The sequence below is a fragment of the Kitasatospora sp. NPDC048296 genome (genome assembly GCF_043201815.1).
In the GTDB taxonomy this organism is placed as follows: domain Bacteria; phylum Actinomycetota; class Actinomycetes; order Streptomycetales; family Streptomycetaceae; genus Kitasatospora.
In genome coordinates this window covers 65,715-111,279 of sequence record NZ_JBICZB010000021.1, presented here as the reverse complement: position 1 = coordinate 111,279, position 45,565 = coordinate 65,715, and the positions used below count along the sequence as shown (strand labels likewise).

Genomic DNA, 45,565 nt, shown 5'->3' with positions numbered 1-45,565 from the left:
CGGCGGCGCGGCGGGGGGGGCGGAGCCCCTCGGCCCGGCCCCCCCGCAACGGGGGGACCCCCCCTGGGCAGGCGGAGGGGCCCGCCGGTCGCTGTGGCGCCCGGCGGGCCCGTCCTGTCAGGTGTCGGTGATCAGTGGCCGCCCGCGTCGACCACCTCGACGTCGGCGACCTCGCGCTCGATCTCCTCGGCGGGCAGTGCCACCCGGATCGCCCAGAAGTAGATGACCAGCGAGAACACCGAGACGAGCGCCATGTCGTACCACATCGGGATCCGGCCGGTGCCGTCGCCGAAGCCGCCCTGCCAGGAGATCAGGCCGAGGCCCAGCAGGTAGACCGGCAGCCACTGGGCGGCCTTCCAGTTGAGCCGCGGCGCGTTCGGCAGGCCCTTCTTGATGGCGTAGGCCGCGTAGCCGCCGAGCAGGAGGTAGCCGAGCACGATGGCGATGCCCAGGCGGGACAGGGTCTGCCAGCCGGCCCAGTAGATGATCAGGCTGGCGACCACGAACGCGGCCGGGGAGATCACGCCGCCCAGCGGCAGCCGGTAGGAGCGCTCGCGCTCGGGCAGCCGGCGGCGCAGGGCGCCGAAGGCCAGCGGGGCACCGGCGTACATCAGCACGCTGGCGGAGGTGATGAAGCCGACCAGCTCCTGCCAGCTCGGGAAGGGCAGGAAGCAGATCACGCCGGTCACGAAGGAGATGATCAGGCCGAACCACGGCACGCCGTTCTTGTCCAGCTGCTCGAACTTCTGCGGCGCGTAGCCGTTGCGGCTCAGGCCGTAGGAGATGCGCGAGGTGGAGGTGGTGTAGATCAGGCCGGTGCCGCCGGGGGAGATCACCGCGTCGACCTTCAGCACGTAGTACAGCCAGCCGAGGCCGACCAGGGTGGCCAGACCGGCGAACGGGCCGTCGATGCCGGGGAAGTCGAGCTTCGCCCAGCCGTTGGCGAAGGCGCTGACCGGCAGCGCGCCGATGAAGACGACCTGCAGCAGGGTGTAGATCAGGGTGCCGATGGCGACCGAGCCGAGTACCGCGCGGGGGATGTCGCGCTTGGGGTTGCGGCTCTCACCGGCGATCTGGATGGCCTGCTCGAAACCGAGCAGGGCGAAGATGATGCCGCTGGTGCTGATCGCGGCCAGCACACCCTTGGCGCCGAACGGGGCGAAGCCGTGCGAGGTGAAGTTGGAGCCGTGGAAGCTGGTGATCGCCAGCAGGAAGATCGTGAGCAGAGGAACGAAGATCTTCAGCCAGGTGGCGATGCTGTTGGTCCGGGCGAGGACCTTCACGCCGAGGAAATTGACCGCGACGAATACCGCCATCAGCGCGGTCGCGACGATGAATCCGCTGGTGCTGAGGGTGCCGTTGGCGTTCTGCAGCCCGCTGGCCCAGGGCATGTCCTTGGCGTATCCGATCATGGCCTCGACCTCGATCGGTGCCACGGTGGCCGCCTGGATCCAGGAGAACCAGCCGAAGGACATGCCGGCCAGGCCGCCGAAGGCGTAGTGCGGGTAGCGCGCGGTGCCGCCCGAGACCGGGAAGAGCCCGCCGAGCTCGGCGTGCACGAGGGCCAGCAGCACGATCGCTACGGCGCCGATGCCCCAGGAGATGACGGCCGCGGGGCCGGCGGCGGTGACGGCGCTCTTGGCGCCGAAGAGCCAGCCGGAGCCGATGATCGAGCCGACCGAGGCCCACATGAGGCCGACGAGGCCGACGTGCCGCTTGAGCGACCGGTGGGCGGTCCCGCTGGTGCCGGAGTTCTGGCCGGGCGGCGAGATCTGGTTGAGGGAAGCCATGGGCGATCTCTCTGTGTGTGGGGGCTCCGAGGTGGGCGGAGCGCGGAGAGTTGCCACACCGTAGGGCTATTCATAGACCTCTGCACAGACCTCATTGCTGAATGTTTACTTTCTTTGCCGGATATCCGTGCTGGTAGGGGGCGGTGCAGCATCCGGCGGATTACGTGACTCGCGAGTAGGTCCAGGATTTGAGCCGGAATTGAGCATCGACTGGCGAGGGTGCATTATTGGCGGCCAGTCGTTTCATGGGAATGGCGATCGCCGCATAGTGATGCGGCTGGGCCGGTTGATGGCCGGTTGATGGCCGGTTGATGGCCGGTCGACGGCGTCGCTGGCCGGCAGGCTCGGCGCGCCGGGTGGGGCGAACGGAGTGGTGTCGAGTCGGACGTCCCGCTCGGTGAACCGGCTCGGCTCGGTGTGGTGCGACGGTTGTCGTGCGGCTGGGGGCGTCGGCCGACAGGTTTGGGTGTCGAGGCGCGCCGTGTACGGACGCGCGGGAAGTGGATCTCGCGTGACGCGACGTCAATGTCGGCGCCATGCAGAAGTCCCGCGCTCCGATCGATCGGAGCGCGGGACCTCTGCACTGCCTTCACCAGACGGGTCGTGTGCGCAGCGAATTCGGCCCTTCGGCGGCGGGCAGTGGCAGTCGAGGACCGCCTGGATCCGCCGGACGTCGGGGATTGGTTGCGCGTCGCTTTGGAAGCTGGACCACCGGGTGGCCGCTATGCGCCATCCCGACAGACATCACCCGCGTGCAGGACGCGTAAACCTGTAGGACAATAGCCATGTTGGTGCCCCGGCCCGATTTCGGCGGGCCGGGGCTCCACTTCATGCCGTTGGCTCAGGTCCGGACGTCCCGGTCGGGCTCAGTTCCGGAATTTCCGGTCGGGCTCGGTTACCACTCGCCGCGGCCCTCGCCGCCGCGCTCCTCGCGGCCCTCGCGGCCCTCGCCACCGTGGAAGCGGTGGGCGACCCGGAAGCTGCCCACAACGCCGTCGTCGACCTCGATGCCCTCGTGCACGCGCTTCGGGTGAACACCGTCGCTGGAGCTGTGGGGCCCGACGGTGGCGATGGGGGCGCCGTTGTCGCAGACCGCGCCGCTGAAGACCTCAACGTCCCGCCAGCTGTCGTTGCGGATGTTCAGCGACTTGGCACCCAGGCCGCTGACCACGGTGATGCAGCCGAAGTCGTCCGCGGAGTACGACCGCTCGTTGACGTGGATGATGCCACGCTCGCGGTGCTCGCGGTGCCCGCGGTGCTCGCGGCGCTCCTCGCGGCCCTCGTTGCCCTTGCCCTCGTTGCCCTTCGAGTTGCCGCCGTCGAGCGGCGCCTGGGCGAGAGCGGCGGGAGCGACAGCCGCCGGAGCGGCCTCGGGGGCCACCTTCTGGACGACCGGCGCCGCCTTCGCGGCCGGCTCGGATGCAGCCGACGCGTAGGTGATGCCGGTGACGGCCACGCCTGCCGTTGCCGCGAGGACAATGGCGGTGGTCATCTTGTTCATGGAACTTCTCCTGTCTCGACTGGATCGGCTTGGTGCCGACAGATATGAACGTACTGGCCGATTGAAGGACTGTCATATCAACCCGTGCCGAATGGTTGATGAGGGGGGCCAAATGGGGGACCTGGGGCGCTCTGACCCTGTTTTCGGGGGTCGAGATGGTCGGCTATCAGATTTCTCAAAACGCCTTATTTGAGGGGGAGTTGATGGCTCGGATTGGGTCTTTCGGGTGGCCACTGACTCCTGCTCACCCTTTTGGCGCTCTCCGGGGTGCGCGCGGTGTTGGACCGGAATGACGGGGTGCCAAATTGACGGCCTCGCGGCCCGCCCCGAGGCCCTTTGTCCGGGCCGTACGGCCGTGGCGCGCCTGTCGGGATTCGCGTCGGCGAGGGGGGGATCCCTCGGCTCCTCCACGATCCGTCGCGTGAGAACTCTGATGATCTTTTTTCTCGCGCCCGTCATGAAAGAGGTCCCGCCCTCCGAGTGGCCGGAGGGCGGGACCTTTTCGCTCGGTCTTCGTCAAATGTGCTGTGGATTGGGCGAGTTCAGGCCCGGCGGGAGGCGGGAGCTGGGGCCGCCTGGATCGGCCGGGCGTCGGTGATCGGCTGAGACCGCTGGTCGACCGTCAGGCGGGTCCCGGGTGATCGTCAGGGCTGTCGCCGTCGTCGGGGTCGGCGGCCGACGCGGGGTGGCCGCTGAGGGGTGGGCGGTGCCGTCCGGACCGGTGGCGTCCACCGGCGCCGGGTGCTGCTGACCGGGACGGCGCCCGCGACGTGGCGCAAGCGGCCTCCGCCGGGGCGGGGGCGGCCGAGGAGGCCACCACAGCCGCGGCAGGGCGGTGGGCGCTGTCGTGTGCTTCCTGCCCGCCACCCCGGGCGGGCCGATCATCCGTCGACGCGTGAACGGCGTGACGGTTCTGCTACCGCACGAGGTCCGACGGATCCGTGTTGGCGCCGCACAGGAGGACGGCGATGCGCTCGCCGTCCACCTGGTCCAGTGCCGCCAGGGCGGTGGAGGCGGCGTGCTCGACGGCGATCCGGCGCTCGTCCCACAGCTGCCGCCGGGCTCGCACGATGGCGTCGTCGGACACCAGTACCGAGCGGACGCTCTCGTGCCCGGCCGCGTGCACGGCGAGGGCGGTGGCCCGGCGGGCGCCGAGCGCGTCCTGAGCCACCGACGCGACCGGGACGTCCACCGGGCGGCCCGCCGCCAGCGCCGCGTTGAGGGCCCGACTTCCCTCCGGCTCCACCGCCACCACGCGGACGCCGTGCTCGCGGGCCGCGACCGCGACCCCGGCGAACAGCCCGCCGCCGCCCACCGACACCACCACCGTGTCCAGCCCGGGCACCCGGGCGCGGATCTCCGCCAGGACCGTCCCCGCCCCGGCCGCGATCAGCGGGTGGTCGTACGCGTGCGAGGCCAGCGCCCCGCTGTCCGCCGCGAACTCCTCGCAGGCCGCCAGCGCCTCCGCGTACTCCCGGCCGACCAGCCGCACCTCGGCACCGTACGAGCGCAGCCGCGCCAGCTTCACCGGCGAGGCCGTCTCCGGCAGGAACACCGTTGCCCGGACGCCGAGTTCGCGTGCCGCCCAGGCGCAGGCCAGCCCGGCGTTGCCGCCCGAGGCGATGGTGACCCCGGCCGACGGGAGGGCGCCCGTCTCGGCGTGGGCGAGCAGGAAGTTCTGCGCGCCGCGGGCCTTGAAGCTGCCGGTGTGCTGCAGGAACTCCAGTGCCAGCCAGGTCCGTCCGCCCTCGTCGCCCGGCGCCACCGCGACCGGCCGCACCCGCCCGGCGATCCGCTGCCCGGCGGCCTCGACCTCGTCGTGCGTCAGCTGGTTCATCGCGCGTGCTCCTTCGCCCGGGGGGTGCTCCCGCTCGACCGTAGTCGGCCCGGGCGGGCCGGAAAAGATCGCCGACGGGCGGCGTAGGCTGGCCCTCGTGCGTCTCGTGATCCTCCCGCCGCCGGTCCGCTAGCGGGCGGCGTACTTCACCCGACCCGGCCGAGCGGGAGTGCCCGCCGTCGCCGGGGCGATGGTTGCCGCCCGCCGACCCCGCGGACCTGAACCGGCGATCCATCGTGGAGTACCGACGCATGACCTCCTACGCCGCCGTGCCGTTCCGGCACGGCCTGTTGTCCATTTCCGCCGCCGCCGTCGCCTGGGGCGTGGGCGGAGCCGTGGCCGCGCTGCTGCTGCGCACCAGCGGGCTCGGCCCCGTGGCCGTCACCTGCTGGCGCTTCGGCGTCGCGGCGCTCTGCCTGGCGCTGCTGCCGTCCGGCAGGACGAGCGGCGGCCGCCGGGGCGCCGCCGTGCTGACCGGGATCGGGCTGGCCGTCAGCCAGTGCGCCTACTTCGGTTCCGTGCAGTACGCGGGCCTGGGGCTCGGCACCCTGATCACCATCGGTGCCGGGCCGGTGCTCACCAGCCTCGGCGCCCACGTGCTGCTCGGCGAACGCCTCACCCGACGGGCGGTGGCCGCCGTCGTCCTGGCCCTCGGCGGGCTCGTGCTGCTGGTCGCCGCCCCGGCCGCCGGGCCGCGCCCGGCGCTGGGCGTCGCCCTGGCGTTGCTCGCCGGCGCCGGCCAGAGCGGGCTGACCCTGTGGGCGCGCGGCGGTGGTACGGCGAAAGCCAGCACCGGCGCCTTCACCACCGGGCTGCTCTGCCTGCTGCCGTTCGCGGCCGTCCAGGGCGTGCTGCCGACGGCCGGGGACCCGGCGCTGACCGGGGGAGCGCTGCTCTTCCTCGGGACGGTGCCGACCCTGCTCGCCTACCGGTGGTACTTCACCGGACTCACCGCCGTACCGGGGACCACGGCCTCGGTGCTGGTGCTGCTGGAGCCGGCGACGGCGGCGGTGATCGGGGTGCTGCTCCTCGGCGAACCGCTCACCGCGGGCCTGGTGGCGGGTTCGGCGCTGCTGCTGGCCGCGATCGCGGCGCTGGCCCGGTCGTAGCGATCGAGCACGGCGGCGTGCACCCGGGAGGACGAGTCGTGCTCGCCGGGCGCACGCCGCCGTGCTGTCGTGGGCCGCATGAACCTCTCACTCCTGGCCCGGGTGGCCGTCACGACCACCACCGCCGTCCTCCTCGCCGCCGGCGCCACCGCACCCGCCGCCTTCGCGTCGGCGAGCGGCAGGCGCGATGTCACCGCCGAGCAGTGCCGGGGTGCGGGAGGACACGTCGAGGGCAGCGGCTACTGCGTCACCGCCGTCGGTGAGGACGCCTGGGGCGAGCCGATCGACGGGCAGGCGGTCAACCCGAACCCGCGCCCGGGCGAGGAGGACTGAGGGCCTGTCCGCCCTGAGGGCGGCGGGCTCTCCCGGGACCGCCGTTCACGGCACCGGCCGCAGGGTCACCGGCTGCGGGGTCAGCGCCCGCAGCACCAGGTCGATCCGGACCCTGGCGGCGCCCGCCCGCTGGAGCGCGGCGGCGACCGCCCGTAACTCCTCCGGGCCGGTGCAGGCCAGGCGGAGCTCCAGGTCGGCGTCCCCGGCGAGGGCCAGGCCGCTCTGGACCGCCGGGAACTCCGCGGCCAGCCGGTCGAAGTCGAGCGGGGTCGGCCCGTAGCTGACCCGGGCGATCGCGTGCAGGGCGCGGGCCTGCTCGGGCCGGCCCGGCACGGGTTCGAGTCCGGCCGGGACCAGTTGGAGCGGGGCCGTCACCGGCGCTGGAGCTGGGCGGTCGGGGCCGGGGCGGGCGTCGGAGCCGGGACGGATACGGGCGGGGCGACCAGCCGTGGGTCCAGGACCAGGGTGTCGACCCCGAGCGGGGCGGTGAGGTCGCGCAGAGCGGGCTCGCCGATCTCGGTGTGGGCCTGGTCCGGTCCCAGGAGGGCGGTGAGGGCCTCGGGGCTGGAGAACCCGACCGCGCAGCGGCGGCCGTCGCGCAGGCGGAACAGGCGGAGGGCGGTGGGGCTTCCGGTGCCGGTGATGGTGGCGGTGACCGGAACGTGCCAGACGACGCGGGCCATGCGAATGCTCCCGAGTGGGGTGGTGGTGCCTGCCGGGACTACTTCCTCGACGCTAGGCCGGGACGGGTGCGGCGTCGCCGGTCCTGACGCAGCGTTGACCGAATGGGGTGGTGCGTTGACGCACTCCTGACACCCGACTCACCCGATTGGACGACACCACTTCCGCGCTCGCCCGAACGCTGCCCGACCACGACCCGAACAGTGTCCGACCGACACCTGATCCGGACGGCCCGGGAGCGCTCCGCTTGCCTCCCGTCCCGTCCCGGACCACGGTGGAGTCGGCTGTCGTCGCAGCCGTCCTCGCGGCCGCCGGAGCGCCCCCGGATCCGACCGGCGCGCACTCCGGGGCGGGGGGAGGTGGAGCGAGGGGCCCGGGACGAGATATCTTGACGTCAAGACGTTGGAGACGTGAAGCGGAGTACCGATGACTGACTCGACCATCATCTATACGCACACCGACGAGGCTCCGGCCCTGGCGACCTACTCGTTCCTGCCGGTGGTCCAGGCGTATGCCTCGACGGCGGGTGTTCGGGTGGAGACCCGTGACATCTCCCTGGCCGGGCGTATCATCGCCAGCTTCCCGGAGCGTCTGACCGAGGCCCAGCGGATCGGCGACGCCCTGTCCGAGCTCGGTGAGCTCGCCAAGACCCCGGGCGCCAACATCATCAAGCTGCCGAACATCTCGGCCTCCGTGCCGCAGCTGAAGGCCGCCATCGCCGAGCTGCAGGCCCAGGGCTACGCCCTGCCGGACTACCCGGACGACCCGCAGACCGACGAGGACAAGGACGTCCGCGCCCGCTACGACAAGGTCAAGGGCAGCGCCGTCAACCCGGTCCTGCGCGAGGGCAACTCCGACCGCCGCGCCCCGCAGTCGGTCAAGAACTACGCCAAGACCCACCCGCACCGCATGGGCGCCTGGACCGCCGAGTCCAAGACCAATGTCGCCACCATGGGCGAGAACGACTTCGCGAGCACCGAGAAGTCCGCCGTGATCGCCGCCGACGGCGCCCTGCGCATCGAGCTGCTCGGCCAGGACGGCACCACCACCGTGCTGCGCGAGACGGTCCCGGTGCTGGCCGGCGAGGTCGTCGACGCCTCCGTGATGCGCGCCGCCGCCCTGAACGAGTTCCTGGCCGCCCAGGTCGCCCGCGCCAAGGCCGAGGGCGTGCTGTTCTCGGTGCACCTCAAGGCCACCATGATGAAGGTCTCCGACCCGATCATCTTCGGCCACGTGGTCCGCGCCTTCTTCCCGAAGACCTTCGCCAAGTACGGCGAGGTGCTGGTCGCCGCCGGTCTGAACCCGAACAACGGCCTCGGCGGCATCCTGGCCGGCCTCGACAACGTGCCGCACCTGGGTGCCGAGATCAAGGCCTCCTTCGAGGCCGAGCTGGCCGAGGGCCCGGCCCTGGCCATGGTCGACTCGGACAAGGGCATCACCAACCTGCACGTGCCGAGCGACGTCATCGTCGACGCCTCGATGCCGGCCATGATCCGCACCTCCGGCCACATGTGGGGCCCGGACGGCCAGGAGGCCGACACCCTCGCGGTGCTGCCGGACCACAGCTACGCCGGCGTGTACCAGGCCGTCATCGACGACTGCCGCGCCAACGGCGCCCTGGACCCGGCCACCATCGGCTCGGTCCCGAACGTCGGCCTGATGGCCCAGGCGGCCGAGGAGTACGGCTCCCACGACAAGACCTTCGAGATCGAGGCCGCCGGCACCGTCCGCCTGGTCGACGCCGAGGGCAACGTGGTACTGGAGCAGGCCGTCCAGCCGGGCGACATCTTCCGCGCCTGCCAGACCAAGGACGCGCCGATCCAGGACTGGGTCAAGCTGGCCGTCACCCGCGCCCGCGCCACCGGCGACCCGGCGGTGTTCTGGCTGGACGGGAACCGCGCCCACGACGCCGTGCTGATCGAGAAGGTCAAGACCTACCTGCCGGAGCACGACACCAACGGCCTGCAGATCGAGATCAAGTCCCCGGTCGAGGCCACCAAGTTCTCGCTGGAGCGCATTCGCCGCGGCGAGAACACCATCTCGGTGACCGGCAACGTGCTGCGTGACTACCTGACCGACCTGTTCCCGATCCTGGAGCTGGGCACCAGCGCCAAGATGCTGTCGGTCGTCCCGCTGATGGCGGGCGGCGGCCTGTTCGAGACCGGCGCCGGCGGCTCCGCCCCGAAGCACGTCCAGCAGCTGGTCAAGGAGAACTACCTGCGCTGGGACAGCCTGGGCGAGTTCTTCGCGCTGGCCGCCAGCTTCGAGCACCTGGCCACCAGCACCGGCAACGCCCACGCCCAGGTGCTGGCCGACACCCTGGACCGCGCCACCGGCACCTTCCTCAACGAGGACAAGTCGCCGAGCCGCCGCCTCGGTGGCATCGACAACCGCGGCAGCCACTTCTACCTGGCCATGTACTGGGCCCAGGAGCTGGCCAAGCAGACCGCCGACGCCGAGCTGGCCAAGGCCTTCGACGGTCTGGCCAAGGTGCTGACCGAGCAGGAGCAGGCCATCGTGGACGAGCTGATCGCCGTCCAGGGCTCGGCCGTGGACCTCGGCGGCTACTACCAGCCGGACCCGGCCAAGGCCGCCGCCGTGATGCGCCCGTCCAAGACCTTCAACGAGGCGCTCGCCAACCTCGGCTGACGCCGGGCGTGAAGCACCGGGAGGCCCCCGGGTCCGCTGCGGCGGGCCCGGGGGCCTCCCCGCGTGTCAGGCCGCGCCGGGGACTTCCCGGGCGGGCCGTCGGAGCAGCCGGGAACCGTGCAGCAGGAGGGCCGTGCCGACGCCGAAGACCAGGGCCGACACGCTGACCGCTCCGCCGATCCGTTGGAGCGGGCTCCACCCGTTCTCCCGTGCTGCCATGGCCCGCCCCCTGCGCGCTCGGCTTCCGTCCTCATACTGACGGACTGGGCGGCACGATCCCATGGCCTGTTCAGGCCAGCCCGAGCACGACCCCCGTGCCGGTCAGCAGCAGGAGCACGGCGCCGTTGGCGCGGGGCAGCGCGAGCGCCGTGCCGACCGCCTCGCGCAGCAGCTGGTACGGGCCGTGCGCGAGCGGTCCGTCCGCGCCGAGCACCCGGCCGGGGGCGCCGGCCCGGCGGGCGGCCAGGGCGGAGCGGACGGTGTGGAAACCGCTGGTGACGACGGTGCAGCGGTAGTCGGGGCGCTCGGCGGCCATCAGGGCGGCGCTGAAGCGCAGGTTCTCGGCGGTGTTCACGGCCCGCTCCTCGCGCCGGATCCGCTCGGCCGGCACGCCCCGGGCGATCAGGTAGCGGGCCATCGCGGCGGCCTCGGTGCACTCCTCGTGCGGGCCCTTGCCGCCGGTCACCAGCAGCAGCGGCGCGTACCCGGCGGCCTCCTCGGCGGCGAAAAGCATCCGCGCGGCGTCCAGCCGGGCCGCCAGGGTCGGCGCGGGCTCGCAGCCGTCCAGTGCGGCGCCCAGGACCACCACGTAGTCGGAGCCGGCGGGCACCGGCCGACGGCGCTGGTGCAGTGCGCAGCCGAGGAAGCCGAGCAGCCAGAGCAGGACGTACCCGCCGAGCAGCACGGGCAGCAGGAACAGGGCGTGCATACCCGTCGAACGCACCCGGTGGGGACACCGTTCCGCAACGCCACGGAGCCCGCGTTCTCCGGGGAAGAACGCGGGCTCCGGGCGGTTCGGTCGGAAGGGCTCAGCCGGCGTCGGCCGCCGGGGTGGCGGGGGTGACGGGAGCCGCGGGTGCGGCGGCGGTGCCGGCCGCCCCCGGGCGCTGGCCGCGCTTGTTCAGCGAGGCCAGGTAGGCGTTGTACGCCTCCAGCTCGGCGTCGCCGCTGCGCTCCTCGGCGCGGTCGCGGCGACGGGCCTGCCGCTGTTCGGAGCCCATCCACTGGTAGACCAGGGCGATCAGCACGATCGCGGTCGGGATCTCGCCGAAGGCCCAGGTGATGCCGCCGGCCAGCTTCTGGTCCTCCAGCAGGTCCGTCCCGGGTGGTCCGCCCTGGACGGTGAAGGTGGAGACCAGCGGGTGGCTGGCCATCATCACCGCCACACCGAAGAAGGCGTGGAAGGGCATCCCCATGAACAGCTCGATGATCCGCATCACGTGGCCGGGGCGGTTCGGGCCCGGGTCCACGCCCATGATCGGCCAGAAGAAGGTCAGACCGGTCATGAGGAAGTGCACCATCATGAAGATGTGCCCGAGGCGGTACTGCATCAGGAAGTCGAACAGCGGGGTGAAGTAGACCCCGTACAGGCTCGCGATGAACATCGGGATGGTGAACGCCGGGTGCGAGATCACCCGGACGTAGCGGCTGTGCAGCAGCGCCACCAGCAGCTCGCGCGGACCGCGCGGGCGGCCCTTGCCCGCCGGGCGCAGCGCGCGCAGCGAGAGGGTGATCGGGGCGCCGAGCAGCAGCAGGAGCGGCGTCAGCATCGACAGCACCATGTGCTGGATCATGTGCGCGCTGAACAGCACCATGCCGTAGTCGTTCAGCCCCGAGCAGGTCACCAGCAGCAGGCTGGCGACGCCGGCCACCCAGCCGACCACCCGGCCGATCGGCCAGCGGTCGCCGCGTCGGTACAGCCGGACCACGCCGAACAGGTACAGCCCGAGCGCGACCAGGCCGCCGAGCAGGAACACCCAGTCCGGGGACCAGGTCCACACGTTGGAGAGGGTGAACGGGCCTAGTTGGGTCATCCCGCCGTGGTGGTGCATTCCTGACATTCCGTCGCCCATCGGCGGGTCCTGCTTTCCGTCCTCGTGGTCCCTGTGCGGGTCCGGTTCGCCCGTTTTGCTTGGCATACAGCCTAGGTGGGCCTTACCTCGGCCATACCGCCGCCCCCTCCGTACGGGTGGTCCCCGGCGGGGTGGGCGCTGGCTAGACTGACCGACCGGTCGGCAGGGAGGAGCCAGCCATGGCGGTGTCGCAGCGGCCCGCGGAAGCGGCCACGGTCGCGCTCACCGGGGCGACCGGCTTCATCGGCTCCGCCGTCCTGGCGGCCCTGACGGCGCGCGGCGTCCGGGTGCGGGCGCTGGTCCGCCGGGAGCCCCCCGCCCCCGGGGGAGGCGTCGACCGGATCCTGGGGGACGGCCTCGGAGAGGTCGACTGGATCCGCGGGGACCTCGCCGACCGGGCGGCGCTGGCAGGGCTATGCGAGGGCGCCGGGGTGCTGCTCCACCTGGCCTCCCTGGTCGGCGGCGGTGCCGAGGACTGCGAGGCCGTCAACGACCGGGGCACCGCGGCGGTGATGGCGGCGGCCGGCCGGGCCGGGGTGGGCCGGATCGTGCACCTGTCGACCACGGCGGTGTACGGCGAGGGCCCGCACAGCGGCATCGACGTGGACGGGGTGCCGCCCGCGCCGTTCTCCGAGGCCAGCCGCACCAGGCTGGTCGGCGAGCAGCACGCCCTGGCGGCCGGCGCCCTGGTGCTGCGCCCCGCGCTGGTCACCGGCGCGGGCGACCGCTGGGTGGTGCCCGGGCTGGCCGAGCTGGCCCGTCGCGTCCCGGCCCGCTGGGAGGGCGGCCGGGCCCGGCTCTCCCTGGTGGACCGTACGGACCTGGCCCGGCTGATCACCGCGCTCGCGCTGGACGCCCCCGCTCCGGCGGGCGTCCAGCACGCCGCCCACCCGACCCCGGTCCGCGCCGGAGAGCTGCTCGACGCTCTGGCCGCGCTCGGTCTGCTGCCCGTCCTGGACGGGCCGGCGCTGCCCTGGGCGGAGTGCCGCCGTCGCCTCGCCGCCACGCCGGGGCGGGTCTCCGAGCGCCAGTTCACCATGATCGCCCGCGACCACTGGTACCGCAGCGAGGAGATCTGGCGGCTCGCCGCCTGCCCGCCCGGGCCGGGCCCGCTCGCCCGCCTCACCGAGGCGGCGTCCTGGTACCGGACGGTGCTCGGGCGCGCCTAGCACCGTAGCCGTCGGGGCCGTACCCGCCCGGCGGCCGCCGCCGTCAGGGCCGTACCCGCCCGGCCCGGGCCGACAGGAACCGCTGCTCGGCCAGGCTCGCGGTGGCCCGTGCCGCCCGGCGGTAGTGGTCGTAGGCCCCGGCCCGGTCGCCGGCCCGCTCCAGCAGGTGCGCCCGGACGGACAGCAGCCGGTGGTGCCCGGCCATCCGCTGGTCGCCGTCCAGAGTGGCCAGCAGGGCGAGGCCGGCCTGCGGGCCGGCCAGCTCGGCGAGGGCGACGGCCCGGTTGAGGGTGACGATCGGGTTGGGCGCGATCCGTTCCAGGATCAGGTAGAGGGCGTGCACCTGCGCCCAGTCGGTCCCGGCGGCGGTGGTCGCGTCGGCGTGGGTGGCGGCGATGGCGGCCTGCAGCTGGTACGGGCCCAGCTCGGGGCCGGCCAGTGCGGCCTTGGCCAGCGCCGTGCCCTCGTTCAGCAGGGCGCCGTCCCAGCTCGTGCGGTCCTGTTCGGCCAGCGGCACCAGGTCGCCCGTCGCGGTGGTGCGGGCCGCGCGGCGGGCGTGGGTGAGCAGCATCAGCGCGAGCAGGCCGGTCACCTCGCCGTCCTCGGGGAGCTGGGCGTGCACCGTCCGGGTCAGCCGGATCGCCTCCCGGGCGAGGTCGGCGCGCTCCAGCTCGCCGCCCGAGGAGGCGGTGTAGCCCTCGTTGAAGATCAGGTAGAGCACGTGCAGGACGACCTGCAGCCGCTCCTGGCGTTCGGCGCCCTCGGGGAGGGTGAACGAGCTGCCGGCCGCCCTGATCCGCTGCTTGGCCCGGCTGATCCGGGCCGCCATGGTGGCCTCCGGCACCAGGAAGGCGCGGGCGATCTCGGCGGTGGTCAGGCCGCCGACCGCCCGTAGGGTGAGCGCGGTCTGCGAGGCCGCGGTCAGCGCCGGGTGGCAGCAGAGGAACAGCAGGAGCAGGGTGTCGTCGGTGTCCGGCACGTCCTCGGGGACCACCTCGGCGGCGGTGATCGCGCTCTCGCGCTCGCGGCGGGCGTGGTCGCTGCGGACCTGGTCCACCAGCCGCCGGGAGGCGACGGTCACCAGCCAGCCGCGCGGATTCTCCGGCACCCCTTCGTCCGGCCACTGGACGCTCGCGGCGAGGACGGCCTCCTGCACGGCGTCCTCGCAGCCCTCGAACCGGCCGTGCCGGCGTACCAACGTGCCGAGGACCTGCGGCGTGAGCTCACGCAGCAGGCCCTCGAAGTCCGGTGCTGTCATGCCTCCAAGTGTCCGTCGGAGAACATCACCTGACGCACTTCGACGCCCAGCCCCTCGATCGCGGCGTCCGGGATCTGCGCGGCGAGTTCGATCGCCCGCTCCCGGTTCTCGCAGTCGACCAGGTAGAAGCCGCCCAGGAACTCCTTGGCCTCCAGGAACGGGCCGTCGGTCACCACGGGCCGACCGCCCCGCACGGTGACCACCGCGGACTGGGACGGGTCGACCAGCGCCTGGGTGAGGATCAGCTCGCCGGAGGACTTCAGCGCCTCGATGAACCTGCCGTGCCCGGCGCCGATCGCCGCCTTCTCCTCGTCCGTCAGCGCGTCCAGCACGGCCGGGTTGATGTGCAGGCCGATCAGGAACTTCATCGCGTACTCCTCGTCGTGGGCGGGCCCCGGCTGGGCCCTTCGACCGTCGGTCGGAGCCGCCGCCGCCTTCTTGACATCCCTCGCCGAGAAATCTCCCACGAGTTTTCCGCCGTCGCACCGCTCACCGACGTCAAGAAGCCCCGGGCCGCTCCGACCACCCCGCGACAACGTTTCCGAGGAGAGGAGTCGCCGGGATGGACGTCACCCGGGCACGACTGGGACTGGCCGTCCTGATGCTGCCGACGCTGCTGGTCGCGATGGACGTGACGGCGCTGCTGCTCGCCCTGCCACGGCTGAGCGCCGACCTGGGCGCCGACGGCGTCCAGCAGCTGTGGATCAGCGACAGCTACGGACTGATGGTGGCCGGCCTGGTCATCACCATGGGCACGCTCGGCGACCGGATCGGCCGCCGACGCCTGCTGCTGACCGGTGCGGCGGCCTTCGCGGTGCTGTCGGTGGTCGCCGCCTTCGCGGTCGACCCGCTGATGCTGATCGTCGCGCGGGCCCTGCTCGGCGTCGCGGGCGCGACCCTGGCGCCGTCCACGCTCGCCCTGATCACCAACATGTTCCGGGACGGGCGGCAGCGCGGACAGGCCGTCGCCGTCTGGGCCACCTGCCAGTTCGCGGGCGGCGCGCTCGGGCCGGTGTTGGCCGGGTTCCTGCTCCAGCACTTCTGGTGGGGGTCGGTGTTCCTGGCCGCCGTCCCGGCGATGGCGGTGCTCCTGGTCGCCGGGCCGTTCCTGCTGCCGGAGTTCCGCAGCGAGGCGGCCGGGCGGCTGGACCCGGTCGGGGTCGGGCTGTCGCTGGTGGCGGTGCTGCTGGTGCTGTACGGCGTCAAGCAGCTGCCGGTCCAGGACGCGCCGCTGGTCCCGGCGCTGGCCCTGCTCGCCGGCACCGCCGTCGGGTACGCCTTCGTCCGGCGGCAGTTGGGGCAGCAGCGGCCGCTGCTGGACCTGCGACTGCTGCGCAGCCGCCCGTTCACGGCCGTGCTGGTCTCGCTGGTGCTCGCCGGGGTCGCGATGGCCGGCACCGGCCTGCTGGTGACCCAGTACCTGCAGAGCGTGCTGGGCCACTCGCCGTTCGCCTCCGCTGTGCTGTTCGCCCCGATGGGCCTGGGCGTGGCGGTCGGCACCATGGCCGCGCCGAGGCTGGCCCGCCGGATGGACGACACCACCGCGATCGCGGGCGGGCTGGCCTGTTCGGCGCTGGGCGGCCTGCTGCTGGTCGCCGCCGACGACGGCCAGGGCTCGCTGCCGCTGGTGATGACCGGCATCACGGTGCTCGCCCTGGGCACCGGACCGCTGTTCGCCCTGGGCACCGGGCTGGTCCTCGGCTCGGTGCCGCCGGAGCGGGCCGGCTCGGCGGCCTCGATGTCGGAGACCGGCAACTACTTCGGCGGCTCACTCGGCTTCGCGCTGCTCGGCACGGTGGCCGCCGCGGTCTACCGCGCCCGGGCCGGCGGCTCCGACTCGCTGGCGGGCACCGTCGAGGCCGCCCGGCACCTGCCCGCGGAGCAGGGCGCCGAACTGCTCCGCGGCGCCCGGGCGGCGTTCACCGCCGGGCTGCACGTCAACGGGCTGATCGCCGCGGCGCTGTTCGCCGGGCCGGCCGTGCTGACCCTGGCCATGCGCTCGGCGAAGCGGTCCGCGCCCGAGGAGTCGCTGCCGGACCACGAGGCGGTCCGGCGGTGAGGGCTTGAACCTGACACCGGTGTCAGCTCCTACCGTCGGTGTGCGACGAACGCGGTAATCACGAAGGGGGAACGAGAGATGAGCGAGCTGACCGGCAAGGTGGCCCTGGTGACCGGCGGCAGCCGGGGCATCGGTGCGGCGGTGGCCAAGCGGCTGGCGGCCGAGGGGGCGGCGGTGGCGCTGACCTACGTCCGGGCCGAGGAGCAGGCCCGGACGGTGGTCAAGGAGATCGAGGCGGCCGGCGGCCGGGCGGTGGCGATCCGGGCGGACCTGGTCGAGCCGGACGCCGCCGCGCGGGCGGTGGAGGAGACCGTCCGCGAGCTGGGCGGCATCGACATCCTGGTGAACAACGCGGGCTTCCTCACCTACGGCCCGCTCGCCGAGGTGTCGGTCGAGGAGCTCGACCGGGTGCTCGCCGTCGACATCCGCTCGGTGTTCCTGGCCGCCCAGGCGGCCGCCCGGCACATGGGTGAGGGCGGGCGGATCATCAGCATCGGCTCCTGCTTCAACGGGCGCGTCCCCGGTGCGAACTTCGTCCTCCAGGCGACCGCCAAGACCGCGCTGACCGGGCTGACCAAGGGCCTGGCCCGGGAGCTCGGCCCGCGCGGGATCACCGCCACCATCGTCGACCCGGGCCCGATCGACACCGACATGAACCCGGCCGACGGCGACTCCGCCGACTTCCAGCGTGGGCTCACCGCCCTGGACCGGTTCGGCGAGGCCGAGGACATCGCCGCCGCGGTGGCCTTCCTGGCCGGTCCCGGCGGACGCTACGTCACCGGCACCGCCCTCGCGGTGGACGGCGGCTACACCGCCTGAGCGCAGGGCCGGGGCGGGGCGGCGGCCCCGGTCGCCGCCCCGCACCCGGTCATGACCACGGTGTGATCCTCGGCAGCGTCGACTGCCGCGCCGTCTACGGGCAGGTCACCGCCGGTACCTGGTACGCCACCGGCAACCCGGCCGCCCACCGGCGCGCCCGGTTCGCCGCCGCCCCGGCCGACCCGGACGACGGGCCCGAGCCGCGCCGGCCGGCCGCCGAACGCGCGCCGGCCGAGTAGGGGCTACCGCTCGACGGTGATGAGCTGTCCGCTCGGGCCGAGCACGGTGCGGCGGTGGGCGAGGGCGGCGACCGAGCGGGCGTCCTCGCGGCCGCGGTACAGGCTGATCGCCGTCGAGCGGTGCGCGGCCGCCTCGCGGTCGCGGCCGTGCCGGGCGAGGAAACCGGCGTACTGGGCCTGGGCCTGGCTCAGCAGCATGTCGTCCCCGGTGTCGGCGCTCAGCCCGATCAGTTCGCTCCAGACGGCCTCGGCCTCGGCGGTGCGACCGAGGCCGTCGAGGGCCAGGGCCTCGAAGAGCATGGCGCCGCGCGCGAGTTGGGTGAGCGGCGCGTCGGCGAGCAGGAAGCGGCAGTGGCGGGCGCGGCGGAGCGTCTCCGGCATCGGCACCGAGCAGAGCTGGGCGACGCACATCCGGGTCAGGACGAAGGCCTCCAGCCAGTGGTCGCCCTCGGCGGTGGCGGCCGCCAGGGCCTGCTCGAAGCAGCGGTCGCCGAGCTCGGGCCGGCCGAGGTCGTGGTGGACGCCGGCGAGGATGGCGAGGGCGTGGACGCGCAGCGCCGGCTCGCCGCCGGGGCCGGGGACGAGGGCGCGTTCGAGGTGCGGCAGGGCCTGCTCGGGGCGGTTGAGTTGGGCCAGCACGATGCCCAGTTGGGTGTGCGCCCTGGCCGGGGCGGTGGGGTCGTCGGCCTGGGCGGCCACGGCCAGGCAGGTGGTCGCGCAGTCGAACCAGGCGCTCAGGCCGGTACAGGTGTGGTACCCGATCGCGTTGTTGGCCAGCCGCCAGGCGCGCTCGTGCTCGCCGAGACCGGTGAGGGTGCGGACCAGGGCGCGGATGGCCGGTGCCTCCGGAGCCCACCAGCTCAGCGCGCCGCGGATGTCGCGCAGCTCGGGCAGGGCGCGTGGGGTGGGGCCGAGCGGCGGGTACGGGATGCCGCTGTCGCCGAAGATCAGGGTGTTGGCCTCCCGGGTGGCGGCCAGGTAGTGGTCGGCCAGCCGGGCGGCGGCCGACTTCCGCTCGGCGAGCGGGACCTCGTCCTCCAGCAGCCGGCGACAGTACAGCCGGACCAGGTCGTGTGCCTGGTAGCGACCGGGCGTCGGCTCGGTGAGCAGGTGCAGGTCGGCGAGTTCGGCGAGCGCGCGGCGGCCGGTGGCGAGCGGGACGTCGAGGAGGGCCGCGGCGGTGCGGGCGCCGCTGTGCGGGCCCGCGTGCAGCGCGAGCAGGGGCAGCAGGCGGGCCGCCGTCGCGCTCAGCCGGCGGCGGCTCAGGGAGAGTTCGCGCTCGACGCCGAGCCGCTCGGACAGGCCGAGGGCGTCGAGGCGGGCCTGCTCGTCCTGCATCTCGGCGACCAGGTCGGCGGCCGTCCAGGCGGGGTGGGTGGTGAGCCGGGTGAGTGCGATGGTGAGGGCGAGCGGCAGCCGGTCGCACAGGTCGACCAGCCGGCGGGCGGCCTGCGGGTCGGCCAGGGCACGCTCGTCGCCCAGGTGGCGGCGCACGAGCTCGTGGGCCGCGTCGGGGGTGAACGCGCCGACGGGCACGTACCCGGCGCCCGGTTCGGCGGCCAGGTCGGGGAGGGCGTGTCGGCTGCACACCACCGTGAGCGCCGGGCCGTCCTCGGGGAGGAAGGGCAGCACGTCCCGGGCGCCGGTGGCGTTGTCGAGGACGACCAACAGCCTTAGGGCGCCGATCCGTTCGCGGAACCGGGCGGCGCGGCCGGTGGTGTCGGCGGGGATCTCGTGGTCGGCGGCGCCGAGGGCCCGGAGGAAGGCGTGCAGGACCTCGCCCGGGTCGGTCGGGCCGTCCGGGGAGAAGCCGCCCAGGTCCGCGTAGAGGTGGCCGTCAGGGAAGTGATCGGCCTGCCGCCGGGCCCAGTTGAGCACCAGGGTGGTCTTGCCGCTGCCGGCCGGTCCGGCGAGGACGGCCAGTCGGCGCGGCGATCCGGCGGTACCGGGGAGCAGGGCGTCGAGCTGCCGCTCCTCACGCGGGCGGGCGACGAAGTCGGCCGGCGGGCGGGGGAGCGCGCTGGGGGCGCTGGTGACCGAGGTGGCCGTGGTGACGGCGGTCGGGGCAGGGGCGGCGAGCGCGGGATCGGCGCGCAGGATCCGTTCGTACAGGTTCCGCAGGTCGGGGCCGGGGTCGACGCCCAACTCCTCGGCGAGGTGCGCACGCGCCTGGTGGTAGGCGGCGATCGCCTCGCCCTGGCGTCCGCCGCGGTAGAGGGCCAGCATCTGCAGCTCGCGGAGCCGCTCGTGCAGCGGGTGGCGGGCGACCAGCTCGGCGAGCGGGCCGACCAGCCGCTCGTGGCGGCCCAACTCCAGCCCCAGTTCGATGTGTTGCCGGGTGGCGCCGAGCACCAGCGCGGCCAGCCGGTCCCGCTGAGCCTGCGCGAACGGCCCGGGAACCCCACCGAGCGGGTCGCCCCCGGGGAGCGCGAGCGCCCGGTCGAGCAGCCGGTCGGCATGGGCCGACTGCCCTGAGGCCCGGGCGTGTTCGGCGGCACCGACGAGTTCCTCGAAGGCGTACAGGTCGACGGATTCCGGCGGAACCCGCAGCGTGATGCCGGTCGGCGCGGACACCAGCGGGCAGTCGGCCCCATCGGACTGCAGTACGCCGCGCAGGCGGGAGAGCAGCGCGCGCAGATTGGTCGCGGCCGAGGCCGGGGCCTCCTCGCCCCACACCGCGTCGAGCAGCTCGCCGCGGCGCACCGGACGCCCCGCGGTCAGCAGCAGAGCGGCGAGCACGGCCTGCTGCTGCGGGCGCCCGAGGTCCAGCGGCCGCCCCTCGCGCCACGCCCGTACGGGCCCCAGCACCGCGAACCGCCACAAGCCCCCACGGCCCGGTTCCGGAATCCCCACAAACACCCCATGACCAGCACAAACCCGGTTACTCGCGAGTCGCAGGCTACCCCAACGACGTGAACGCGACACGAGCGCGCGGGGCCGGCGAGGAGGGTGTACGCGGGTTGTACGCCGCCGGCAACGCCTCTTGTACGCCGGTGCTGGAAGGCTCGTCGGGGTCTCGGTCCGACGACGCACGGGCGATCTCGCAGGCCCGGCGCCCTGAACGGAAAGTCCCAACTTTGAACCTCAAGCGTCACACCAAGCGGGCGTTCGTCACGGGAGCGATGACGGCGGCCGTCATCGGCGGCCTGAGTGTCACCCAGGCCCAGGCGCACACCCAGGTGCGCCCGCACGGCGGCGGTGGCGGCAGCAGCACCACCGTCGAGTACGGCGGCGGCGCGACCCACACCGTCGATCCGCACCACGTCGGCACCCTCCACCTGACCGGCGACGATGGCTCGGGCGGTACCCAGCACGGGCACGGCGGCAGCAGCAGCCAGATGCACCAGCACGGGCCGAACGGCAGCAGCACCACCACGGGGCCGGGCAGCGGCTCCGAGGCGCACCAGCACGGCTCGCACGGCAGCAGCACGACCACCGAGCAGGGGAGCGGTTCCCAGACCCACCAGCACGGCTCCCACAACAGCTCCACCACTGAGCAGGGCAACGGCACCCAGACCCACCAGCACGGGTCCCAGGGCAGCAGCACCCAGACCGAGCACCCGGGCAGCAACACCCACGTCAACGAGCCCGGTCACAGCGGTCACACCGGCCACGGTGGTAGCGGTGGCGTGGGCGAGGCGGCTGGTGTCGGGGGCGCCATCGGGGCCGGTGAGGCCGGGGTCGGCGAGGCCGGAAGCGCGGGCGCGGGCGTGGGGGCCGGGATCGGCGCCGGAATCGCGGGCGGCGTGGTCTCCGGTATCGGCCACGGCGGGCACAACGGTCATGGTGGAGGCGGGACCCAGCACGGTGGTGGCTCCGCCACCCAGACCCAGCACGGGAACGGGGGTGGCTCCACCACGCAGACCCACCACGGCAACGGGGGTGGTGGCTCCGCCAACCAGACCCAGCACGGCAACGGCGGCGGTTCCACCACCGAGACCCAGCCCCTCTCCACCGGTCACACCACCGGTGGGGACACCCACTACTACGGCAACGGTGACGTCACCCATCAGGGCGACGGCAACGTCACCCACCACGGCAACGGCAACGTCACCCACAACGGCACCGGGAACGTGACCCACAACGGCACGGGCGACGTCACCCACAACGGCACCGGCCACGTGACGACCACCGGCCAGGGCAACGGCACCGTGACCCACAACGGCCGCGGCAACGTGAACGTCGGCAACAACAGCACCGGCGACGTGAACGGACACGTCACCCACAACGGCATGGGCAACGTCAGCGTCGGCGACAACAGCAGCGGCACGGTCAACGCCAACGTCGACCACCACGGCATGGGCCACGTCACTGCCGGGAACGCCGACCACGGCGCCGTGCAGAGCCAGACCAACGCCAACATCAACCACACCGGCGAGGGCCACGTCGCGGTCGGCAACAGCTGGAGCGGCACCTACCACGGCCACGTGACCGACGGCGTGCCCTGGCAGGGCAGCGTCAGCACCAACCAGGGCATCGTCCTCAGCAACACCACCCACAACACCCCGCCGAACACCAGCTACCAGCACAGCAACGGCGCGGTGAGCAGCGTTCCCGGCACCAACCCTGCCAGCGGCCCCGGCTTCTCCGGTGCCTCCACCGGCCCCATCGGCCACGACGCCGGTCAGATCGCCGACGCCATGGGCGCCGAGGACGCGGCCAAGGGCGCCGAGACCGCCGCGGCCGGCGGCTGACACACCGAACCATCACTCCTGCCGCCCGCCACGACACACCCCTGAGTCGTGGCGGGCGGCACCCTCCGCCACCTGCCATGCCGCACCGACAACCAGCCCTCCGGAGCCGCCCCATGACGACCCACGCCAAGCGCCGCCGTCCCGCCCGCTACGTCGTGCTCGCCGCCCTCGGCCTGCTGGCGGGCACCGCCTGCCTCGCCACCGTGCACGACCCGGCCCAGGCGACCACCGGCCACCCCGGCCCGACGCGATCGAGCGCCCCCACCCAGGGCAAGTGGATCAGCTTCACGGACAACCACCTGGTCTACGGCCACGACGCCCAGGGCAACCGCATCCCCGACTACTCCTACGCGGGTTACGGGGGCGGCGGCGTCCCGCTGCCGACGAACGTCCCGGTCAAGGCCACCGTCCCCGCCCCGAGCGGTCAGGACGACACCGCCGCCGTCCAGGCCGCGATCAACCAGGTGTCCGCCCTCCCGCCGGGCGCCGACGGCTTCCGCGGCGCGGTCCAACTCGGCCGCGGCACCTACCGGATCGCCGGCACGCTCACCATCACCGCCTCCGGCGTGGTGCTGCGCGGTGCCTCCGCCAACGCGGCCGACACGACGCTCGCGGCGAGCGGCGCCACCTCCCGGATACTGCTGACCGTCGGCGGCAGCTCGGCCTACACCGCGGTCGGTTCACCCCAGGCGGTGACCGACGACTACGTCCCGGTCGGCGGCCAGTCGCTCGACCTCGCCTCCGCGGCGGGGTTCAAGGTCGGCGACGAGATCGTGATCGAGCGCCCGACCACCCAGGCCTGGATCGACGCACTCGGCATGCAGAACGCCTGGCAGCCGAACTGGAGCCTGCGCTCGGAGCGTCGGATCACGGCGGTCAAGGGCAACACCATCACCTTCGACGCCCCGTTGACCACCGCGCTGGAGAAGCAGTACACCAACGCGACCGTCTACCACTACACCTTCCCGCGGATCGACCACGTCGGCCTGGAGAACCTCACCGCGGACGGCCAGGCGATGGCCGCCGACCCCGACTACGCCAAGGATTTCTACAATTCGGGCTTCGCCCAGTTCAACGCCGTCCAGGACGCCTGGGTCCGCAACGTCACCACCCGGCACTTCGGGGACTACGGGGTGGCCTTCCCGAGCGAGCAGAGCCGCCGGATCACCGAGGACCACGTCTCGGCGCTGGACATGCTGACCACCGACAGCTCGGCCCGCTCCTTCGGCTTCCTGCTCGGCGGCCAGCAGAACCTGATCCAGAACTGCGCGCTGACGGCCCCCAAGGTGCACGCCTTCGTGCCGTACAAGCGCACCTCGGGCCCGAACGTCTTCTCCAAGTGCACCGCCACTCAGACGGACGTCAGTTACGACGCCGGCGGTCACGAGCGTTGGGACAGCGGAACGCTCTACGACGAGGTGAACGTCCAGGGCAACCTGCTGATGGTCGACAACGGCGACCGCGGCTCCGGGCACGGCTGGTCGGACGCCAACGCCACCGCCTGGAACTGCACCACCCAGGGCATCGAGGTGCAGAACCCGCCCACCGCCCACAACTGGGCGATCGGCTGCGCCGGCACCGCCCTGGGCGGCACCGACGGGGAACTGCAGTCGCCGGGCAGGGCGGCGGCGCCCGCCAGCCTCTACGACCAGCAGCTCCAGGAGCGGACCGCCGCCGCCCACCAGTAGTCCGGGCTCAGCTGCGGTCGTGGTCCCCGGTCGCGCCGTCGGTGAGTTCGCGCAGGATGTCCATGTGCCCGGCGTGCCGGGCGGTCTCGGTGGTCATGTGGATCAGCACCCAGCGCAGCGACACCGTCCGGCCCGACCAGGAGGTGCCGAGGGAGTCCAGCTCCAGCCGGTCGATCGCCTCGTCGGCGGCGGCCCGGGCGCGGGCGTAGAAGGCCAGCACGTCCGCCGTCGACTCGTGCGGTTCGATCCGCAGGTCGGAGCTCTCGTCGGCGTCGAGGTCGAACGGCAGCGGGCCGGTCTCCAGGCCGAAGGTCTCGCGGAACCAGCCGAGTTCGGCGCCGCCGAGGTGCTTGACCAGCCCCAGCAGGTTCGTCCCCGAGGGCGTCAGCGGCCGGCGCAGCTGCTCGTCGTCCAGGCCCTCGACCTTCCACAGCACCGCGTCGCGGTGCCGGTCGAGGGCCGTGTGCAGGCTTTCCTTCTCACCGCCGGTGAACGGCACGATCTTGACCATGGCCGGGACCGTAGCAGGACCCCGACCCGCACGACGAACGGACGCCGAACCCCCGGAAAGTGCTGTTGTGTTGAATCTTGTGGGTTCCTGATAGGTGCAATATCGTATTGCACCCTCGCCCTGCCCCCCTCGCAGGGCCACTCACCCACTCGGGATGCCCCCACATGCGCAGAACTCCACATCGCGTCGTCGGCATACTCGCCGCCACCGCCCTCGCGGCCTCCGGCCTCAGTGCCGCGGCACTCGCCACCGCCACTCCGGCCGCCGCCCTCGGCAACGGCAACGCCCTGACCCCGCCCATGGGTTGGAACTCGTGGAACAGCATCGGTGCCTACGTCACCGAGGGCGAGATCAAGCAGACCATCGACTTCATGTCGGCCAACGGCCTGGTGCAGGCGGGCTACGACACCGTCACCGTCGACGACGGCTGGTCGATGCGCCACCGAGACGGCCAGAGCACGGACTTCGCCAAGACCGCCGACGGCGCCATGCAGCTCTACGACAACAACGGCAATCCGGTCAGCGGCACCGACGGAGGCGGGAACGACACCACCAGCGGCCACCTGCTCCCGGAGCCCAACCAGTTCCCCGCGCAGACCGTCGACGGCAGGACCGTCAACGGCATCCAGTACCTGGCCTGGTACGCCCACAGCAAGGGCATGAAGTTCGGCCTCTACGCCACCGACACCTACACCACCTGTCAGGGCCACCCCGGCAGCCTCGGCCACGAGAGCACCGACGCCGCCGACTTCGTCTCCTGGGGCGTCGACTTCGTCAAGTACGACGACTGCCCCTACGGCCCCACCATCTACGGTCCCGACGGCTACGCCTACTACCCGCAGGGCGAGGGCAGGGAGCTCACCCAGTCCATCTACGCCCGGACCCAGACCTTCCAGCGCGCCCTCGACGCGGCGACCGGCGCCGCCGGCAAGCCCAAGGTCACGCTCAGCCTGTCCGCGCAGCCCGCGCACACCGGCATCCCCTACCTGCTGAGCGCCGGCGACCCGGCCCGGACCGATCCGCTGATCACGGCCGCCGGCACCCCGCCGCACCAGGCGCCCGGCTACTCGCCCACCGGAATCTGGTGCGGCCAGGTCGCCAACATGTGCCGGATCGGCGGCGACCGGGACAGCGAGCTGGACGGCGTGCTCTACAACGGTCAGCTGCAGACCGCACTGAAGTACCCGGGCAACGTCCACCCCGGCAGCTGGAACGACCTGGACATGATGTTCGCCGGCTGGCAGGACCCGTACGGAGTCTGGGGCGTCACCGACACCTCCAAGGGCAACAAGCCCTTCACGGACGACGAGTCGCGCACCGAACTGTCCGTCCTGTCGATGATGGCGGCCCCGCTCATCTCCGGCGCCGACCTGCGCACCGCCGCCGACTCGCAGCACACCGCGAACGGCTACACCTGGTCCACCGGCATCAGCTCCTCCGCGCTGTCGCTCCTCAAGAACCGCGACATGATCGCCGTCGATCAGGACAGCCTCGCCAAGCCCGCCACCCTGGTCGGCAACCCGCCCTCCTCCCCGACCGCCCCCGTGGTCCTCAAGCGCCAGCTCGCCAACGGCGACATGGCGGTGGCGCTGATCAACCAGGACCCGAACAACTGGGCCATGATCAGCGCGAGCTTCGCCGACCTCGGCCTGACCGGCTCCGGCTACGGCTACCGGGAGCTGTGGACGGGCGCCACCGGCACCGCCACCGGCTCCGTCGGCGGCAACTGGATCCCCGCGCACGGCGTCGCGCTCTACCGGATCGCCGGCGCGGGCAGCGGCACGAGTGGTGGCAGCGGAGGCGGCCGGCCGGGCGTCGTCGGCGACGGCAAGTACCACGCGATCAGCGCGGGCGGCACCTCGGGCCAGGCGCTCGAAGTCCAGGGCGGCTGCTACGCGCCCGTCGGCGGCAACTCCGACATCAACGCCTACCAGAGCGGCAACGCCGCCCAGCAGTGGATGTTCACGCCCAACGCGGACGGCACCGTGACGATCACCGACAACTGCTACACGGCGGCCCAGACGCACACCGTGCTCGCCGGCGGCGGCGGGGTCGGCAGCGCCTACCTGCTCAATCCCACGCCCGGCAATCCCTGGCAGAAGTGGAAGGTCACCCAGAACAGCAGTGGCGCGCTCACCGTCACCAACGTCGGCAACGGCCTGACACTGGACGTCGCCGGCACCGCGGCGGGCTCCACGGGCATGACCAACCCGGCCAACCCGGCCGCCGCCGGTCAGAGCTGGACCGTCCTGTCCTGACAACGTTCGCGAACCGCCGCCGGGAGGCCACCCGCCTCCCGGCGGCGGTTCGCCTCTTCCGTCACGGCTCGCCCCGGTCGGCACGGCGAAGGGCCCCGGCCGGTCGATGTCGACCGGCCGGGGCCCGGGTGTCGCTACTCGTCGCCGCTCAGCCGCTCAGCCGCTCAGCCACTCAGCTCTGGGTGAAGCCCGTGAAATCGGCCTCGCCACTGGTGCCCGTGCTGTGCGAGGTGGTGAACAGCCCGACGTCCTGGAGGGCGGCCGCTCCCGGGACGGTGGCCTGGCCGACCTTCGTCCAGGTGCTCCCGTCGGTGGAGTAGTAGCCGGTGTAGGTCGAGCCGTCGCGCACCAGCTTCAGCCAGCTCGGATAGCTCGCGGATCCCGAACCCTGGTTCGCCGGGGCGCTGTTGGAGTCCAGCTTGCCGTCGCCGTCGCTGTCCCACTGAAGCACGTAGCCCTTGCCCGGCGCCTCGGCGAGGATGAGGTACCCGGTCGACCGGCCCGGCTCGGTGATGTCGTTGCGCACCATGATCCCGGCCTTGGCCCAGTCGCTGGTCGGCGCCTGCGCGGTGAGCTTCACGACCGTGGTGGAGCCGTCGTGTTCGGCGCCCGGCCGGTAGACGGCGCTGTACTCGTCGACGTCGTAGTAGAGGTCGGCGCCCGCGCCGTCGATGGCCAAGGTCCCGTCCTGCGCGCCGAAGACGGCGGTGGTGTCGGTGAAGGTCCGGTACGGCGCCTGCACGGGTGCGGCCAGGACGACCGGCGTGGGCGCGGCGACGCTCTGCGGGCCGCCCGGTCCGTGCGCGGTGGCGGTGCCGGTGAGGGTGGCCCGGGTGATCGGCGTCGGCAGCTTCGCCGGGACGGTCACGCGGAACGTGGCCTCCGCGTGGCCGCCGGCCGGCACGTGTCCGACCCGGGTCCCCGACAGGGGCGCGACCGTCCATCCGGCCGGGACGTCCAGTCCGAGCACGACGTCGTTCGCGGACTGGGCGCCGTTGTTGGTGAAGGCCGTGGTGACCGTGGCCGAGCCGCCCGGAGTGAGGTCGGGCACCTTGGTGTCGAGGACGAGGTCCGGGTGGTGCCCGCCCGGGTGGTCGGTCGGGGTGACCCGGTACATGACGGCGCCGTGGCCCGGCACGGTGGAGCTGATCGTCCCGGAGGTCTCGCCGTCGGTGTGCTCCCACAGGTCCCGCAGGAGGTACCCCTTGGCCTGCGGCAGGCCGACCGCGGCCGCGGTGGTCGAGATCACCGTGGGCTGGGTGTTCTCGTTGAACAGCGTGACGGCGACGCTGCCGTCGGCGAGCGGCTTGGCCAGGACGTCCAGGCCCGCGGCCATGCTCACCGGCCGTCCCTGCTTGCCGAGCCGGTCCTGGTCGACGGCGATGACCTCGGTGTTGCCGTAGATCGCGAGGGTGTCGGCGCTCGCCTTGCGCAGATCGGTGCCGGCGATCAACGGGGCCGCCATCTCCGACCAGAGCGAGAAGTGGGCGCGGTCCTCGGTCGCCGTCATGCCGTTGCCGACCTCCAGCATGTCCGGGTCGTTCCAGCCGCCCGGCCCCGCGGCGTCGGCGAGCTTGGCGTTCGCGTGGAAGATGTCCAGCATCCGGCCGAACGAGGCGTCGATGTCCCCCGTGGTGCGCCAGAGTTGGCCGACCGTGCCACCCCAGGTCCACACGCTGTCCAGGCCCCAGTTGCAGAGGCTGTAGACGATCGGGCGGCCGGCCTTCGCCAGGGCGTCGCCCATCGCGCGGTAGCGCTGCTGGGACGGTATGCCCTGGTTGTAGCAGTTGTCGTACTTGAGGTAGTCGACGCCCCAGGAGGCGAAGGAGCTCGCGTCCTGCTGCTCGTGGCCGAGGCTGCCGGGGAAGCCCGCACAGGTCAGTGTGCCGGCGCTCTCGTAGATGCCGAGCTTGAGGCCCTTGGCGTGCACGTAGGCGGCCACGCCGGTGATCCCGTGGGGGAATTTGACCGGGTCGGGGACGAGCCTCCCCTCGGCGTCGCGGGCCTTGCCCATCCAGCAGTCGTCGATGTTGACGTACTGGTAGCCCGCGGCCCGGAGGCCGGAGGAGACCAGCTTGTCGGCGGTCTGCTCGACCAGCTGCTCGTCGACGTCGCAGCCGAACGCGTTCCAGTCGTTCCAGCCCATCGGCGGGGTGGGGACCAGTACGGCGCCGGACGAGTCGGCGGCCGCGGCGGGGGTGCCGGCGAGGGGGACAGCGGCGAGCGGCACCGCTGCCAGCGAGGCCGCGAGTAACGCGGCCCACGTCTTGCGCATCGTGTCTCCTGGGTCCGGAGGGGGTTGCGGACGGTGGTGCAGGAACTGGCACCCTGCGCAGGGCGGGGGAAAGCGAACCAAATCAAACAGAGATAGTCAACACTCAACGCAATCAGACGGATATCAACGTGCTGTGGGGTCCTGGTCATCGAGTGGCTGGAAGTTTCCGCCCATGCCGACGGAGCCCACGGCGTCGGTGGTCACGACGTGGTGGGCTCCGGCGGTGCGGTGGGCGGGGTCCGGGTCAGCCGAGCGGGGCGTCCCGGAGTCGGGCGGCGGCCTGCTCCGGGCTCACATCGGTGACGAACGCGTCCAGACCGGATTCCACGCCGGCCAGGTACTTGAGCTTGCCGGGCGCCCGTCGGATGGTGAACAGCTCCAGGTGGAGCGCGAGTTCGTCGCCGCCGGTGTCGGGCGCCTGGTGCCAGGCCGAGATGTACGGGGTCCGGTTGGGTGCCGCGCCGGGCGCGGCGGGGAACAGCGCGTCGAAGCGGCGCAGCAGGTCCAGGTAGAGGCCGGGGAACTCGGCGCGCTCGGCCTCGGTGAGCGCGGTGAGGTCGCGCACCCGCCGGTGGGGGTAGAGGTGGACCTCGTAGGGCCAGCGGGCGGCGAACGGGACGAAGGCGGTCCAGTGCCCGCCTTGGAGCACCAGCCGCTCGGGGGAGTTCCGTTCGGCGGCGAGCAGGTCCTCGAAGAGGTTCCGGCCGGTGCGGGCCCGGTGCGCCTCGGCCCGGGCGATCATCCGGGCGGTGCGGGAGGGGACGAAGGGGAAGGCGTAGATCTGGCCGTGCGGGTGAGCGAGCGTGACCCCGATCTCCTCGCCGCGGTTCTCGAAGCAGTACACCTGCCGCACGCCGGGCAGGGCGGACAGTTCCGCCGTGCGGTCCGTCCAGGCGTCCAGCACGAGGCGCGCCCCGGGCTCGTCCAGGTCGGCGAAGGAGGCGTCGTGGTCGGAGGTGAAGCAGACCACCTCGCAGCGGCCGTCGCCGGGCCGCAGGGTGTGCAGGGGCGCGTCCCGGGCCGCGACGTGCTCGGCGGAGCCGGTGGCGAGCGAGGGGAAGCGGTTCTCGAACACCGCGACCTCGTAGTCGGCGGCCGGAATCTCGCTGAGCCGCCCGTCCCGGGAGGGGCACAGCGGGCACTCGCCGGCCGGCGGGTGGTAGGTGCGCTGCTGACGGTGCGCCGCCACCGTCACCCACTCGCCGAGCACCGGGTCGAGCCGGATCTCGGAGAGGCTCGCGGTCGGCCCGAGCGGCCGCTCGTCCGGGACATCGCGGAGCGCACCGGGCTCCTGGTCGAAGTAGACGAGTTCGCGGCCGTCGGCCAACGTGGTGGCGGTTCTGTGCACCGCTGTACTCCTTACGCGTGGGACGTCGCCCCGGCAGTTTTCGAGCTCCAACAGATTCAAACAGAGACGATCGCTTGTCAACAACCATTGTTGCTGGTGACGGGTGTTCCGGACTGCCAACTCGACCCGACTGAACATGGCCATCGCGGGTGTTGACCCTAAGGGCAGTGGTGTTTGATTATGTCGGAATTCACTCCCGCTCGCTGATGGACACCGCCGGCGGGAACCAACCCCGCTCGCACCAGGCATGGAGCTGAACAGATGATCGACGAGGCCGCCACCGACTTCGAGGCCGTCCACGGGGCACGGCCGAGCGGCGTTTGGGCCGCTCCGGGCCGGGTGAACCTGATCGGCGAGCACACCGACTACAACGACGGCTTCGTCCTGCCGATCGCCCTACCGCACACCACCCGGGTCGCCGCCCGCCGCCGCGAGGACGGACGGCTGCGGCTGTACAGCGCCCAAGGCGACGGCACGGTCACCGACCTCGCGCTGGACGGCCTGGCACCCGGCGTCGTCGCCAGCTGGGCCGGCTACCCGGCCGGGGTCTTCTGGGCGCTCGCCGAGGCGGGCCACCCCGTCGGCGGCGCCGACCTGCTCGTCGACAGCGACGTGCCCGCCGGCGCCGGCCTCTCCTCCTCGGCCGCCCTGGAGTGCGCCACGGCCGCCGCCCTGAACGACCTGTACGACCTCGGCCTGACCGCGCCGGAACTCGCCCTGCTCGCCCAGCGGGCCGAGAACGCCTTCGTCGGCGTGCCCTGCGGTGTGATGGACCAGATGGCCTCCGCCTGCTGCACGGACGGCACCGCGCTGTTCCTGGACACCCGGACGATGGAGCAGCGGCACGTCCCGTTCGACCTCGCGGCGGCCGGCCTGCGGCTGCTGGTGATCGACACCCGGGTCAAGCACGACCTCGGCGACGGCGCCTACGCGGCCCTGCGAGCCGGCTGCGAGCGCGCCGCCGGCCTGATCGGGCTGCCCGCGCTGCGCGACCTCCCGGCCGCCGCCCTGGCCCCGGCCCTGGACCGGCTGCCCGAGGAGCTCCGGCCGCTGGTACGGCATGTGGTGACCGAGAACGGGCGCGTGCTGGAGACGGTCGACCACCTGGGCCAGGGTGAGATCGCCGCGCTGGGCCCGATCCTGACGGCCGGACACGCCTCGCTGCGCGACGACTTCCGGGTCTCCTGCCAGGAGACGGACCTCGCGGTGGAGGCCGCCGTCGCGGCCGGGGCGCTGGGTGCCCGGATGACCGGCGGGGGCTTCGGCGGGTCGGTCGTCGCCCTGGTCGAGGCCGCGCGCGTGGCGGGGGTGTCGGAGGCGGTCGAGGCGGCCTTCCGCTCGGCGGGCTTCGCCGCACCGGTGACCTTCACCGCCGTGCCCTCGGCGGGCGCCCGGCGGGTGGGCTGACCCGGCCGGCCGCTCAGCCGGCCGCCGGGACGACGACGAGCTCGCCGACCGCCTCGGCGATCACCTCGCGGGCGGTCGCCGGGAGGGCGTCGTCGGTGACGAAGCAGTCGACCTCCGCCAGGGTCGCGAAGCTGCTCAGCCCGACCACGCCCCACTTGGTGTGGTCCGCGACCACGACGGTGCGGCGCGCCGAGGCGATCAGGGCCCGATTGGTCTGCGCCTCGGCCAGGTTGGGCGTGGTGAGGCCGGCCTGCTCGCTGACCCCGTGCACGCCGAGGATCAGCAGGTCCACGTGCAGCGAACGGATCGTCTGGTCGGCCAGCGCCCCCACCAGGGCCGCCGAGCGGGTGGGGGACCCACCGGTCAACAGCAGCGACGGGACGGTCTCCTTCCCGTCGCTCCCGGCCGCCCACAGCAGGTCCGCGATCCGCAGCGAGTTGGTCACCACCGTCAGCTCCGGGACCTCCAGCAGCCGGGCGGCGACCGCGTAGGTCGTGGTTCCGGCCGAGAGGGCCACCACGCTGCCCGGCTCCACCAGCTTCACCGCGGCGTCCGCGAGCGCGGCCTTGGTGCCCTCCTCCAGCGCGGACTTGGCGTCGAAGCCGGGTTCGAAGGTGCTCGCCGTCCCGGTCGCGACCGCCCCGCCGTGCACCTTCTCCACGGCGCCCTGGCGAGCCAGCGCGTCGAGGTCCCGGCGGATGGTCATGTCGGACACGCCGAACTGCTCGACCAGCTCGGCGACCCGGACCGCGCCGGCCCGGCGGATCGCCTCCAGGATCAGCGCCTGGCGCTGGGCGGCGAGCAACGTCTGGTCAGCCACGGAGGACCTTTCGATCGAACGAGCACGTGCGGCTTGTGCGTTCTCGTGGGCGACCGGGAACGCGGCTGGGTTCTGCGGGAGTCATTATCCCAGGGCCGGCGGGCCACCTGTCTCCCCGGTACCCCGGTACCCGGGAACTCCGGTACCCGGTCGGCGAAAGGAGCCGCCGGTGCCGCGGACGCTCGCGGCACCGGCGGTCCGGTGGCGGTCCGGCCGACCTCCACGGCCGGGGGGGGCCGGGGGGGGGCGGGGCCCCCCCCCCCGCGGGGGGGGCGGGGGGGGGGCCCGCCCCCCCCCCCGGGCGGGCGGCGGGGGGGGGCCCGGGCCCCCCCCGCGGCAGCCGGCGGGCGTCAGGCGGGCAGGCCGACCGCGCGTTCGCGGTTGCGGCGCTGCTGGATGACGACGGCGGCGACCAGCAGGGTGCCCTGGGCGACGTTCTGCCAGAAGGCGTTGATGCCCTGGACGGTGAGGCCGTTCTGCAGTGCGCCGAGCAGCGCGACGGCGAGCAGGGTGCCGCCGATGCCGCCCTTGCCGCCCTTGAGGGCGCAGCCGCCGAGGGCGGCCGCGGTGATCGACTGCAGCTCCAGGCCCTCGCTCCCGGAGACGGGCTGGCCGCTGCCGGTGCGGGCGGTGAGCAGCACGCCCGCGAGGGCGGCGACGGTGCCGGAGAGGGCGTAGGCGGCGATCAGGTACTTGTTGAGGTTGATGCCGGCCAGGCGGGCGGCGGTGTCGTTGCCGCCGATGGCGTAGATGTTGCGGCCGATGTCGGTGTACGTGAGCAGGGCGTGCACGGCGACGGCGGTGAGGATCAGCAGCCAGACCATGGTGGGCAGGCCGGCGATCTTCCCTCGGCTGAGGAAGACGAAGACCGGGTCGTTGAGCACGTAGCCCTGGGCCCGGCCGTCCGAGACGAGCTGGGCGACGCCCTTGTAGGCGGCCAGTCCGGCGAGGGTGGCGATGGTGGGGTTGACCCGGCCGTAGACGATGACCACGCCGTTGAACAGGCCGATGCCGGCGCCGATGGCGAGGGCGGCGCCGATCCCGAGGTAGGGGTTGGCGCCGGTGGAGGTGAAGACCATGGCGCTGGTGACGGAGGCCAGGCCGGCCTGGGAGCCGACCGAGATGTCGAGGCCGCCGCAGATGATCACGACGGTCTGGACGACGGCCAGCAGGCCGGAGATGGTCGCGGCCTCGGCGATGACCTGGATGTTGTCCCAGCCGACGAAGTTCGGGTTGAGCCAGCCGAACAGGGCGACGACGGCCACGAGGGCGCCGATCAGGCTGAGGTTCTGGCCGCCGACCGCGGCGAGCAGGGCGCGCGGGCCACCGGACCGGGCGGGCAGGGCTCCGGCGTCCGGCACCGGGGCGGTCGGGGGCGTGACGGTGGTCATCGGGTCTCTCCGGTCTGGGCAGGGGTGGTGGTGGCGAGGTCGTCGGCCATGGCGAGGGCGAGGACGGCCTCTTCCGTCGCCTGCTCGCGGGTGAGCTCGCCGGTGGTGCGGCCGTTCTGCATCACCACGACCCGGTCGGCGAGGCCGAGCACTTCGGGCAGTTCGGAGGAGATGACCAGGACGGCGGTGCCCTCGCGGGCGAGGTCGGCGATGATCTGGTAGATCTCGGCCTTGGCGCCGATGTCGACGCCGCGGGTGGGTTCGTCGAGGATCAGCAGGTCGGGCCTGCGGGCGAGCCAGCGAGCCAGGACGACCTTCTGCTGGTTGCCGCCGGACAGGGTGCGGACCTCCGCCTCGACGGAGGGCGCGCGGACCCGCAGCCGGTCGGCGTACTCCTGGGCGAGGTCCTTCTCCTGCCGGCGCTTGACGAACCGCCACCGGCTGAGCCGGCGCAGGCTGACCAGCGAGGTGTTGTCCCGGATCGTGCGCTGCAGGAACAGCGCCTGGGCCTTGCGCTCCTCGGGGGCCAGGCCGATGCCGGCGGCGATGGCGGCGCGGGGGTTCCTCAGTCGCAGGACTTCGCCGTTGAGGGCCACCGTGCCGGAGCGGATCGGGACGTCGCCGGCCAGGGCGAGGGCGAGTTCGGAGCGTCCGGCGCCGATCAGGCCGGCCAGCGCGACGACCTCGCCGGCCCGGACCTGCAGACTGATGCCGCGCACGTCGTCGGTGGTGACGTCGTCGACGTCCAGGACGACGCGGTCGGTGGCGACCTGCTGGCGGACGAACAGCGAGGACAGGTCGCGGCCGACCATGAGCCGGACGAGCTCGCTCTCGCTGGTGGTGGCGGCCTGGACCACGCCGGCCACCCGGCCGTCGCGCAGCACGGCGATGCGGTCGGCGAGCTGGAAGATCTCCTTCATCCGGTGGGAGACGTAGATGACCGCGATGCCCTCGTCGCGCAGGCGTCCGATCAGGGCGAACAGGGCCTCGACCTCGTGCTCGGAGAGCGAGGAGGTGGGCTCGTCGAAGGCGATCGCGCGCGGCGGGACCGCGCCGGTCAGGGCCCGCATGATCTCGACCAACTGGCGTTGGGCGGCCGTGAGTTCGGAGCCGAGGAGGTCGGGGTCCAGGACCTTGTCGAAGCCGAGGCGCCGCAGGTCGGCGACGATCCGGCGGCGCAGCCCGGTGCGGTCCAGGCGGCGCAGCCGGGTGCGGGGCAGCGAGCCGGCGTAGACGTTCTCGGCGACCGGGACGTGCGGGATGATCTCGGGTTCCTGCGGGATGATCCGGATCCCGGCGCGGCGGGCGTCCTGCGGGGAGTGCAGGTCCAGGGTCCGGCCGTCGAGCAGGACGCGTCCGTCGGTGGGGAGGTGGTCGCCGGTGAGGATGCGCAGCAGGGTCGACTTGCCGGCGCCGTTCTCGCCCATCAGGGCGGTGACCTGGCCGGGCGGAAAGGTGAGGGTGACGTCCGTCAGCGCCTGGACGGTGCCGAAGCGCTTGGACACCCCCTCGGCGCTCAGGCCGGCGGAGCCGTCCGGTGGCGGGAGGGGCGAGGAATCAGGTGGGGTCATCGGGGCCTCGTTGGCGGTGCGGTACGGACGGTCTTCGGGAGCGTCAGGGGTGCGGCGGGGCCGGCGGCGGCCTGCCGCACCGCCGGCTCGGCGCGACGTCGGGTGCGGCGTCAGCTGCAGGACACGCCCGCGGACTGCCAGGTCGCGGCGTCGACCATCTTGGTCGGGGCGAAGGCCTCCTTGGGGAAGTCCTTGCCGTTCTTGAGCTTGTCGAACATCGTCTGCACCGACAGGGCGCCGACGTCCTTGCCGTTGATGAACAGGGCGGCCTTCATGCCGGAGGGCTTGCCGGAGGCCCAGTCCTTGCACGCCAGGTAGGCGCCCAGACCGACGCCGTCGATGTCGTCGGGGCTGATCCCGGCGTTCTGCAGGGCGGTGACGGCGCCCTGGACGTTCTCGTCGTTGCAGCCCCACGCCACCCAGTGCTTGACGCCGGGGTTGGCGGTGATGGTGGCGGCCACCTTGTCCTGCGCGCCGGTCGGGGTGTTGTCGGTGGCCACGTCGATGCTCTGCACGCCCGGCACGGCCTGGTCGAAGGCGGTCTTGGCGGCCTTGACCCGGTCGCCGCAGACGGTCACGTCCTGCTTCCAGGCGGAGAGGATCCGGGTGTCGGCCGGGTTCCAGCCGGCCTTCTTGAACTCCTCCGCGGCGCGCTGGCCGACTTGCTGACCCATCTGCTGGCCGGAGAAGCCGATCCGGGGCACCAGGTCGCCCGCGGCGCACTGCGCCGGGGAGGGGCCGCTCGCGCAGACCTGGTCGTCGGAGGTGAGCAGGGCGGCCTTGGCGTCCCGGGCCGTCTGGACGACCTGCGGGCCGACCGCCGGGTCCGGGACCACGATGATCAGGCCGTTGCTCTTCTGCGCGATCGCGGCCTGCACCTCGCTGACCGTCTTGTTGGCGTCGTCGCCGAGGTTCACGACCTTCAGGTCGGCGCCCAGTTCGGCCGCCTTGGCCTTGGCGCCCGCGGCCTCGTCCACGAAGTACTGCTGGTCGCCCTGCTTCTGCAGGTAGGTGATCGAGACCTTGCCGGACACCGGGGCCACCGAGGCGTTGGCGCCGGAGGAGGAGGTCTGTCCGGTGGAACAGGCCGTCAGACCGAAGGCGGTGACCAGGCTCAGCGCGGCGAGCGAGGCCAGGCGGCCACGGGGGGAGAGGTGCATGCTGGGGCTCCTGAGGGTGGGGGTCGATCAGCCAGTAGCAACAGAATCAATCAGAAAGCATCGCAATCAAACGCGATGGAGCAAAAGGAAACGCCCGGCTCAGGCCTGAGTCAAGCTCAGGTTTGCCTCTGGGGCGGTTTCGAAACCGTCTCGTTATGCCCGCCGGTCCTCGCGGGCGCGCTGCGCACTCCATCGGGCTCCTGGCGGTCGTCCTGGTCAGGAGCGGTCAACGGGGGAGCGCTCGACGGCATCCACCTACCGGTCGATAGGTAGGTAGGTGCTCATGACAGCTTCGGGGAAAGCCGGGGCAGCGTCAATGGTCACGGCACCCAGGCGTGTTGGGTTGCCGCGATGATGTGTGGATCGATGATCCCGGGTTGTTGATTGGTGTTGGAAGTCGGGACGCACGGGACCGGGCGGGGACGCACGCGGGCCCCCGGACCGTCAGGAGCGGTCCGGGGGCCCGAAGTGCGGCGGGCGGACGGTCAGATGACCGTCTCGGCCTCCAGGTAGCGGTCCTGGGGGACGGTCTTCAGCTCGGCGACCGCCTCGGCCAGCGGCACCAGGTTGATGTTGGTGCCCTGCAGTGCGGTGATGTGCCCGAAGGCACCCTTGTGGACGGCCTCGACGGCGTGCCAGCCGAACCGGGTGGCGAGCACCCGGTCGTAGGCGGTCGGGGTGCCGCCGCGCTGGGTGTGGCCGAGGATCACCGGACGGGCCTCCTTGCCGAGGCGGTGCTCCAGCTCGCGGGAGAGCTGGGTGGCGATGCCGGTGAAGCGCTCGTGGCCGTAGATGTCCTTGCTGCCCTCCTCCCAGTGCATGGTGCCGGGCTCGGGCTTGGCGCCCTCGGCGCAGACCACGATGGCGAACTTCTTCTGGCGGTCGAAGCGCTCGCGGACGACGGCGGTGAGCTTCTCGATGTGGAACGGGCGTTCCGGGACGACGATGGCGTGGGCGCCGGCCGCCATGCCCGCGTTCAGCGCGATCCAGCCGGTGTGTCGGCCCATGACCTCGACGACCATGACCCGCTGGTGGGACTCGGCGGTGGTCTTCAGCCGGTCCAGCGCCTCGGTGGCGACCGAGACGGCGGTGTCGAAGCCGAAGGTCACGTCGGTGGCGGCGATGTCGTTGTCGATGGTCTTCGGCACGCCGACGATCGGCAGGCCCGCGTCGCTCATCAGCTTGGCGGCCTTAAGGGTGCCCTCGCCGCCGATCGGGATCACCGCGTCCAGGCCGAGGTCGGAGCAGTACTTCTTGGCCCGCTCCACGCCGTCCCGCAGGTGGCTCGGCTGCACCCGGGAGGACCCGAGGATGGTGCCGCCCTGGGCAAGGATGCCGCTCACCGAGTCCAGGGTCAGGGGGCGGTGGTGGCCCTCCAGGAAACCGCGCCAACCGTCCTCGAACCCGATGATCTCGTCGCCGTGGTCGACCACCCCCCGGTGCACCACAGAACGGATCACCGCGTTCAGGCCGGGGCAGTCACCGCCGCTGGTCAGCACTCCGATACGCATTAGCTTTGCAACTCCCGAGCAGAACCGAGGAACGGCCGGACTACAGGCTGGGACGACGAGCCGACACCGTAACGAGGCGCTCCGACGCCGGGATGGCGGGGAGGTGGCCGCGAGGTGTTGGACCGGCCGATCCGGACAGAACGTCCGAAAACGGCCGCGAAGTCGAGCATACGGCCCCTGGTCCGGCCGGGCAGGAGCCGACGCGGGAGCGGCGCCGTCGGCGCCCCCGCGCGGAATTGCAGCCTGCTGCCGAGGAGGGTGTGCAGCCGGCAGCCCCATTGTCGTACGTCCGGGGCCGCCCGTGGGCCGGGTGACCGCATGGCGGGCACCCGGCGGGGCGTACCGGGGTACTACGAGGGGCGCGTCGTGGCGGCGATGCGCTCGGCGCGCAGCGCGTCGTACCAGGTGGTGTCGGCCGGCGGCAGGGCGTTGACGTCCAGTGCCAGCCTGATCAGCATGTCGGCCACGGCGGGGTTGCGGGCCAGCACCGGGCCGTGCAGGTAGGTGCCGAAGACGGTGTCCCGCCAGGCGCCCTCGGTGCCGTCGCCGGTGCCGTTGCCCCGGCCGACCGTGACGGTCGCGAAGGGCTGGACGCCCTGGCCGAGGTGGGTCACGCCCTGGTGGTTCTCGAAGCCGGTCAGCTGCGGCAGGCCGAGCTGCGGGTTCACGTCCGCCAGCACGTCGCCGACGCAGCGTGCGCCCTCGCCGCGCGCCGTCCAGACGTCCAGCAGGCCCAGGCCCGGCTCGCGCTCGCCGAGGTCGTTGATGAACTCGTGGCCCATGATCTGGAAACCGGCGCAGACGCCGAAGATGATCGCGCCGTTCTCGGCGGCCCGCACCAGGCCGCTGTCGGCGCGCAGCCGCTCGGCGGCCAGCCGCTGGGGGCGGTCCTCGCCGCCGCCGATCAGGTAGATGTCCCCGCTGGTGGGGATCGCCTGGTCGGAGCGGACGTCGATCCGGGTCACGTTGAGATGGCGCTGGCGGGCCCGGCGCTCCACGACCAGGGCGTTGCCCCGGTCGCCGTAGGTGCTGAGCAGGTCCGGGTAGACCCAGACCACGCGCAGGCTGCTCTCACTCATCCTCGAAGGCCTTCCGTCACGAAAAGACTGGTGTGCGGGCGCGGCATCAGCCGGCCACGACCTTCCGCAGCTGCTGGAAGGCGGTGTAGTTGGCGATGGCCTCGATCCGGCCGGGCGGGGCCATCCGGACGGCCTGCTCCAGGGTGTCCACCACGTGGAACTGCAGCCCGGCGACCTCCAGGCGGACGGCCAGGTCCAGCTTGCGCTGGCCCATCACGAAGATGGGGTGGCCGGCCAGGCGCTCGTAGTCGACGTCCCACAGCCAGGAGGTGTCGGTGCCGTCGGCGTCGAGGGCGTTGACGGAGAGGATCACCGGGGCCGGCGGGCCGTCGATCAGCGAGAAGGTCTCCAGCCAGCCGGCCGGGTTCTTGGCCAGCAGCAGCCTGATGTCCCGGCCCTGGTACTGGACCACGTCGTAGCGGCCGGCCACGGCGGTCACCGAGCGCATCCGCTCCAGCGCGACCTGCGGGGAGACGCCGAACACGGCGGCGACGGCGGCCGAGCTGGTGGCGTTGGCCAGGTTGGCCCGGCCGGGCAGCTGCAGCTGGATCGGCCAGGCGCCGCGCTGCGGGTCGATCACGTGGGTGCCCTGGAGCGCCCAGTGCGGGTTGGGGCGTCGGAAACCGCAGTCCTGGCAGAACCAGTCGTCGCCGGGGCGCTGCATCACACCGCCGCACGCGGGGCAGGACCAGGCGTCCTCCTTCCAGGCCTGTCCGGCGGCCACCCAGACCACCTTCTTGCAGGAGGAGGCGGCCCAGGTCACCAGCGGGTCGTCGGCGTTGGCGATGACCACGGCCTCGGTGTCCTGCAGGCCCTCGCGCCACTTCTCCGCCATCATGCGGGTCTCGGCGGCGCGGTCGAGCTGGTCGCGGGAGAGGTTGAGCAGGGCGATCGCCTTGGGGCGGGTGTCGCGGGCGACGGTCGCCAGGTACTTCTCGTCGACCTCGATCACGCCGAAGCGGGCTTCGCTGCCGCCGGCCAGGGCGGAGGTGATGCCGGCCGGCATGTTGGCGCCCAGGGCGTTGGAGACCACCGGGCCGGCGGCGCGCAGCGCCTCGGCGATCAGGCGGGTGGTGGTGGTCTTGCCGTTGGTCGCGCTGACCAGGACGACGTCCAGGTGGTCGGCGAGGGTGGCGAGCAGATCGGGGTCGAGCCTGAGGGCGACCTTGCCGCCGATCACCGAGCCGCTTCCGCGTCCGGCCTTGCGCGACACGGCGGCGGCGACCCGACCGGCCGTGACCGCGATCTTGGCGCGGGCCGGCAGCGAGGCGTCGCGTGCGCCTGTGGGCTCCGATTCGGTGCCTGCCATGCTCAGTGGTTCCTCCTTGCTGCGGCACCACCCGTGGCCGGATAACAGGCCGTCGGGCGGCGGGGACGGGGTCAGCCTACCGACTCCGTCGCCCGACCGGACGACCCGGACCCCGTGCCGCCTGCTGCGACACGGGCGCGGGGGCCACTGACGGTCCGTCAAGGAGGGCGGTGTACGGAGGGACCCTTCGTTCCCGGGGGGACGCTCCGCGGCCGTCGCCGGGTTCCCGGGATGCTTGGTAAGGATGTAGTGAAGAAATGATCAGCGGCCCGGTGCGGGGGTGGGCGTGGGGGCCGGTGCGGGGGCGGTTCCGGCGGCCAGGGTGGCGGTGATCACCAAGGTGCCGTCCTCGGCGCGGAAGTCCAGCGGCGCGGCCAGTCGGCGCATCGCGGCGATCAGCGCGGCGTTCGCGGCCTGGGTCACCGCGTACACCGTCCCGATCCCGGCCGCCCGGGCCGCCGCGGTCAGCCGCAGCAGCAGGGCCAGGCCCAGTCCGTGCCGCTGCCAGGCGTCCTCGACCAGCACGGCGAGCTCCGCCTCGCCGTCGTCCCACATCAGGTGCCCGAGGGCGAGCAGCCGCCCGTCGGGGGCGGTCACGGCGAGGCTGCGGCCGTGCCGGGCGTCCAGCAGGTGGTCCAGGTAGCGGCCGGCGTCGCGGACCGGCCCGTGGTAGCGCAGCCGCAGTGCGGTGGGGGAGCAGCGGCCGTGCATCGCGAGGGCCGCCGCCTTGTCCGCCGGCCCGGCGGGGCGCAGCTGCAGCTCGGTCCCGTCCGGCAGGGACAGCCGGGACACCTCCTGCGCGGCCTGGGCGCTCGAACGGGCCGGGGCGTCCGGACGGGCCGGCGCCGGGTGCGGACGGGCCTGCCGGTACGGGCCGCCGGTGAGCGCGGGCAGCCGGGCGGCCTGGCCGTCGGGCGCCGCGCACCTGCGGTCGGACCTGCGGAAAGGCCGGTGCCAGAGCCGTTCGGAGCCAGTGCGTGATGCCGTCATGGAGGCGACGCTACCGACGGCGCGCTTCCGGCCGGTTACGTGATCGTGAACGCACTGATGCCCGGGGCGCAGGCGGACCCCGGGCCGGGACGACCCCGTCAGAGGTCCGGACCGGCGCCTCATGCGGTCGGGACAGAGTGACCGCGCACCGACCGCGCATCGACCGCGCACTGACCGGACACGCTCACGGACGGCCCAGGATCCGTGATCGCGGGAGCCCCTTCGGATAGGGATGGCTCGGCTTTTCGCCGAACCCACCTCGACTCGAAGGGGCTCTGCCGTGTTCACCAGGAACTCCGCACTGGCCACCGCCTGTTGCGCCCTGCTGCTGGCCGTACCGCTCGCCCTCGCCCAGTCGGCCGCCGCCGACAGCATCAGCAGTACCAGCAACAACGGTCCCAGGACCCCGGAGGAGGCCGCCACCTGCAAGGCCGTGACCGGCGCCCTGCTCGGGGGCTTCGGCAGCATGCTGGGCAACGCCGTGTGCGTCGTCCAGCCGCCGAGCAACGGCTGAGCCCCGGTCCTCGTCGAACCGGCGGCGGGTGCGTCCTCGGGCGCCCGTCGCCGTCGGTCCCGGCGGTTTCAGGCGATCCGGGTCGGGGCGTCCTCGACGGTGTGGCCGGTGGCGGTGAGCAGGGTGGTGAGGGCGGCGGGACCCAGGGATCGGGGAGTGCGGAGGAACAGTTCGTCGGTGGTGGGGTGGGGGTGGAGCGAGAGCAGGGTGATCTGGTGGTCGGCGAGGGTGGTGTGGGTGTGGGCCAGGGCGGTGGTGCGCACCCGCCACAGGACGGTCGGGGGAGGGGCGTGCGGTGACCACCAGGCGTGCAGCAGGGCGGCGGCGAGCAGCGCGAGGGCGGAGGTGGCGAGGACGATCGGGCCGTCGGAGCCGTGGAGGACGACCTTCGCGATCAGGTCGGCGGCGGTGACGGAGAGGAAGGCGGCGGCGAGTTCGACGGTGTCACGGCGCCAGCGGCGGGCACGGTGGAAGGAAGGCTTCGAGTGCTCCATGGCCTCCACCGTGCCCGACCGGTGTTTCCCGATCACGACCCCGCCGTGACCTGGCCGTTAAGGTCCGCCCGGCGGTGTTACGGGAGCAGCTCGCGGGCCGCGGCCTTCACCTCGGCGAGGAGCAGGTGCAGGTCCTCCTCGGTGGTCGCGGCGTTGAGCAGGCAGGCGCGGAGCATCTCGTGCTCGCCGAGCCGGGCGCCGGTGACGAAGACCCGTCCGCGCCGCTGGACGGCGAGCGGGAGGTCGCGGTTGAGGGCGTCGCGGGCGGCGGCGTCCCGGCCCGGGGCGCGGTGGCGGAACGCGACGATGGAGGTCTGCACCTCGGCGAGCAGCTCCAACTCATCGTCGGCCTCGACGAGTTCGCCCAGGCGCCGGGCGAGCGCGGTGCAGTGGGCGATGTCCTGGGCGAGGCCGGCGCGGCCGCGGTGGGCGATGGTCGCCCAGACCTTGAGGGCGCGGAACGGGCGGGTCTGCTCGGTGCCGTACTCGGAGAACCAGCCGAGCGAGCCGGCCGCCTCGTCGCGCAGGTAGGACGGGACGAGGCTGAAGGTGCCGCGCAGCTCGTGGGTGTCGCGCACCAGCGCGCAGCCGCAGTCGACCGGGACGCCGAGCCACTTGTGCGGGTCGAGGGCGAGCGAGTCGGCGCGCTCCAGACCGGCGTAGCGGTGGGCGATGGCGGGGTCGAGCCGGCCGAAGGCGCCGTACGCGCCGTCCACGTGCAGCCAGAGCCGGTGTTCCCGGCACAGGTCGGCGATCGGGCCGAAGGCGTCCACCGCGCCGGTGCCGACGGTGCCGGCCGAGGCGACCACCAGGAAGGGCAGCAGTCCGGCGGCGCGGTCGCGCTCGATCGCCGCCCGCAGGTCCGCGGTGTCCAGGCGGCCGTCGGGCCCGGTGGCGACGGTGCGCAGCCGCCTGCTGCCGAGGCCGAGGAGCTCGGCGGCCTTGCGGACGCAGGAGTGGGTCTCGCCGGTGACGTAGCCGACCAGCGGCGGCATCCCGGCCAGGCCGTCCTCGCGGACGTCCCAGCCGGCCTGCCGGGCGGCGCGGTTGCGGGCGGCGGCGAGGCAGACGATGGTCGCCATCGAGGTGCCGGAGGTGAGCAGGCCGCCGCCGGCCGGGTGCGGGAAGCCGACGAGTTCGGCGATCCAGCGGACCACGGCGCGCTCCAGGTGGACGTCGGCGTGGTCGCCGCCGGCCGAGCTGGGGTTCATCGCGGCGGCGGCGAGGGTGGCGAGCACCCCGGCGGGGGCGGGTGCGGAGTTGACCCAGCCGAAGAAGCGCGGGTTGCCGTTGCCCATGGGGTGGGGGAGGACGTCCCGCCCGATGGCGGCCAGCAGCTCGGTGAGCGGCCGGCCCCGGTCGGGCAGCGGGGCGTCGAGCAGCGCTTGCCGGGCGGCCGGGTCCATCGGCTGCCAGACCGGGCGGGCGGGCAGTTCGGCGAGGTAGTCGGAGACGAGCTCGGCGGTGGCGTGGGCGGCGCCGCGGAAGTCCTCGGTGGTCATGGCGTGCTCCAGGAAGGCCGGGGTCGGACTGGGCGAGGCGCGGCTTCCTCGGCGCACCCTGATCAGGCGATGGTCGGGTGATCCTACGCAGAGGGCCCGCGCCGTGCGGCGCGGGCCCTCGTGCCGGGACAGGGTGGGTCAGTCCAGCGAGGCGGACAGTCCGCTCGCGGAGCGGCAGTAGCCCTGCATCTCCTTGTTGCTGATCTTCGCGCAGAGCCGTCCGGCCGCGCCGCCGTCGGTGTAGTTGACCGTGTAGTAGCTGACCAGCCCCTCCGTGCAGGCCTTGCGCTGCCAGCCGTCGGCGGCGGTGGCACACTGCTGGGCGGCCCAGTCCTCGCGGTCCAGGTTGTACTTCATGGTGCGCGAGCCGACGCCCCGGCTGCAGTCCACGGCCCCGCCGTTGGCCTTGCCGTTGAGGCACCACTTGAGGGCCTCGGCGTAGACCTCGGGGTGGTTCGGGTAGTCGTGCGAGGAGAGGTAGAAGGTCGGGGCGTAGAAGTAACAGGCGGACTGGAACAGCGCCGGCTGGTCCTTGCACGGGTACAGCGGGTCCTGGGCGAGCTTGTCGGCGGGCAGGTTCGCCTTGGCCTGCTCGTCCTCCTCGTCCGGGCCGAAGAGCTGCATGAACAGGCCCTCGGAGCAGCGGATCCGGTTCTGCTCGGTGGTGAACTCGCTGCACAGGCCGCGCGCCTTGGCGACGTCCTGCTTGGCGACGAACATGGTGCCGTGGCCGACGCCGTGGATGCAGGGGCCGGTGTTCTTGGGGGCGCACAGCTTGAGCAGGTCCACCTCGGGCTGGGTGGAGGCGTTGAGCATCTCCTCGACCGCGCCGTGCAGGTAACCGGCCGCGCAGGTCTCGTGCGGGAAGGAGATGACCTTCTGGAAGTCCTCGTGGTAGCGCTTGACCGCCGCGTGGCCGAGCTCGTGCGCGACCGGGTGGCAGAAGCGCACGGTGTACGGCTTCTCCTTGGTGATCCGGTCGAGGTCGGCGAGGGCGACGCCGGGGTCGGTGGCGTCCATCTCGGCCATCAGCTTGTTGCGCAGCGTCGAGCGGGTCCACACCGCCGGGTCGCCGGTCGGGGTGGCGCTCGCGGTGCCCGCCACGGCCGGCTGGGCGCCGGGGGCGGTGCCGGCGACGGCCGGGGCCTCGCCGGCCGCCGCGGGCGACCAGTCGGTGACGGCCACCGAGCCGAGGCCCAGGACGCCCAGGAGCACGGCGGTGAGAATCGCGAATACTCGCGGCTGCATGACGGGATCCCCCGGCGGATCGAGGTGAACGGTTCGCTCCCATCCTGACGGCGCGGGGGCGGGAAGCCGCGTTTTCGCCCGCCATTCGGGAGGTGTCGGCGACGCTACCGCATCGTGCGACGACCGGGCGGGGCGGGCCGCCGTACTCCATGTGGGCGATGATCACCCGGACGGGGGGGGGGGCCGCCCCCCCGCCCCCCCCCCCCCCCCCCCCCACCGCGCCCCCCCCCCCCCCCCCCGGTCATCCGGGAGCCCCGCCGGCCCCGGCCCCGCCCGCAC

37 protein-coding genes are annotated in these 45,565 nt (G+C 73.1%); 12 read left to right on the top strand and 25 right to left on the bottom strand.

The window, feature by feature from the left end; all coding sequences use genetic code 11:
• Positions 1 to 131 precede the first annotated feature (131 nt).
• The 3 genes from ACGF12_RS15585 to ACGF12_RS15575 form a co-directional block, all read right to left on the bottom strand.
• On the bottom strand, positions 132 to 1,790 hold the full coding sequence (locus tag ACGF12_RS15585) for an APC family permease (RefSeq protein ID WP_393029142.1): 1,659 nt from the start codon (positions 1,788 to 1,790) through the stop codon (positions 132 to 134).
• Between the two features lie 895 nt (positions 1,791 to 2,685).
• A complete protein-coding gene (locus ACGF12_RS15580; protein WP_393029140.1) occupies positions 2,686 to 3,291 on the bottom strand; it encodes a hypothetical protein in 606 nt (201 codons plus the stop codon).
• 916 nt (positions 3,292 to 4,207) lie between these two features.
• Complete coding sequence (locus ACGF12_RS15575; protein ID WP_393029137.1) at positions 4,208 to 5,128, bottom strand: serine/threonine dehydratase; 921 nt, start codon at positions 5,126 to 5,128, stop codon at positions 4,208 to 4,210.
• 251 nt (positions 5,129 to 5,379) lie between these two features.
• Between ACGF12_RS15575 and ACGF12_RS15570 the strand changes: the two genes are divergently transcribed.
• Together ACGF12_RS15570 and ACGF12_RS15565 are read left to right on the top strand one after the other, a co-directional pair.
• Complete coding sequence (locus tag ACGF12_RS15570; RefSeq protein ID WP_393029134.1) at positions 5,380 to 6,237, top strand: EamA family transporter; 858 nt, start codon at positions 5,380 to 5,382, stop codon at positions 6,235 to 6,237.
• A gap of 78 nt (positions 6,238 to 6,315) precedes the next feature.
• Positions 6,316 to 6,570, top strand: coding sequence for a hypothetical protein (locus tag ACGF12_RS15565; RefSeq protein WP_393029131.1), 255 nt, complete (start codon positions 6,316 to 6,318; stop codon positions 6,568 to 6,570).
• A 45-nt stretch (positions 6,571 to 6,615) separates the two neighbouring features.
• Here the strand turns inward: ACGF12_RS15565 and ACGF12_RS15560 are convergent, their stop codons facing one another.
• Entirely contained in the window at positions 6,616 to 6,945 is a 330-nt protein-coding gene (locus ACGF12_RS15560) for a hypothetical protein (protein ID WP_393029128.1), read from the bottom strand.
• Positions 6,942 to 7,253 (bottom strand): SAV_915 family protein, encoded by a 312-nt coding sequence (locus ACGF12_RS15555; protein ID WP_393029125.1) that lies wholly within the window; start codon positions 7,251 to 7,253, stop codon positions 6,942 to 6,944. The genes ACGF12_RS15560 and ACGF12_RS15555 overlap by 4 nt, the downstream gene beginning before the upstream one ends.
• A gap of 424 nt (positions 7,254 to 7,677) precedes the next feature.
• On the opposite strand from ACGF12_RS15555, the gene ACGF12_RS15550 reads away from it, so the two are divergent.
• Complete coding sequence (locus ACGF12_RS15550) at positions 7,678 to 9,900, top strand: NADP-dependent isocitrate dehydrogenase (protein ID WP_393029122.1); 2,223 nt, start codon at positions 7,678 to 7,680, stop codon at positions 9,898 to 9,900.
• A gap of 66 nt (positions 9,901 to 9,966) precedes the next feature.
• On the opposite strand, the gene ACGF12_RS15545 is transcribed toward ACGF12_RS15550, so the two are convergent.
• The 3 genes from ACGF12_RS15545 to ACGF12_RS15535 form a co-directional block, all read right to left on the bottom strand.
• Positions 9,967 to 10,119 (bottom strand): hypothetical protein, encoded by a 153-nt coding sequence (locus tag ACGF12_RS15545; RefSeq protein ID WP_393029119.1) that lies wholly within the window; start codon positions 10,117 to 10,119, stop codon positions 9,967 to 9,969.
• Positions 10,120 to 10,189: 70 nt separating this feature from the next.
• Positions 10,190 to 10,828: a YdcF family protein gene (locus ACGF12_RS15540; protein WP_393029116.1), complete on the bottom strand. Its 639-nt coding sequence runs from the start codon at positions 10,826 to 10,828 to the stop codon at positions 10,190 to 10,192.
• Between the two features lie 100 nt (positions 10,829 to 10,928).
• Positions 10,929 to 11,951 carry a cytochrome c oxidase assembly protein gene (locus ACGF12_RS15535; RefSeq protein WP_393029155.1) on the bottom strand — a complete coding sequence of 341 codons (1,023 nt, stop codon included), beginning with the start codon at positions 11,949 to 11,951 and terminating at the stop codon, positions 10,929 to 10,931.
• Positions 11,952 to 12,151: 200 nt separating this feature from the next.
• Between ACGF12_RS15535 and ACGF12_RS15530 the strand changes: the two genes are divergently transcribed.
• Positions 12,152 to 13,141, top strand: a complete 990-nt coding sequence (locus ACGF12_RS15530) for an NAD-dependent epimerase/dehydratase family protein (RefSeq protein WP_393029113.1) — start codon at positions 12,152 to 12,154, stop codon at positions 13,139 to 13,141.
• Between the two features lie 43 nt (positions 13,142 to 13,184).
• Here ACGF12_RS15530 and ACGF12_RS15525 read toward each other — a convergent pair whose 3' ends face one another.
• Both ACGF12_RS15525 and ACGF12_RS15520 read right to left on the bottom strand, forming a co-directional pair.
• Positions 13,185 to 14,399, bottom strand: coding sequence for an RNA polymerase sigma factor (locus tag ACGF12_RS15525; RefSeq protein WP_393029111.1), 1,215 nt, complete (start codon positions 14,397 to 14,399; stop codon positions 13,185 to 13,187).
• A complete protein-coding gene (locus ACGF12_RS15520) occupies positions 14,396 to 14,767 on the bottom strand; it encodes a YciI family protein (protein ID WP_393029108.1) in 372 nt (123 codons plus the stop codon). The genes ACGF12_RS15525 and ACGF12_RS15520 overlap by 4 nt, the downstream gene beginning before the upstream one ends.
• Positions 14,768 to 14,961: 194 nt before the next feature.
• Between ACGF12_RS15520 and ACGF12_RS15515 the strand changes: the two genes are divergently transcribed.
• The 3 genes from ACGF12_RS15515 to ACGF12_RS15505 all read left to right on the top strand — a co-directional run bounded on the left by ACGF12_RS15515 (position 14,962) and on the right by ACGF12_RS15505 (position 17,516).
• Positions 14,962 to 16,458 carry an MFS transporter gene (locus ACGF12_RS15515; RefSeq protein WP_393029105.1) on the top strand — a complete coding sequence of 499 codons (1,497 nt, stop codon included), beginning with the start codon at positions 14,962 to 14,964 and terminating at the stop codon, positions 16,456 to 16,458.
• 78 nt (positions 16,459 to 16,536) lie between these two features.
• Positions 16,537 to 17,277, top strand: coding sequence for a 3-oxoacyl-ACP reductase family protein (locus ACGF12_RS15510; RefSeq protein ID WP_393029102.1), 741 nt, complete (start codon positions 16,537 to 16,539; stop codon positions 17,275 to 17,277).
• A 62-nt stretch (positions 17,278 to 17,339) separates the two neighbouring features.
• Positions 17,340 to 17,516 carry a hypothetical protein gene (locus tag ACGF12_RS15505; protein ID WP_393029100.1) on the top strand — a complete coding sequence of 59 codons (177 nt, stop codon included), beginning with the start codon at positions 17,340 to 17,342 and terminating at the stop codon, positions 17,514 to 17,516.
• Positions 17,517 to 17,519: 3 nt separating this feature from the next.
• Here ACGF12_RS15505 and ACGF12_RS15500 read toward each other — a convergent pair whose 3' ends face one another.
• Positions 17,520 to 20,324: a BTAD domain-containing putative transcriptional regulator gene (locus ACGF12_RS15500; RefSeq protein ID WP_393029097.1), complete on the bottom strand. Its 2,805-nt coding sequence runs from the start codon at positions 20,322 to 20,324 to the stop codon at positions 17,520 to 17,522.
• Positions 20,325 to 20,593: 269 nt separating this feature from the next.
• Here ACGF12_RS15500 and ACGF12_RS15495 point away from each other — a divergent pair, with 269 nt between their 5' ends.
• Together ACGF12_RS15495 and ACGF12_RS15490 are read left to right on the top strand one after the other, a co-directional pair.
• On the top strand, positions 20,594 to 22,210 hold the full coding sequence (locus ACGF12_RS15495) for a hypothetical protein (RefSeq protein ID WP_393029094.1): 1,617 nt from the start codon (positions 20,594 to 20,596) through the stop codon (positions 22,208 to 22,210).
• Between the two features lie 113 nt (positions 22,211 to 22,323).
• A complete protein-coding gene (locus ACGF12_RS15490; RefSeq protein WP_393029092.1) occupies positions 22,324 to 23,898 on the top strand; it encodes a peptidoglycan-binding protein in 1,575 nt (524 codons plus the stop codon).
• Positions 23,899 to 23,905: 7 nt separating this feature from the next.
• On the opposite strand, the gene ACGF12_RS15485 is transcribed toward ACGF12_RS15490, so the two are convergent.
• Positions 23,906 to 24,409: a DinB family protein gene (locus tag ACGF12_RS15485; protein WP_393029091.1), complete on the bottom strand. Its 504-nt coding sequence runs from the start codon at positions 24,407 to 24,409 to the stop codon at positions 23,906 to 23,908.
• Positions 24,410 to 24,573: 164 nt separating this feature from the next.
• Here ACGF12_RS15485 and ACGF12_RS15480 point away from each other — a divergent pair, with 164 nt between their 5' ends.
• Entirely contained in the window at positions 24,574 to 26,667 is a 2,094-nt protein-coding gene (locus ACGF12_RS15480) for an alpha-galactosidase (RefSeq protein ID WP_393029088.1), read from the top strand.
• Positions 26,668 to 26,839: 172 nt separating this feature from the next.
• Here the strand turns inward: ACGF12_RS15480 and ACGF12_RS15475 are convergent, their stop codons facing one another.
• The gene (locus ACGF12_RS15475; protein ID WP_393029086.1) at positions 26,840 to 28,942 is read right to left on the bottom strand and encodes an NEW3 domain-containing protein; all 2,103 of its coding nucleotides are present in this window, start codon (positions 28,940 to 28,942) and stop codon (positions 26,840 to 26,842) included.
• A gap of 244 nt (positions 28,943 to 29,186) precedes the next feature.
• Positions 29,187 to 30,290, bottom strand: a complete 1,104-nt coding sequence (gene galT, locus ACGF12_RS15470; protein ID WP_393029083.1) for a galactose-1-phosphate uridylyltransferase — start codon at positions 30,288 to 30,290, stop codon at positions 29,187 to 29,189.
• A 261-nt stretch (positions 30,291 to 30,551) separates the two neighbouring features.
• Here galT and galK point away from each other — a divergent pair, with 261 nt between their 5' ends.
• Positions 30,552 to 31,697 (top strand): galactokinase, encoded by a 1,146-nt coding sequence (galK, locus tag ACGF12_RS15465; RefSeq protein WP_393029080.1) that lies wholly within the window; start codon positions 30,552 to 30,554, stop codon positions 31,695 to 31,697.
• Between the two features lie 13 nt (positions 31,698 to 31,710).
• Here galK and ACGF12_RS15460 read toward each other — a convergent pair whose 3' ends face one another.
• The 8 genes from ACGF12_RS15460 to ACGF12_RS15425 form a co-directional block, all read right to left on the bottom strand.
• Positions 31,711 to 32,517, bottom strand: a complete 807-nt coding sequence (locus tag ACGF12_RS15460) for a DeoR/GlpR family DNA-binding transcription regulator (RefSeq protein ID WP_393029077.1) — start codon at positions 32,515 to 32,517, stop codon at positions 31,711 to 31,713.
• Between the two features lie 350 nt (positions 32,518 to 32,867).
• A complete protein-coding gene (locus ACGF12_RS15455) occupies positions 32,868 to 33,908 on the bottom strand; it encodes an ABC transporter permease (RefSeq protein WP_393029074.1) in 1,041 nt (346 codons plus the stop codon).
• Positions 33,905 to 35,479, bottom strand: coding sequence for a sugar ABC transporter ATP-binding protein (locus tag ACGF12_RS15450; RefSeq protein WP_393029071.1), 1,575 nt, complete (start codon positions 35,477 to 35,479; stop codon positions 33,905 to 33,907). Before ACGF12_RS15450 ends, ACGF12_RS15455 begins: the two co-directional genes overlap by 4 nt.
• 110 nt (positions 35,480 to 35,589) lie before the next feature.
• A complete protein-coding gene (locus ACGF12_RS15445) occupies positions 35,590 to 36,639 on the bottom strand; it encodes a substrate-binding domain-containing protein (RefSeq protein WP_393029068.1) in 1,050 nt (349 codons plus the stop codon).
• Between the two features lie 485 nt (positions 36,640 to 37,124).
• Positions 37,125 to 38,150, bottom strand: a complete 1,026-nt coding sequence (locus ACGF12_RS15440; protein ID WP_355676188.1) for a 6-phosphofructokinase — start codon at positions 38,148 to 38,150, stop codon at positions 37,125 to 37,127.
• Between the two features lie 350 nt (positions 38,151 to 38,500).
• Positions 38,501 to 39,229, bottom strand: a complete 729-nt coding sequence (locus ACGF12_RS15435; protein ID WP_393029065.1) for a type 1 glutamine amidotransferase — start codon at positions 39,227 to 39,229, stop codon at positions 38,501 to 38,503.
• A 46-nt stretch (positions 39,230 to 39,275) separates the two neighbouring features.
• Entirely contained in the window at positions 39,276 to 40,538 is a 1,263-nt protein-coding gene (locus ACGF12_RS15430; RefSeq protein WP_393029062.1) for a MurT ligase domain-containing protein, read from the bottom strand.
• Between the two features lie 261 nt (positions 40,539 to 40,799).
• Entirely contained in the window at positions 40,800 to 41,528 is a 729-nt protein-coding gene (locus ACGF12_RS15425; protein ID WP_393029059.1) for a GNAT family N-acetyltransferase, read from the bottom strand.
• Between the two features lie 280 nt (positions 41,529 to 41,808).
• Here ACGF12_RS15425 and ACGF12_RS15420 point away from each other — a divergent pair, with 280 nt between their 5' ends.
• Positions 41,809 to 42,042, top strand: coding sequence for a hypothetical protein (locus ACGF12_RS15420; RefSeq protein WP_393029056.1), 234 nt, complete (start codon positions 41,809 to 41,811; stop codon positions 42,040 to 42,042).
• Between the two features lie 68 nt (positions 42,043 to 42,110).
• Here ACGF12_RS15420 and ACGF12_RS15415 read toward each other — a convergent pair whose 3' ends face one another.
• From ACGF12_RS15415 to ACGF12_RS15405, 3 genes are all read right to left on the bottom strand, one after another.
• Entirely contained in the window at positions 42,111 to 42,536 is a 426-nt protein-coding gene (locus tag ACGF12_RS15415; protein WP_393029053.1) for a hypothetical protein, read from the bottom strand.
• Positions 42,537 to 42,613: 77 nt separating this feature from the next.
• On the bottom strand, positions 42,614 to 44,038 hold the full coding sequence (locus tag ACGF12_RS15410; RefSeq protein ID WP_393029051.1) for a pyridoxal phosphate-dependent decarboxylase family protein: 1,425 nt from the start codon (positions 44,036 to 44,038) through the stop codon (positions 42,614 to 42,616).
• Positions 44,039 to 44,176: 138 nt separating this feature from the next.
• A complete protein-coding gene (locus ACGF12_RS15405) occupies positions 44,177 to 45,286 on the bottom strand; it encodes a hypothetical protein (RefSeq protein WP_393029048.1) in 1,110 nt (369 codons plus the stop codon).
• Positions 45,287 to 45,565: the final 279 nt, after the last annotated feature.

Bases quoted from the DNA above. Each gene is read 5' to 3' on its own strand.
- ACGF12_RS15410 (WP_393029051.1), bottom strand. From the start codon at position 44,038: ATGACCACCGAGGACTTCCGCGGCGCCGCCCACGCCACCGCCGAGCTC.
- ACGF12_RS15455 (WP_393029074.1), bottom strand. From the start codon at position 33,908: ATGACCACCGTCACGCCCCCGACCGCCCCGGTGCCGGACGCCGGAGCC.
- ACGF12_RS15510 (WP_393029102.1), top strand. From the start codon at position 16,537: ATGAGCGAGCTGACCGGCAAGGTGGCCCTGGTGACCGGCGGCAGCCGG.
- ACGF12_RS15440 (WP_355676188.1), bottom strand. From the start codon at position 38,150: ATGCGTATCGGAGTGCTGACCAGCGGCGGTGACTGCCCCGGCCTGAAC.
- ACGF12_RS15490 (WP_393029092.1), top strand. From the start codon at position 22,324: ATGACGACCCACGCCAAGCGCCGCCGTCCCGCCCGCTACGTCGTGCTC.
- ACGF12_RS15565 (WP_393029131.1), top strand. From the start codon at position 6,316: ATGAACCTCTCACTCCTGGCCCGGGTGGCCGTCACGACCACCACCGCC.
- ACGF12_RS15530 (WP_393029113.1), top strand. From the start codon at position 12,152: ATGGCGGTGTCGCAGCGGCCCGCGGAAGCGGCCACGGTCGCGCTCACC.
- ACGF12_RS15515 (WP_393029105.1), top strand. From the start codon at position 14,962: ATGGACGTCACCCGGGCACGACTGGGACTGGCCGTCCTGATGCTGCCG.
- ACGF12_RS15575 (WP_393029137.1), bottom strand. From the start codon at position 5,128: ATGAACCAGCTGACGCACGACGAGGTCGAGGCCGCCGGGCAGCGGATC.
- ACGF12_RS15445 (WP_393029068.1), bottom strand. From the start codon at position 36,639: ATGCACCTCTCCCCCCGTGGCCGCCTGGCCTCGCTCGCCGCGCTGAGC.
- ACGF12_RS15405 (WP_393029048.1), bottom strand. From the start codon at position 45,286: ATGCAGCCGCGAGTATTCGCGATTCTCACCGCCGTGCTCCTGGGCGTC.
- ACGF12_RS15580 (WP_393029140.1), bottom strand. From the start codon at position 3,291: ATGAACAAGATGACCACCGCCATTGTCCTCGCGGCAACGGCAGGCGTG.
- ACGF12_RS15570 (WP_393029134.1), top strand. From the start codon at position 5,380: ATGACCTCCTACGCCGCCGTGCCGTTCCGGCACGGCCTGTTGTCCATT.
- ACGF12_RS15485 (WP_393029091.1), bottom strand. From the start codon at position 24,409: ATGGTCAAGATCGTGCCGTTCACCGGCGGTGAGAAGGAAAGCCTGCAC.
- ACGF12_RS15545 (WP_393029119.1), bottom strand. From the start codon at position 10,119: ATGGCAGCACGGGAGAACGGGTGGAGCCCGCTCCAACGGATCGGCGGA.
- ACGF12_RS15555 (WP_393029125.1), bottom strand. From the start codon at position 7,253: ATGGCCCGCGTCGTCTGGCACGTTCCGGTCACCGCCACCATCACCGGC.
- ACGF12_RS15550 (WP_393029122.1), top strand. From the start codon at position 7,678: ATGACTGACTCGACCATCATCTATACGCACACCGACGAGGCTCCGGCC.
- ACGF12_RS15475 (WP_393029086.1), bottom strand. From the start codon at position 28,942: ATGCGCAAGACGTGGGCCGCGTTACTCGCGGCCTCGCTGGCAGCGGTG.
- ACGF12_RS15425 (WP_393029059.1), bottom strand. From the start codon at position 41,528: ATGACGGCATCACGCACTGGCTCCGAACGGCTCTGGCACCGGCCTTTC.
- ACGF12_RS15525 (WP_393029111.1), bottom strand. From the start codon at position 14,399: ATGACAGCACCGGACTTCGAGGGCCTGCTGCGTGAGCTCACGCCGCAG.
- ACGF12_RS15435 (WP_393029065.1), bottom strand. From the start codon at position 39,229: ATGAGTGAGAGCAGCCTGCGCGTGGTCTGGGTCTACCCGGACCTGCTC.
- ACGF12_RS15415 (WP_393029053.1), bottom strand. From the start codon at position 42,536: ATGGAGCACTCGAAGCCTTCCTTCCACCGTGCCCGCCGCTGGCGCCGT.
- ACGF12_RS15585 (WP_393029142.1), bottom strand. From the start codon at position 1,790: ATGGCTTCCCTCAACCAGATCTCGCCGCCCGGCCAGAACTCCGGCACC.
- ACGF12_RS15480 (WP_393029088.1), top strand. From the start codon at position 24,574: ATGCGCAGAACTCCACATCGCGTCGTCGGCATACTCGCCGCCACCGCC.
- ACGF12_RS15535 (WP_393029155.1), bottom strand. From the start codon at position 11,951: ATGCACCACCACGGCGGGATGACCCAACTAGGCCCGTTCACCCTCTCC.
- galK (WP_393029080.1), top strand. From the start codon at position 30,552: ATGATCGACGAGGCCGCCACCGACTTCGAGGCCGTCCACGGGGCACGG.
- ACGF12_RS15540 (WP_393029116.1), bottom strand. From the start codon at position 10,828: ATGCACGCCCTGTTCCTGCTGCCCGTGCTGCTCGGCGGGTACGTCCTG.
- ACGF12_RS15450 (WP_393029071.1), bottom strand. From the start codon at position 35,479: ATGACCCCACCTGATTCCTCGCCCCTCCCGCCACCGGACGGCTCCGCC.
- ACGF12_RS15520 (WP_393029108.1), bottom strand. From the start codon at position 14,767: ATGAAGTTCCTGATCGGCCTGCACATCAACCCGGCCGTGCTGGACGCG.
- ACGF12_RS15430 (WP_393029062.1), bottom strand. From the start codon at position 40,538: ATGGCAGGCACCGAATCGGAGCCCACAGGCGCACGCGACGCCTCGCTG.